57 protein-coding genes and 1 riboswitch (2 of these 58 cut by a window edge) are annotated in these 57671 nt (G+C 29.4%); of the genes, 32 read left to right on the forward strand and 25 right to left on the reverse strand.

Annotation, left to right across the window (positions count from 1 at the left end):
* Both IEW75_RS09540 and IEW75_RS09545 read left to right on the forward strand, forming a co-directional pair.
* Positions 1 to 550 carry the 3' portion of a PhzF family phenazine biosynthesis protein gene (locus IEW75_RS09540; protein ID WP_229714425.1) on the forward strand. 227 nt of this gene lie to the left of the window's left edge, so 550 of the gene's 777 nt are visible here — the last part of the coding sequence; its start codon lies beyond the left edge, outside the window; it ends in the stop codon at positions 548 to 550.
* 13 nt (positions 551 to 563) lie between these two features.
* Positions 564 to 1451, forward strand: a complete 888-nt coding sequence (locus IEW75_RS09545; protein ID WP_134246698.1) for a 3-hydroxyacyl-CoA dehydrogenase family protein — start codon at positions 564 to 566, stop codon at positions 1449 to 1451.
* A gap of 53 nt (positions 1452 to 1504) precedes the next feature.
* Here IEW75_RS09545 and IEW75_RS09550 read toward each other — a convergent pair whose 3' ends face one another.
* The 5 genes from IEW75_RS09550 to IEW75_RS09570 all read right to left on the reverse strand — a co-directional run bounded on the left by IEW75_RS09550 (position 1505) and on the right by IEW75_RS09570 (position 6390).
* Positions 1505 to 1891, reverse strand: a complete 387-nt coding sequence (locus IEW75_RS09550) for a hypothetical protein (protein ID WP_134246697.1) — start codon at positions 1889 to 1891, stop codon at positions 1505 to 1507.
* Positions 1892 to 2064: 173 nt separating this feature from the next.
* Positions 2065 to 3177 (reverse strand): efflux RND transporter periplasmic adaptor subunit, encoded by a 1113-nt coding sequence (locus IEW75_RS09555; RefSeq protein WP_134246696.1) that lies wholly within the window; start codon positions 3175 to 3177, stop codon positions 2065 to 2067.
* A 35-nt stretch (positions 3178 to 3212) separates the two neighbouring features.
* On the reverse strand, positions 3213 to 4460 hold the full coding sequence (locus IEW75_RS09560) for an ABC transporter permease (RefSeq protein WP_134246695.1): 1248 nt from the start codon (positions 4458 to 4460) through the stop codon (positions 3213 to 3215).
* Between the two features lie 2 nt (positions 4461 to 4462).
* On the reverse strand, positions 4463 to 5695 hold the full coding sequence (locus IEW75_RS09565) for an ABC transporter permease (RefSeq protein ID WP_134246694.1): 1233 nt from the start codon (positions 5693 to 5695) through the stop codon (positions 4463 to 4465).
* A 2-nt stretch (positions 5696 to 5697) separates the two neighbouring features.
* Complete coding sequence (locus tag IEW75_RS09570; RefSeq protein WP_134246693.1) at positions 5698 to 6390, reverse strand: ABC transporter ATP-binding protein; 693 nt, start codon at positions 6388 to 6390, stop codon at positions 5698 to 5700.
* A 98-nt stretch (positions 6391 to 6488) separates the two neighbouring features.
* Here IEW75_RS09570 and IEW75_RS09575 point away from each other — a divergent pair, with 98 nt between their 5' ends.
* Positions 6489 to 6899: a thiol-disulfide oxidoreductase DCC family protein gene (locus IEW75_RS09575; RefSeq protein WP_229714426.1), complete on the forward strand. Its 411-nt coding sequence runs from the start codon at positions 6489 to 6491 to the stop codon at positions 6897 to 6899.
* Positions 6900 to 6913: 14 nt separating this feature from the next.
* Here IEW75_RS09575 and IEW75_RS09580 read toward each other — a convergent pair whose 3' ends face one another.
* Together IEW75_RS09580 and IEW75_RS09585 are read right to left on the reverse strand one after the other, a co-directional pair.
* Positions 6914 to 8230: a dicarboxylate/amino acid:cation symporter gene (locus tag IEW75_RS09580; protein WP_134246692.1), complete on the reverse strand. Its 1317-nt coding sequence runs from the start codon at positions 8228 to 8230 to the stop codon at positions 6914 to 6916.
* Positions 8231 to 8341: 111 nt separating this feature from the next.
* Positions 8342 to 8830, reverse strand: coding sequence for a hypothetical protein (locus tag IEW75_RS09585; protein ID WP_134246691.1), 489 nt, complete (start codon positions 8828 to 8830; stop codon positions 8342 to 8344).
* A gap of 698 nt (positions 8831 to 9528) precedes the next feature.
* Here IEW75_RS09585 and IEW75_RS09590 point away from each other — a divergent pair.
* Positions 9529 to 9840, forward strand: coding sequence for a DUF6787 family protein (locus IEW75_RS09590; protein WP_134246690.1), 312 nt, complete (start codon positions 9529 to 9531; stop codon positions 9838 to 9840).
* Here the strand turns inward: IEW75_RS09590 and IEW75_RS09595 are convergent.
* From IEW75_RS09595 to IEW75_RS09610, 4 genes are all read right to left on the reverse strand, one after another.
* Positions 9837 to 10112: a hypothetical protein gene (locus IEW75_RS09595; RefSeq protein WP_134246689.1), complete on the reverse strand. Its 276-nt coding sequence runs from the start codon at positions 10110 to 10112 to the stop codon at positions 9837 to 9839. The two genes, IEW75_RS09590 and IEW75_RS09595, sit on opposite strands and share 4 nt — an antisense overlap.
* A gap of 90 nt (positions 10113 to 10202) precedes the next feature.
* Positions 10203 to 10991, reverse strand: a complete 789-nt coding sequence (locus tag IEW75_RS09600; RefSeq protein ID WP_134246688.1) for a Rossmann-fold NAD(P)-binding domain-containing protein — start codon at positions 10989 to 10991, stop codon at positions 10203 to 10205.
* Positions 10992 to 11036: 45 nt separating this feature from the next.
* Positions 11037 to 11666 (reverse strand): peptide-methionine (S)-S-oxide reductase MsrA, encoded by a 630-nt coding sequence (gene msrA, locus IEW75_RS09605; RefSeq protein ID WP_134246687.1) that lies wholly within the window; start codon positions 11664 to 11666, stop codon positions 11037 to 11039.
* 107 nt (positions 11667 to 11773) lie between these two features.
* Positions 11774 to 12796: a threonine aldolase family protein gene (locus IEW75_RS09610; protein ID WP_134246686.1), complete on the reverse strand. Its 1023-nt coding sequence runs from the start codon at positions 12794 to 12796 to the stop codon at positions 11774 to 11776.
* Positions 12797 to 12922: 126 nt separating this feature from the next.
* On the opposite strand from IEW75_RS09610, the gene prfB reads away from it, so the two are divergent.
* From prfB to IEW75_RS09635, 5 genes are all read left to right on the forward strand, one after another.
* The gene (gene prfB / locus IEW75_RS09615; RefSeq protein ID WP_134246685.1) at positions 12923 to 14029 is read left to right on the forward strand and encodes a peptide chain release factor 2; all 1107 of its coding nucleotides are present in this window, start codon (positions 12923 to 12925) and stop codon (positions 14027 to 14029) included.
* The gene (locus IEW75_RS09620; RefSeq protein WP_134246684.1) at positions 14029 to 14646 is read left to right on the forward strand and encodes an HAD family hydrolase; all 618 of its coding nucleotides are present in this window, start codon (positions 14029 to 14031) and stop codon (positions 14644 to 14646) included. The genes prfB and IEW75_RS09620 overlap by 1 nt, the downstream gene beginning before the upstream one ends.
* Before the next feature lie 164 nt (positions 14647 to 14810).
* Positions 14811 to 17201: a TonB-dependent receptor gene (locus IEW75_RS09625; RefSeq protein ID WP_134246683.1), complete on the forward strand. Its 2391-nt coding sequence runs from the start codon at positions 14811 to 14813 to the stop codon at positions 17199 to 17201.
* Between the two features lie 23 nt (positions 17202 to 17224).
* Complete coding sequence (gene arsC / locus IEW75_RS09630) at positions 17225 to 17566, forward strand: arsenate reductase (glutaredoxin) (RefSeq protein WP_134246682.1); 342 nt, start codon at positions 17225 to 17227, stop codon at positions 17564 to 17566.
* A gap of 229 nt (positions 17567 to 17795) precedes the next feature.
* Entirely contained in the window at positions 17796 to 20249 is a 2454-nt protein-coding gene (locus IEW75_RS09635; RefSeq protein ID WP_134246681.1) for a TonB-dependent receptor, read from the forward strand.
* A gap of 57 nt (positions 20250 to 20306) precedes the next feature.
* On the opposite strand, the gene IEW75_RS09640 is transcribed toward IEW75_RS09635, so the two are convergent.
* Both IEW75_RS09640 and IEW75_RS09645 read right to left on the reverse strand, forming a co-directional pair.
* On the reverse strand, positions 20307 to 20474 hold the full coding sequence (locus IEW75_RS09640) for a hypothetical protein (RefSeq protein WP_188704027.1): 168 nt from the start codon (positions 20472 to 20474) through the stop codon (positions 20307 to 20309).
* Between the two features lie 99 nt (positions 20475 to 20573).
* Positions 20574 to 22181: a fumarate hydratase gene (locus IEW75_RS09645; RefSeq protein WP_134246680.1), complete on the reverse strand. Its 1608-nt coding sequence runs from the start codon at positions 22179 to 22181 to the stop codon at positions 20574 to 20576.
* A 247-nt stretch (positions 22182 to 22428) separates the two neighbouring features.
* On the opposite strand from IEW75_RS09645, the gene fumC reads away from it, so the two are divergent.
* Complete coding sequence (gene fumC, locus IEW75_RS09650; RefSeq protein WP_134246679.1) at positions 22429 to 23829, forward strand: class II fumarate hydratase; 1401 nt, start codon at positions 22429 to 22431, stop codon at positions 23827 to 23829.
* An 86-nt stretch (positions 23830 to 23915) separates the two neighbouring features.
* Here the strand turns inward: fumC and IEW75_RS09655 are convergent, their stop codons facing one another.
* The gene (locus tag IEW75_RS09655; RefSeq protein WP_134246678.1) at positions 23916 to 25256 is read right to left on the reverse strand and encodes an OmpP1/FadL family transporter; all 1341 of its coding nucleotides are present in this window, start codon (positions 25254 to 25256) and stop codon (positions 23916 to 23918) included.
* A gap of 274 nt (positions 25257 to 25530) precedes the next feature.
* Here IEW75_RS09655 and IEW75_RS09660 point away from each other — a divergent pair, with 274 nt between their 5' ends.
* The gene (locus IEW75_RS09660; protein ID WP_134246677.1) at positions 25531 to 26046 is read left to right on the forward strand and encodes a DUF7935 family protein; all 516 of its coding nucleotides are present in this window, start codon (positions 25531 to 25533) and stop codon (positions 26044 to 26046) included.
* 40 nt (positions 26047 to 26086) lie between these two features.
* Here the strand turns inward: IEW75_RS09660 and IEW75_RS09665 are convergent, their stop codons facing one another.
* The 3 genes from IEW75_RS09665 to IEW75_RS09675 form a co-directional block, all read right to left on the reverse strand.
* Positions 26087 to 26812, reverse strand: a complete 726-nt coding sequence (locus tag IEW75_RS09665) for a Dph6-related ATP pyrophosphatase (protein WP_134246676.1) — start codon at positions 26810 to 26812, stop codon at positions 26087 to 26089.
* A gap of 97 nt (positions 26813 to 26909) precedes the next feature.
* Positions 26910 to 27971, reverse strand: coding sequence for a YncE family protein (locus tag IEW75_RS09670; RefSeq protein WP_134246675.1), 1062 nt, complete (start codon positions 27969 to 27971; stop codon positions 26910 to 26912).
* A 3-nt stretch (positions 27972 to 27974) separates the two neighbouring features.
* Positions 27975 to 29834, reverse strand: a complete 1860-nt coding sequence (locus tag IEW75_RS09675; RefSeq protein WP_134246674.1) for a TonB-dependent receptor plug domain-containing protein — start codon at positions 29832 to 29834, stop codon at positions 27975 to 27977.
* A gap of 22 nt (positions 29835 to 29856) precedes the next feature.
* A riboswitch (cobalamin riboswitch) is annotated at positions 29857 to 30061 on the reverse strand.
* Between the two features lie 67 nt (positions 30062 to 30128).
* Between IEW75_RS09675 and IEW75_RS09680 the strand changes: the two genes are divergently transcribed.
* The 7 genes from IEW75_RS09680 (at position 30129) to IEW75_RS09710 (ending at position 34982) form a co-directional block, all read left to right on the forward strand.
* On the forward strand, positions 30129 to 30632 hold the full coding sequence (locus tag IEW75_RS09680) for a bifunctional adenosylcobinamide kinase/adenosylcobinamide-phosphate guanylyltransferase (RefSeq protein ID WP_134246673.1): 504 nt from the start codon (positions 30129 to 30131) through the stop codon (positions 30630 to 30632).
* A gap of 15 nt (positions 30633 to 30647) precedes the next feature.
* On the forward strand, positions 30648 to 31685 hold the full coding sequence (gene cobT, locus IEW75_RS09685) for a nicotinate-nucleotide--dimethylbenzimidazole phosphoribosyltransferase (RefSeq protein WP_134246672.1): 1038 nt from the start codon (positions 30648 to 30650) through the stop codon (positions 31683 to 31685).
* Between the two features lie 7 nt (positions 31686 to 31692).
* On the forward strand, positions 31693 to 32451 hold the full coding sequence (locus IEW75_RS09690; protein ID WP_134246671.1) for an adenosylcobinamide-GDP ribazoletransferase: 759 nt from the start codon (positions 31693 to 31695) through the stop codon (positions 32449 to 32451).
* Positions 32436 to 32984, forward strand: coding sequence for a histidine phosphatase family protein (locus IEW75_RS09695; protein ID WP_134246670.1), 549 nt, complete (start codon positions 32436 to 32438; stop codon positions 32982 to 32984). Before IEW75_RS09690 ends, IEW75_RS09695 begins: the two co-directional genes overlap by 16 nt.
* Before the next feature lie 10 nt (positions 32985 to 32994).
* Positions 32995 to 34116: an ABC transporter substrate-binding protein gene (locus tag IEW75_RS09700; RefSeq protein WP_134246669.1), complete on the forward strand. Its 1122-nt coding sequence runs from the start codon at positions 32995 to 32997 to the stop codon at positions 34114 to 34116.
* Positions 34117 to 34124: 8 nt separating this feature from the next.
* The gene (locus IEW75_RS09705; protein WP_158283758.1) at positions 34125 to 34688 is read left to right on the forward strand and encodes a cobalamin adenosyltransferase family protein; all 564 of its coding nucleotides are present in this window, start codon (positions 34125 to 34127) and stop codon (positions 34686 to 34688) included.
* 105 nt (positions 34689 to 34793) lie between these two features.
* Complete coding sequence (locus tag IEW75_RS09710; RefSeq protein ID WP_134246667.1) at positions 34794 to 34982, forward strand: hypothetical protein; 189 nt, start codon at positions 34794 to 34796, stop codon at positions 34980 to 34982.
* 19 nt (positions 34983 to 35001) lie between these two features.
* On the opposite strand, the gene IEW75_RS09715 is transcribed toward IEW75_RS09710, so the two are convergent.
* The 3 genes from IEW75_RS09715 to ychF form a co-directional block, all read right to left on the reverse strand.
* Positions 35002 to 37626 carry a DNA gyrase/topoisomerase IV subunit A gene (locus IEW75_RS09715; RefSeq protein WP_134246666.1) on the reverse strand — a complete coding sequence of 875 codons (2625 nt, stop codon included), beginning with the start codon at positions 37624 to 37626 and terminating at the stop codon, positions 35002 to 35004.
* A 57-nt stretch (positions 37627 to 37683) separates the two neighbouring features.
* Positions 37684 to 39537 (reverse strand): DNA topoisomerase IV subunit B, encoded by a 1854-nt coding sequence (locus tag IEW75_RS09720; protein WP_134246665.1) that lies wholly within the window; start codon positions 39535 to 39537, stop codon positions 37684 to 37686.
* Positions 39538 to 39654: 117 nt separating this feature from the next.
* Positions 39655 to 40749, reverse strand: a complete 1095-nt coding sequence (gene ychF / locus IEW75_RS09725) for a redox-regulated ATPase YchF (protein ID WP_134246664.1) — start codon at positions 40747 to 40749, stop codon at positions 39655 to 39657.
* A gap of 231 nt (positions 40750 to 40980) precedes the next feature.
* On the opposite strand from ychF, the gene IEW75_RS09730 reads away from it, so the two are divergent.
* On the forward strand, positions 40981 to 42306 hold the full coding sequence (locus IEW75_RS09730) for a sugar MFS transporter (protein WP_229714427.1): 1326 nt from the start codon (positions 40981 to 40983) through the stop codon (positions 42304 to 42306).
* 71 nt (positions 42307 to 42377) lie between these two features.
* Here the strand turns inward: IEW75_RS09730 and IEW75_RS09735 are convergent, their stop codons facing one another.
* Positions 42378 to 42518 carry a hypothetical protein gene (locus IEW75_RS09735; RefSeq protein WP_158283757.1) on the reverse strand — a complete coding sequence of 47 codons (141 nt, stop codon included), beginning with the start codon at positions 42516 to 42518 and terminating at the stop codon, positions 42378 to 42380.
* Positions 42505 to 43080 (reverse strand): copper homeostasis protein CutC, encoded by a 576-nt coding sequence (locus IEW75_RS09740; protein ID WP_134246663.1) that lies wholly within the window; start codon positions 43078 to 43080, stop codon positions 42505 to 42507. The genes IEW75_RS09735 and IEW75_RS09740 overlap by 14 nt, the downstream gene beginning before the upstream one ends.
* A gap of 127 nt (positions 43081 to 43207) precedes the next feature.
* On the opposite strand from IEW75_RS09740, the gene IEW75_RS09745 reads away from it, so the two are divergent.
* Together IEW75_RS09745 and kynU are read left to right on the forward strand one after the other, a co-directional pair.
* Complete coding sequence (locus IEW75_RS09745) at positions 43208 to 43912, forward strand: SGNH/GDSL hydrolase family protein (RefSeq protein ID WP_204744135.1); 705 nt, start codon at positions 43208 to 43210, stop codon at positions 43910 to 43912.
* A 12-nt stretch (positions 43913 to 43924) separates the two neighbouring features.
* Positions 43925 to 45199 carry a kynureninase gene (kynU, locus tag IEW75_RS09750; RefSeq protein ID WP_134246662.1) on the forward strand — a complete coding sequence of 425 codons (1275 nt, stop codon included), beginning with the start codon at positions 43925 to 43927 and terminating at the stop codon, positions 45197 to 45199.
* A 124-nt stretch (positions 45200 to 45323) separates the two neighbouring features.
* Here the strand turns inward: kynU and IEW75_RS09755 are convergent, their stop codons facing one another.
* Positions 45324 to 45674 (reverse strand): 4Fe-4S binding protein, encoded by a 351-nt coding sequence (locus IEW75_RS09755; protein ID WP_134246661.1) that lies wholly within the window; start codon positions 45672 to 45674, stop codon positions 45324 to 45326.
* Between the two features lie 45 nt (positions 45675 to 45719).
* On the opposite strand from IEW75_RS09755, the gene IEW75_RS09760 reads away from it, so the two are divergent.
* From IEW75_RS09760 to miaA, 8 genes are all read left to right on the forward strand, one after another.
* Positions 45720 to 46781 (forward strand): acyl-CoA reductase, encoded by a 1062-nt coding sequence (locus IEW75_RS09760; protein ID WP_134246660.1) that lies wholly within the window; start codon positions 45720 to 45722, stop codon positions 46779 to 46781.
* 81 nt (positions 46782 to 46862) lie between these two features.
* Positions 46863 to 47933, forward strand: a complete 1071-nt coding sequence (serC, locus tag IEW75_RS09765) for a 3-phosphoserine/phosphohydroxythreonine transaminase (RefSeq protein ID WP_134246659.1) — start codon at positions 46863 to 46865, stop codon at positions 47931 to 47933.
* A 21-nt stretch (positions 47934 to 47954) separates the two neighbouring features.
* Positions 47955 to 48905, forward strand: a complete 951-nt coding sequence (locus IEW75_RS09770; RefSeq protein ID WP_134246658.1) for a D-2-hydroxyacid dehydrogenase — start codon at positions 47955 to 47957, stop codon at positions 48903 to 48905.
* A gap of 99 nt (positions 48906 to 49004) precedes the next feature.
* Complete coding sequence (locus tag IEW75_RS09775; protein ID WP_134246657.1) at positions 49005 to 50255, forward strand: DUF1015 domain-containing protein; 1251 nt, start codon at positions 49005 to 49007, stop codon at positions 50253 to 50255.
* 4 nt (positions 50256 to 50259) lie between these two features.
* Positions 50260 to 50928, forward strand: a complete 669-nt coding sequence (locus IEW75_RS09780) for a YggS family pyridoxal phosphate-dependent enzyme (protein ID WP_134246656.1) — start codon at positions 50260 to 50262, stop codon at positions 50926 to 50928.
* A gap of 5 nt (positions 50929 to 50933) precedes the next feature.
* Positions 50934 to 52013 carry an exonuclease domain-containing protein gene (locus IEW75_RS09785; RefSeq protein WP_134246655.1) on the forward strand — a complete coding sequence of 360 codons (1080 nt, stop codon included), beginning with the start codon at positions 50934 to 50936 and terminating at the stop codon, positions 52011 to 52013.
* 47 nt (positions 52014 to 52060) lie between these two features.
* The gene (locus IEW75_RS09790; protein ID WP_134246654.1) at positions 52061 to 52888 is read left to right on the forward strand and encodes an ion transporter; all 828 of its coding nucleotides are present in this window, start codon (positions 52061 to 52063) and stop codon (positions 52886 to 52888) included.
* Positions 52881 to 53786, forward strand: coding sequence for a tRNA (adenosine(37)-N6)-dimethylallyltransferase MiaA (gene miaA / locus IEW75_RS09795; RefSeq protein ID WP_134246653.1), 906 nt, complete (start codon positions 52881 to 52883; stop codon positions 53784 to 53786). Before IEW75_RS09790 ends, miaA begins: the two co-directional genes overlap by 8 nt.
* 56 nt (positions 53787 to 53842) lie before the next feature.
* On the opposite strand, the gene IEW75_RS09800 is transcribed toward miaA, so the two are convergent.
* Both IEW75_RS09800 and IEW75_RS09805 read right to left on the reverse strand, forming a co-directional pair.
* Positions 53843 to 54481 carry a response regulator transcription factor gene (locus tag IEW75_RS09800; RefSeq protein WP_134246652.1) on the reverse strand — a complete coding sequence of 213 codons (639 nt, stop codon included), beginning with the start codon at positions 54479 to 54481 and terminating at the stop codon, positions 53843 to 53845.
* 78 nt (positions 54482 to 54559) lie between these two features.
* The gene (locus IEW75_RS09805) at positions 54560 to 55678 is read right to left on the reverse strand and encodes an ATP-binding protein (protein WP_158283756.1); all 1119 of its coding nucleotides are present in this window, start codon (positions 55676 to 55678) and stop codon (positions 54560 to 54562) included.
* 327 nt (positions 55679 to 56005) lie between these two features.
* Between IEW75_RS09805 and IEW75_RS09810 the strand changes: the two genes are divergently transcribed.
* From IEW75_RS09810 to IEW75_RS09820, 3 genes are all read left to right on the forward strand, one after another.
* Positions 56006 to 56530 carry a nicotinate-nucleotide adenylyltransferase gene (locus tag IEW75_RS09810; RefSeq protein WP_134246650.1) on the forward strand — a complete coding sequence of 175 codons (525 nt, stop codon included), beginning with the start codon at positions 56006 to 56008 and terminating at the stop codon, positions 56528 to 56530.
* Positions 56531 to 56727: 197 nt separating this feature from the next.
* On the forward strand, positions 56728 to 57231 hold the full coding sequence (locus IEW75_RS09815; protein WP_134246649.1) for a nicotinate-nucleotide adenylyltransferase: 504 nt from the start codon (positions 56728 to 56730) through the stop codon (positions 57229 to 57231).
* 377 nt (positions 57232 to 57608) lie between these two features.
* Positions 57609 to 57671, forward strand: partial view of a DoxX protein gene (locus tag IEW75_RS09820; RefSeq protein WP_134246648.1) — the start only. It continues 312 nt past the right edge of the window; only the first 63 of its 375 coding nucleotides appear in the window; the start codon lies at positions 57609 to 57611; its stop codon lies off the right edge, out of view.

The following is a 57671-nucleotide window of genomic DNA, read 5'->3' on the forward strand; positions in this document are numbered from 1 at the left end:
TGCCCACATTATTTTTACTGAATTAAATTATAAAGAATCGGTTTTAGAATTTAGTTCAAAAAGCGGTGTTTTAACAGTTGAAAAGAATGAAGATTGGTACACCCTTAATTTTCCTTCGGAAGCAATTGAAGAAATTGAAACTCCTCAAATTTTAAAAGATGCGCTAAATACTCCAATTTTAAAAACCTTTAAAGGAATTTGGAAATTATTAGTTGTATTAGAGAATGAAGCTATTATAAAAAACTTGACTCCAAATTTTTCAAAATTAACGGAACTTGAAGCTCCAGGAATTATAGTAACTTCAAAAGGAAATGAAGTAGATTTCGTTTCTCGATTTTTTGCTCCAAAAATTGGTATTAATGAAGATCCAGTTACTGGCTCTGCGCACACCTTATTAATTCCTTTCTGGGCTAAAAAACTAAATAACAACAACTTAATTGCAATTCAGCTTTCAAAAAGAACAGGTTATTTAAAATGCAACTATTTAAATGAAAGAGTTGAAATAAGTGGACAAGCAATCACTTTTTTAAAAGGAGAATTAATAATTTAATAATCTAATTAATATGAAAAATATAGCAGTTATAGGAGCTGGTACAATGGGCAATGGAATTGCTCATGTATTTGCGCAAAATAATTATAAAGTTCAACTAATTGATATTTCGAAAGAATCTTTAAGTAAAGGTTTGGCTACAATTACTAAAAACTTAGATAGATTAGTTGCAAAAGATAAAATTACGGAGATCATAAAACAAGAAACTCTAAATAATATTACAACTTTCACATCAATTGTTGATGGTGTAAAAAACAGTGATTTAGTTGTTGAAGCTGCGACTGAAAATATAGCTTTAAAATTAAAAATATTTAAAGAACTCGATGAAGTTGCTCCTAAAGAAGCAATTTTAGCTTCAAATACTTCATCTATTTCAATTACACAAATTGCGGCAGTTACTAACAGACCAGAAAAAGTTATTGGAATGCATTTTATGAATCCGGTTCCAATTATGAAATTGGTTGAAATTATTAGAGGCTATTCAACATCTCAAGAAGTTACTTCAATAATCATGAAACTTTCAGAAAGTTTAGGTAAAGTTCCTGTTGAAGTAAATGATTACCCTGGATTTGTTGCAAACAGAATTTTAATGCCAATGCTTAATGAAGCCATTGAAACCCTGTACAATGGCGTAGCTGGAGTTTATGAAATTGATACTGTAATGAAGTTAGGAATGGCACATCCAATGGGGCCATTACAATTAGCCGATTTTATTGGGTTAGATGTTTGTCTATCTATCTTAAATATAATTTACGATGGATTTAAAAATCCAAAATATGCACCTTGTCCGTTACTTATAAATATGGTACAAGCAGGTAAATTAGGTATTAAAACGGGTGAAGGATTTTATGATTATACTGAGAATAGAAAAGCTGAAAAAATCTCAAAACAATTTAGTTAAAAAAAACTACTTGTTAAAAAAAACCTTTCCATTTCTGGAAAGGTTTTTTTTAATTAAAGGTATTTTAAGAAAAAATCCATCATATCCTCTTTTAAATCATAATGCATTCTTACAAATGTTTTCATTTCATCCTTTAACGTTACTTGTTTTTCAGGAAATTTAACTTCTGGATTATTTTGGTATTTAGCTTGTGCTATTTCGCGTTTTTTCATTCTAAGCCGATGCCTCAACTGCCCCATTACTTCTCTTTCTCGAATTATTTTATTTTGAAAACCTTCTAGTTGTATCATAACATCTTTTCCAAGGTTTCGCATGGCAACATACTCTAATTTTTCTTCAAAATAATCCATTTCACTTTCTTGAAATTTCAACTCTCTTTTCCATACTTCAAGATTGAAGTTTAGATCACTTAAGAATAATAACTGACTCTCCATATTCATATTGGCTTTAAAATTTTATATAATAAATTTCGAACTTTTAATTTAAATTTTATCTGATAAAAATCATACATAAAAAATAATTTTATGTGGTTAAAAGTATTAGTATAAAGATATAAAAAAAGTGTTTTAATAAAAATTAAAACACTTTTAAAAAATTATAAATCAATAATTATTTAGTTATTACCTTCTTCTTCTTCTTTCTTAGAAGTTTTATTCCAAATTTTAATTTCATCATCTATAGTTACACCAGATAAAATTTCTACATTAATTCCATCCGAGATACCAAGTTCTACATCACGTTTTTCAAATTCTTGATCACCTATTTTTACTTCAACATAAGGTGTTTCAGTTTTTTTATCGAATTGCAGTAATGCTTCTTTAATGGAAAGTACACTGTCTTTTTTTTCTAAAACTATATCTGCATTTGCGCTGTAACCTGCTCTTACAAAAAATTCATCATCTAATGTTACATCTCCTTTTATTTTAAATTGTACAGCCCCATTTTCTTCTGTTCCTTTTGGTGCTATAAAATTTAATTTTGCAGGATATTTTTTCTTCTCAATTGCTCCTAAAGAAACTTCTAAAACAGTTCCATTTTTAATTTTACCAACTTCAGCCTCATCAACTTTTCCTTCAAAAATCATTTTGGTCATATCTGCAATTGTTGCAATTGTAGTACCAGCATTAAATGTATTACTTTCAATAACTTGATTTCCTTTACGTACTGGGATCTCTAAAATAGTACCAGAAATTTCTGCTTTCACATTGGTATTTGCTGTTTTACCCATACCTGCTGTTGAACCTTTTTTTATTATTTGAAGATTGTCCTTTGCATTTCTTAAATCTTGTTGTGCACTATTATAACTTAATTCGGCAGCTTCAAATTCTGAACGCGCCTTAACACCTTTTTCAAATAAGCCTTTAATTCTATCGTAATTTGTTTTTGCATTATCAAAACGCAATTGTGCATTTTTAACGTTTCCTTGTGCACTGTTTAAACTTTGTACATTTGGAACTACTCTGATTGTTGCAATTAAATCTCCCACTGCTACTTCCGCTCCTTCCTCAACAAAAATTTCTTCAATAATACCTGATACTTTTGGTTTTATTTCAGCTTCTTCTAAAGGAACAACTTTACCAGTTGCAACTGTTTTCTTAATAATATTTGTTTTAAATGGCGTTTCAGTTTCGTATTGAATTGGAGATTGACTATTTTTTGCCCCGAACCAAAGTAAAACAGCTATAAGTGCTACTGCTATTCCTCCAAAAATTAATGTTTTTTTCATTAGTTAATTATTTTCTTATTAGTTAATTTCTATCTTTATTCTTCTCTTAATGCTTCTATTGGTCTTATACTAACTGCTGTTTGTGCAGGAATCATCCCTATTAATGTTCCCAATACTACTAAAGTTAGAGCAGCAATTAATACTACTGGTATATCTACAGTTGGATTTGTTAAAGCTGCATCTGGTCCTTTACCTATTGTTGCATCAATTAACATAAGTACTAAGCCTCCAAAAATAATTCCTAAAGCTCCGGCGATACTTGTTAAAAAGACAGATTCTAAAATTATTTGTCTTTTTATTTCCCAAGGTTTAGCTCCTAATGCTCTTCGTATTCCAATTTCTTTAGTACGCTCTTTAACAGTAATAAGAAGTATATTTCCAATTGCAAAAACACCTGCAATTAATGTGGCAATACCTACAAACCAAGTTAAAAATTGCATTCCTGTTAAAAACCTTGTTACTTGTGCAATGCGTTCCCCTAAATTAAAACTACCAAAAGCTCTTTCATCTTCGGGATGTACTTTATGCAAGTTTCTTAAAAGCAATTTTACATCTGCCTCAATTTGGGTAATATCATACTCTGGTTTCCCTGTTACCATCATCCAACCAACGCTATCTCCTCTATTGTAAACTTGTTGAAAAGTTGTAAAAGGGATATGTATATTTCCTTGAGGTCCACCACCACCAATTTGACCTTCTTTATACATTCCAACAATATTGTAATTTATGTTGTTAATTTTAATATAAGTACCTATTGGATATACACCTTTATCGAAAAGTTGTTTGTATATTTCTTCTTCAATTACACAAACTTTTTTCTTTTCTTTAATATCATTATCATTAATAAATCTGCCATAAACTAGGTCTTTCTTTTGCACATTATCCAATTCTGGGTAATCTCCAAATATTCCAAAATTTCCCGACTTAAAATTATTTACAGCTAATGCTTGTGTTTGATGACGTGGTACTACAAACTCAAGTCCTTCAATTTCTTTTTTAATATTTTCTAAATCAGACACTTTTAAGGTAAGTCTTTTACCTTCTTGAAATCCCTTAAATGGTTTACTTGTAGATTGTGCCCACACAAAAACACTATTTGTTGCAAAACTTCCAAATATTTTATTAAAATTATTTTCTACACCTTTAGCGGCTCCTAATAAAACAACTAATAAAAAAATACCCCACATTACACCAATAATGGTAATACCAGTTCGCATTTTATTTTTACGAATACTACTATAAATTTCTTGCCAAGTGTCTTTATCAATTAAAAATTTTAACATAATTATTCGTCGTTTAATGCTACAATTGGTTTTATACTAGCTGCTCTTTTAGCTGGAATATAACCAGCGATGGTTCCTGCAATAATTAATACTATTGTTGCACCAACTACTACATAGGTTTCTACACTTGGATTTAAAATAAAATACTTTTCTTCTAAAGTATCTCCTATCGCCTTTAACGCAAAAACACCAATCATTAAACCAGAATAACCTGCAATAGCTGTAACAAAAATTGATTCCATCATAATCATTCCAACAATGGATCTAGGTGTTGCTCCTAGTGCTTTTCGGATACCTAATTCTTTAGTACGTTCCTTCACTATATAAACCATAATATTACTTATACCAATAACACCCGCTATCAAAGTTCCAATTCCTATAAATAATATTATTACATTTAAAACAATCATAAATTGTTGCACATTTTTGGTACCTTCAGCATAATTACGAACTCTAATAGCACCTTGATCTCTTGGGTCAACATTGTGTTTTTCTTTCAACATTTTAGTTAAAAGATTACTAAAGGCTATTGCTTGATCAACATTTAAATCTGGACTAAAAGTCATTCCAATATAATCTAATTCATCATTTGGTTTGTACATTCCTTGAAATGTTGAAAAGGGCGTATAAATATAGCGCTCATCATTATCACCACCAGGATCTTTAAAAACACCTACCACTTTATAGGATATACCTTCAATATTTAAATTTTTACCAAGAGCACTAAAATTTCCAAATAAATCTTTTTCAACAAGTTTTCCAATTGCAACAACTTTAGATTTTCTTTCGACATCTAAATAGGTTAAAAACCTACCATCTATAATTTCTGCTGACTCTAAAGGTTGATAATCTGGATATACAGCTCTAACCGTATATCTATTTTGCTCACCTTTATAAATAACTTGCATATTTCTCTGAATATTCGGACTAAAGAATTGAATTTTATCCGAAAATTCTTGATTTATAAATTTTGAATCATCGTTTCTAAATTGAATTCTTCTCCCACTTTGCAAGCCTTTATAGGGTTTTGTGGTTAAACCAGAATTTACATAAATAGAGTTTTGAGAATCTCCTGCAAATTGTTCTTCAAAAGTGTGCTTTAATCCATTTCCTACGCCAAATAATAAGGTAAACAATAAAATAGCAAATGCAATTGTAAAACCAGAAAGTGCTGTTCTTAGTTTATTTTTATTCAATGACTGGAAAATTTCTCTCCAACGGTCTAAATCGAACATAATTAAGCGTTTACTTTTTTATTAACTTTCTCATCGCTTATAATTACACCATCTTTTAAACGAACAATTCTGTCTGTTTGTTCTGCAATGTCTTCTTCGTGCGTAATTACAAAAACAGTCATTCCTTCTCTATTAATATCTTTTAGTAATTGCATTACAGAAGCTGATGTTGCAGAATCTAATGCTCCTGTTGGCTCATCTGCCAAAACTACCTTTGGGTTTGTAGCCAGCGCTCTAGCAACGGCAACACGTTGTTTTTCACCCCCCGAAAGTTCGCTTGGTAAATGGTCGGCCCTATCTTTTAATCCAACTTTTTCTAAATATTGCATTGCTACTTTTTGACGTTCTTTTCTTCCCATACCTTGATAATACAGTGGAAGCGCAACATTTTCTATAGCTGTTTTGTAGGTAATTAGATTGAATGATTGAAAAACAAAGCCTAGAAATTTATTTCTTAAAATTGCAGCTTTCTTTTCATCTAACTTTTCAATTTTTTGTCCATTTAAATAATAATTACCTTCATCGTGGTTATCTAATAACCCAACAATATTTAATAAGGTTGATTTTCCAGAACCTGATGAACCCATAATGGAAACGAATTCACCTTCTTTTATATGTAAATCTAAACCTTTTAAAACATGAAGAGAATCTTTTCCTATTGGATATGATTTATGCAGTTTTTCAATCTTAATCATTTGGTTGTTGTTTTTAACGAAATTATAAATTGCTATTGAAACTAGGTATTAATTTTATGTTAAAAGAAACTTATTCGTTTAACATGTATCTTTGCCTAGTGGACAATTTAAAAAACAAATCAATACTACTTTTTGATGGTGTTTGTAACCTTTGCAATGCGTCGGTTAATTTCATTATAAAACACGATAAAAAGGCACATTTTAAATTTGCTTCTCTTCAATCAGACGCTGCAAAAGAACTATTGTTACAATACAAAGCGAAAAAAATTAAAATGGATTCTATTATACTTATTGAAAATGGCACTTTCTATAAAAAATCTACTGCAGCGATAATAATTTCAAAAAAATTAAATGGGGGCTTTAAAATATTGTATGTATTTATTATAATTCCAACATTTATAAGAGATTGGGTATATAATTATATTGCCAAAAACCGTTATAAATGGTTTGGAAAAAAAGATAGTTGTATGATTCCAACTAAAGAATTAAAAAAAAGATTTATAGAATAATTTAAAAGAAACCTCTATTTTTTTAATTTATGTTTAGGATAATCATCATCCCAGTCTTTCACTTTTGGTTCGTGTAATTTCCCTATAGACTTTGCAACTAACATAGATACCGAAGCATCTCCTGTAACATTTACGGTAGTTCTAAGCATGTCTAAAGGCCTGTCTATTGCAAAAATAAGTGCCAATCCTGCTTCTGGAATACCAGCTTGACCTAAAACAATTACCAACATTACCATTCCAGCACCAGGAACTGCAGCAGAACCGATACTTGCAAGCGTCGCAGTTACAATAATTCCTAATTGGGCGCCTAGAGATAAATCCATTCCAAATGCCTGCGCAATAAAAACAGCAGCAACAGCCTGGTATAAACTTGTCCCGTCCATATTAATAGTAGCTCCAATTGGCAATACAAAACTACTTACTTCTTCATCAACTCCTAAATGCTCTGTAACTCTTTCCATAGTAACGGGCAATGTAGCCGCACTACTACTTGTTGAAAATGCCAATAATTGAGCTGGTGAAATTCCTTTTAAAAATGTTGAAGGATTTTTTTTGATTATAATCCAAACAATAATATTATAAAAAGAAATCATCATTAACAATCCTAAAACAACTGTAAAAGCATACCATATTAATGCTTTAAATAAATCTATAGTTGGAGATTCTACAACTAAAGCTGCTAATAATGCAAATACCCCATAAGGTGCTGCAAGCATTATTAAATCAATCATTTTTAATATAACCTCATTAAAACCGTCAAAGAATTTTTTTACTGGTTTTGATTTTTTATTAGGAATTAAAATTAACCCGATTCCAAAAAATATTGCAAAAAATATTACTTGAAGCATATTCTTATTTTCAGATGCCGCGCCAAAAATATTATCTGGAACAATATCTACAAGTGCCTGTAAGGGGCCACTATCTTTTTGTTTATAAGCTTCTTCTTTATACTTTGCAGTATCGTTTGTGTAATTTTCTACTAATTCTGATCTGGTTTGTTCAGATATTGAATTACCTGGTTTTATAACACTTACTAAAAGTAAACCAATTGAAACTGCAACAACTGTGGTAATTAGGTATAAACCAATTGTTTTACCTCCCATTTTAGATAATTTTGAAATATCTTTTAAATCAGAAACTCCTTTTATTAACGAAGCTAAAATTAAGGGTACTGCAATTAATTTTAATGAATTTATAAATATTTTACCAAAGGGTTTTATCCAGTCTTGTACAATTTCTTTTCCACCATCAAATTGAGTCATTAAAATTCCAACCACTACTCCAATTACCATTCCTAAAATAATTTGCCAATGTAATGCTATTTTTCTCATTAAAAAGTTTTAAAATTTAGGGGAAGATAAAAAATCCATGAAAACATTCATACCATTTAGGTATAAAAAAAGCACATGAAGTGCTTTTATTATTAATTAACTGACTTTATATTAAAATTGATACCTAAGAGACAATGCTAAATCTAGATCTGTATCTTTTCCATAATCTCCAATAATTCCAATTTCTGGTCTAAAATCTAATGAAATCAAAAAAGGAGCATCAAAATTGTATTCAATTCCAACATTACCATCAGCATTTATAAATAAGCCATCATCATTATCTCTAATAATGCCATTACTATAACTCCAAGATCCAATTCCTGCACCAAAACCAGCGTACCAATTAAAACCTTGCTCTATATTCCAAACCCACTGATAAATTCCAGAAAGTTTAAAAGCATCATAATTTTTATGATTTCTATAACCTAAATCTACTTCTAACCTTTTATTCGATTCTAACTTTTTTTGATACGATAGTTCTCCTCCAAAACCATCGTTATCTCCAAATCTAATCCCAAGAGCATGTTCAGAAATTTCTTGTGCGCTCATACAAAACATTCCACCTAATAATACTGTTACAACTAATATTAATTTTTTCATAATATTTATTTTTTAATAATTATATAATCTTTTAAAACAAGATTTGTTCCATGAAAAGGACAACGTTCATTGTAAAATTTTATTATTAATGTGACTTATTTATAATTGTTATGTCAAACTTTATGTAATTATTTATTAAATTAGACGAAGTATTAATTAATTTATTAAAAACAATATGTCAGGAATTTAGATTTATTAAACAGTGACCTTGGTAAAACACTCACTTAATGATGGTGCTGGAATATTAAAACATGTTTTTAAAGGTAAAGAACAAAACGTTACTTAAGCTGTTAATAAAAATAGCGGTATAGATATAGGTACAACTATAAATATTTTAAAAGTTACTGGTCCATAGGTTATGGAAGCTTTAGGTGAAGAAACACGTCAAAAAGGTCTTGCTGATCAAAATGAAATTGGAGATTTATTAGGTTGAATGCTTGGCGGTGCCTCTCAAAATCAATAAAGTTTAGTAACTCAATTATTAAATGCTGATGGAGACGGAAGTGTAATAGATGATGTGGCAGGAATGCTTTTAGGAGGCAATAGTAAAAAGAAAGGTGGACTTGGCGGACTAATTGGAGGTAAATAGATTTGTAACTATATAACAAACAGAGGTCAAGCTATAAAGTTTGACCTTTTTTTATGATTAAATTTTCATTGTAAAATTAAAATGTATTTTTGCAACGAAATTTTTATAAATGGAGAAGTTAAAAAAACGTTGGGGATTAAAATCAAACTTTCAAATAGTTCTTATACTAATTGTTTTTGCTATAAATGGTTCTTTTGCAGCTTATATTGCCAAACCTCTTACTGAATTTATTGGATTAGAAAAAGCAACAACAAATCCTTGGATTTTTTGGCCTATTAGAATTTTACTAATATTTATAATTTATCAAATTACGCTCCCCTTAGTTGGTTTTTGCTTCGGACAGTTTAAATTCTTTTGGAATTTATTTACAAAAAAAATGTTGATGAGAATGGGTTTTAAAAGTTTTTTTAAAGAAATTTAATCCTTTTTTTCTTTTATAATTAGGTATTTGTAAATCCATGTTAAGGTAAATGTTGGTATAAAATCTGTACCAAAAAAGCCAGCTTCTTCAACTAAGGAAACAATACTAGCTACTTTTCCTTCAGTTCCTTTATACATTTTATAGATAAAAAAAGCTGATGCTGGTGCCCAAATTATATCAAAAAATTCACCAATAATTGGAATTATAAATGACAACATCCCAATACCATCAAATAGTAATCCTAACAATAATAACTTGTATTTTTTTTTCATAAATAAATATATTCTTTCTAATTTAATAACAATTAGGATGCCAGTTTTAGTTTATATACTCGCCTAAATAAAATATAAATTATAAATAAATCAAATATCGTAACTACCGTAATTAAAACTCATTAAATCACTGTATTTAAACTTATAGTTTAATATTGATTTTATCTTTTCGTTTGATATAATTTTAAAAACTGTGTTTTCAGCTTTAGCAAAAACAGGTGGTTCGTTTCCTAAATCTGCTTTGGTTTTTATATAATACGCTCTTCTTGTTGGATGTGTATCTGCACAGGCATTAAAAATTGTATTCCATAAATTAGTTTCTATAATTTTTTCTAAGATTGAGATACAGTCATCTTGATGAATCATATTTACAAAACCTTCTGGATTTGGAATTGTTCGGCCGTTTTTAAAAAAATTACCTGGTTTTCTATCGTAACCAAACAACCCTGCAAAACGCACTATTGTAGTATCGAATGCTTTGTTTTTTATTAAGAGATTTTCAATAGCAACTAAAGGTATATCTTGAAGTTCGGAAAACTCATTAACAACATTATTATTAGAAACATACACTGAAGTTGAACTGATAAATAACACCTTTTTTACAGGTGATTTTTCAATAAATTGTATTAATTTTTTAAAACCCTCAATATTTTTTGAAGGTAAAGCTACTATTAGAATTTCAGAAGTTAAAAACTCTTTAATTTCTATAGCTATATTTTCTAATGAAATTAAAAATGGACTAATTCCTAAATTTTTAAATTCATCAAATTTACTTATTGAAGTTGTAGATCCTTTTACCGAAAATCCGCCTTCTATTAATTTAATTGCCAAAGGTTTTCCCAACCAACCACAGCCTAAGATACTTATATTTTTATTCATTGTTTAAAACTTGATAATTTACCTAAATTTTAACAAGACTGCTCCTTATTTCTTTATTATAGATTTAAACTGTTTTAGAAATTTTTCTAATTTAGGATTTATAACAGCCACACAATAGCCTTGTGTTTTATTATTATTGTAATAATTTTGATGGTAGTTTTCTGCTATATAAAAAACATCTAATTTAGTAACTTCCGTAACAATTGGATTTTCAAATACCTTGGCTTCAGAAAGTACTTTTATAAATTCTTCTGCCTCTTTCTTTTGTGTTTCAGAATTATAAAATATGGCTGACCTGTATTGTGTACCAACATCATAACCTTGTTTATTTAATGTTGTTGGGTCGTGTGTACTAAAAAAAACTTCAAGAATTTCAATAAAACTTATTTTAGATGTATCAAATTTTATTTGAATAGCTTCGGCATGTCCTGTTCTACCCGTAATTACTTCGTTATAAGTTGGGTTTTTTAGAGTTCCTCCAGTGTATCCTGAGGTAACACTTTCAACACCATTTAATAATTGAAAAATAGCTTCTGTACACCAAAAACAACCATTTGCAACGGTTGCAGTTTCTATAGTTGTCATTGATTTTGTATTAGTAAGTTTAATAGATTGCCCAATTACTGATATAATTGAAAAATTAACAATAATTAATGCTAAAAAATATTTCTTCATTTTTTGTATTTCGATATAAGTCGAAGAATATTTTATTTAATTACATCGAATTGAAAATTAATTTTCCTGGAAATTGATTTAACCTTTTTACAATATTTCTAATTTATTTAAATATGTTCAATAGTATGTACTAAAGACTCTAACATCTCTTCTTTAAAATCTAAATGTGTCACCATTCGTAATTTTCCTTGTCCCATAGATATTAATCCAATACCAGCATCATTTAATCTACTTATAAAATCCTGTTCGTTTATGGAATCTATTACATTAAAAATTACAATATTAGTCTCAATAGGCTCAACATTTTTTACCAATGCACAATTTTGAAGTGCAGCTCCAATAATTTTTGCTCGAGTATGGTCAATTGCTAATCGGTCTATATGATTGTCTAAAGCATAAATTCCTGCGGCAGCTAAATAACCAACTTGACGCATAGCTCCTCCAAAAATTTTACGAACTCTTAATGCTTGTTCTATTTTAGATTTTGAACCTATTAATAACGAACCAACTGGTGCTCCTAACCCTTTTGATAAACAGATTGAAATAGTGTCAAAAACTTCCCCATATTGTTCAGGGCTTTCTTTTTTAGCAACCAACGCATTAAAAAGTCTTGCACCATCTAAATGCAATGCTAAATTATTTGTAGTACAAACTTTTCTAATTTTTAAAATCTCTTCAAAATCCCAACAAGTCCCACCTCCCTTATTAGTTGTGTTTTCTAAAGCTACTAACCTAGCATATGGTGTATGAATGTCTGAACGACCACCCAAAACAGCTTCTTGTAACTGTTTTGCTGTAAAAGTTCCTCTTTGCCCATCAATTAAATGTGATGTTACTCCAGAATTAGCTGCGGCTCCACCTCCTTCATAATTGTAAACGTGAGCATATTTATCGCAAAACATTTTATCTCCATGATGCGTATGAATTTTAATAGCAGTTTGATTTGCCATAGTACCTGACGGGAAAAACAAGGCATCTTCCATACCAAACATTTCAGCTATTTTATGTTGTAATTTATTTACCGTTGGATCAGATTTAAAAACATCATCTCCAACTTCTGCTTCCATCATTGCTTTTAACATTCCCTTGGTCGGTTTTGTTACCGTATCACTAATTAAGTTTATTTGCATTTTTTAAATTTTAATAACTCAAATATAGTGACTAAAATATTGTTGTTAAAATTTATTCAATATGTATTTAATTAATTTTTATTGTTTAAAAATGAAAGGTTATTTTTGTGTATCTTAAACATTGATATGATATCAAACGAACAACTAAATAAATTACAAGAAAGAATTAACAAGTTAAAAACTTACCTTGAAATTGATAAAAAATTAATTGAAATTTCAAACGAGGAAGAAAAAACTGCAAATCCAGATTTTTGGAACAATCCAAAAGAAGCGGAAGTTGTAATGAAGGATTTACGATCTAAAAAGAAGTGGGTAGAAGATTTTGAAGCCATTAAAACTTTTTTTGAAGAAACTTCTATTCTATTAGACTTTTACTCTGAAGGAGAAGCAACCGAACAAGAAGTTGAAAAAGTATATTACAAAACCATAGAACTCCTAGAAAATTTAGAATTTAGAAATATGCTTTCAGAAGAAGGTGATAATTTAAGTGCAGTACTGCAAATTACAGCTGGTGCTGGTGGCACAGAGAGCTGCGATTGGGCAATTATGCTAATGCGTATGTATTTAATGTGGGCTGAAAAACAAGGCTTTAAAATTAGAGAACTCAACTATCAAGAAGGCGATGTTACAGGAATAAAAACTGTTACCTTAGAAATTGATGGTGAATTTGCTTTTGGATATTTAAAAGGAGAAAACGGGGTGCATCGTTTGGTTAGAATCTCACCTTTTGATAGCAATGCAAAACGCCACACAAGTTTTGCTTCAGTGTATGTGTATCCACTTGTAGATGACAGTATTGAAATAACAATTAATCCTGCAGATATTGAAATAATAACTTCACGTTCTAGCGGTGCTGGTGGACAAAATGTAAATAAAGTTGAAACAAAAGTACAACTAACACACAAACCAACTGGTATTCAAATTTCTTGTTCCGAAACTCGCTCACAGCACGAAAATAGAGATAGAGCTATGCAAATGCTAAAATCTCAATTGTATGAGTTAGAACTTAGAAAACAACAAGAAGCAAGGAGCGATATTGAAGCTGGAAAAATGAAAATTGATTTTGGTTCTCAAATTAGAAATTATGTAATGCATCCGTATAAATTGGTAAAAGATGTTAGAACATCTTTTGAAACTGGTAATGTAGATGCCGTTATGAATGGGGAAATAGATGGTTTTATAAAAGCGTATTTAATGCAGCAAGGACAAGTAGATGATACAAATGAATTGTGATGAACACAAAAATTGATACCCTAATATTTGACCTTGGAGGTGTTCTAGTTGATTGGAATCCACAGTATCTATATCGAAAAATATTTAATAATGATGAACAAAAAGTAACATGGTTTTTAAATAACGTGTGTACTCCCGATTGGAATGCAGCACAAGATGCTGGTAGAACTATTGCAGAAGCTAATGCCTTAAAAATAGTAGAATTCCCTCAATATGAAAAAGAGATTTTAAGTTTTTATGAGCGATGGGAAGAAATGTTTTCTGGACCAATAACAGAGAACGTAAAACTTTTTAAAAAACTAAAAGTCTCAGAAAACTATAAAATTTATGCATTAACAAATTGGAGTGCAGAAAAATGGGATAAAGGTGTTGCGTTATTTCCTTTTTTCAAAGATTTTGACGGAGTTGTTGTTTCCGGTCAAGAAAAAATGAGAAAACCCTTCCCAGAAATTTATAAACTTATTTTAAAAAGATATGCTATCACTCCAATAAAAACTATTTTTATAGATGATAATATGGAAAATATTGTAACTGCAAACTCTTTAAATATTAATGGAATTCATTTTACAAAAAATTTAAGCTTAACTCAAAAATTAAATTCATTATTAAAAAACTAAGCTCATTAATTAATAATTAGATCATTAGGATGTACATAAAACGTAAATAATATTAAATAAATGGTGGGTATTTATTAATATTTTGTATTTTTGAAATTATGAAAAACTAATTTATTATCTTTTTTTAGCACAAAAAATTGTTATGTTTAATAAAAAATCATTTTATGAGAAGAATATTGTTATTACTAATCATTTTAACCCCACTAATTAATTATAGTCAAACTTTAAAAAAAGAAACATATACAGTAACAGGTAAAATAATTGATGGCACTACAAAAAAAGCCTTAGAAGATGCTACTATTATATTTAAAGATCTCGATTCAAACACCATAAAATACGGTGGAATTTCAAATTCACGAGGTAAATTTTCAATTGAAATAGAAGAAGGTTCTTACAATATTACTGTTGAATTTATTTCATTTAAATCAAAAAAAATTAATATTACAAAAATTAATAGAGATTTAAATATTGGTATTATTGCGTTAGAGGTTGATATTGAATTTTTAGAAGCAATTGAAATTATAGGAGAAAAAAGAGCAATTGACTTAAAACCAAATAAACTAATTTATAACGTTGAAAAAGATATTGCTGCAGCAAGTGGTGTTGCTACAGATGCGTTAAATAATATTCCTTCTGTTTCTATAAGTCCTAATGGAAATATTACCGTGCAAGGACAAGGAAATGTTCATGTATTAATAAATGGAAAATCATCATCTCTATCTAGTGCGAATGCTTTAAAATCGCTTCCTGCTGGTGCCATTGAAAATATTGAGGTAATTACAAATCCTGGTGCTAAGTATAGTAGTTCTGCATTAAGTGTAATAAATATAATATTAAAAAAAGGTAAAGATGAAGGGTTAAACGCTTCATTAACCGCTACAGCTGGTTTCAAAGATTATTCTGGTGGATTGTTTACCATCAATAATAAAGATAAAAATGTAAATTTTTACATAAACGCATCTTATAATCATAGCAACCCTATAACAACGTCGTCTTCTCAATCAGAATATTTTAGTAATAATAGTACCACTTCATTTTTAAATGAAAACATTGAATCTAATAACAACACAAATGCTTTTTATGGTACAGTTGGTGCTGACTTTTACTTATCAAAACAAAGTACTTTAAGTACAAGTATCAATTTTTTGAATACTACTATCAAAAACAATACCTTAACAACTTCTGAAATTTTTGATGCATCTTATAATCCAGTTGAATTAAATGATAGAACTCTTTTAAGAAATTTTGATAATGAAATGGTAGAGTTTGTTGCTGATTTTACACATAATTTTAAAAAGGAAGGTGAAGCTCTTGCAACTTCAATAACACATACAAAAGATTCAGATAAATTTGATGATTCTATTAACAATACAAATTTAAATTTTACTGACGAAAACTCTATTGAAAAGAATAAATTAACAAATACTTCCATAAAATTTAAATACACAAATCCAATAAGTGAAAAATCAACCTATACTTTTGGTTTTAAAGGCGATTATATTAAATTACCATTTAAATACACCGCCTCTACTTTAATGAATAATATTGATTACAGTGAAAATGTAAATGCCGCTTATATAGAATTTGAAAATCAATCTGAAAAGTTTTATTATGGCATTGGATTAAGAGCAGAATTTATTGATATGAAGGTTGATTATTTAAGCTTAAGTAACTTACAAAAAAATAATTTTGATAAAGTTTTACCTTCGGTTTATTTAGAATATAATTTAAACGATACAAAAAGTTTATCATTAAGTTTTTCTAAAAAAATGTTGACTCCTTTTTATGATCGATTAAAACCTTTTGAAGAAAAATTTAGCGAAACATCTGCTTTTATAGGTAATCCTAATTTAAAACCAATTTATGTAGATGATTTTAACCTAGGCTTTGCAAGATTTGGAAACAAAATTACATTTTTACCAAGCTTATTCTATCAAATTTTTAATGATTATTGGCAAGATGTAACTTATGAAACTGGTGAACAAATAAATGGAGTAAACAAAGTTATAACAACACCTGTTAACTTAGGTAAATTAGATTATTACGGTCTAAATATAAATACTACTTTTAGAGCAAATAATATGTTGAGTTTTACAAGTAATATAAACATTTATAATCTTGATCAAACTGGAACTTTTACAACCGTAAATAACGCAAATGAAACTATTATTTTAGATTATAATGACAATAGTACAAATGGTTCATTTAGTTTATTTACACAGATAAAAATACCTAAAGCATTTAATTTTCAACTAAATGCAAAGCATACTTTAAAATCTGTTGGCTCCTATTCAACTAGAAAAGCATATACCTACGCAAGTGCTGCTATTAACAAAGATTTATTTAACAGTGATGCCTCTTTAAGCTTAAGAGTAGATGATTTATTTTTATCTAATGAAACCAATAGAGATAGATTTAACACTAATTATTTTTCAAAAAGTTTATTTAAAAATAAATACCGTACTATATTACTTTCTTTTACTTATCGCTTTAACCAAAGTAAAAAAGACAGAATAATAGATTTTGATAAAAAAGATATTAAGCCTACCTATTAATTGTTTATTTTTGAAAAAAATTAATTATGAAAATATATCACAATCCAAGGTGCAGCAAAAGTAGACAAGGTTTAACTATTTTAGAAGATTCTAAACTTGATTTTAAAACAATAAAATACTTAGATACTCCTATTTCAGAAGAAGAATTATCTAATATTATTAAATTATTAGATATTTCTCCTATAGATTTAGTTAGAAAAAACGAAGCTATCTGGAAAGAAAATTATAAAGGAAAAGAATTATCTGAATCTCAAGTTATTACTGCAATGGTAGAAAATCCAAAACTTATTGAAAGACCCATTGTAATTAATAATGGAAAAGCTGTTATTGGTCGTCCACCTGAACTCATAAAATCTATTTTATAAAATTTAAGTTTTTTTTAACAGCATAGAATAAGCTTAATTCCCATCTTTTCTGAAATAAAATTCTTTAAAAATATTATAACACACTGATTTATCACATGTTAAATGAATATTTCAAGAACTCATACTGTTTAACTTAAATTATATTACCTTAAACAAACGTTAACACTAGTTAACACTAAAAGAGTTAATACTAACCTATATTTGCACAGTATTAACTAAAAGATAATTCATGAAAAATATTGTACTAATAATTTTACTTAGTTTATGTGTAAACACATTAATTGCTAAAAATCACGAACCTATTGAAAAGATTTCTATTATTGGAAAGGTGATAGATAAAGAAACTCAACAACCACTAGAATATGCAACTATTGTAATAAAATCTTTAAAGGATGAAATTATAACCGGTGGTATAACAGATATTAATGGCTTGTTTGATGTTCGAGTTCCTAGGGGATTTTATAATATATCTATAGAATATATTTCTTTTAAAACTTTTACAATTTTAAATCAAGAAATTAAACAAACAACTGATTTGGGTGTAATTTCATTAGAAATGGATGCTCAAGCGCTAAGTGAAGTTGAAATTATTGCAGAAAAAAGTACTGTAGAAATTCGTTTAGATAAAAAGATTTATAATGTTGGAAAAGATATGACTGTAAAAGGTGGTTCCGCCTCTGATGTTTTAGACAACGTCCCTTCCGTAACTGTTGATGTTGAAGGAAATGTAAGTTTAAGAGGAAATGAAAATGTTAGAATCTTAGTAAATGGAAAACCATCTGGTTTAGTTGGTTTAAGTGGTACAGATGCATTAAGACAATTACCTGCCGACGCAATTGAAAAAGTAGAAGTTATAACAAGTCCATCCGCTCGTTATGATGCTGAAGGTACTGCTGGGATATTAAATATTATTCTACGTAAAGGAAAAGCACAAGGTTTTAATGGTTCCTTATCTGCAAATGCCGGAGATCCAGATAATTTTGGAGCATCTATTAACCTAAATTATCGTACTAATAAAGCTAACTTTTTTAATAGTACAGGATATAATTATAGAAATGCTCCAGGAAATTCAAGCAACAGCACAACTTATTTCAATGAAAATGGAAGTATTTCGAGTTTTAGAAATGAAAAAACAACCTACGAAAGAGAAAATAATAGGTTTAATACAAGGTTTGGTGTAGAGTATCTTTTAACTGATAAAAGCTCCTTAACTGGTACTGTACTTTATAGAAAATCTGATGGTGAAGATATTGCTACAAATATTAACAACCAATTAGATGCTAATAATAATCTAAATAGAACATATCAGCGTGTTGAAGAAGAAGATGAAGTAGATGAAACTATTGAATATTCTCTTAATTTTACTCAAGATTTTAAAACAGATGGGCACAAACTAATTTTTGATTTTCAGTATGGAAAAAGCACTGAAAATAGCAATGCTTTCATTTCTGATTTTGACACCTTCCCTAATTTCTTAGAAAACAATCCTGAAAGAAACAATACAGATGAAGAATCTAAAGATATTTTAATAAAAGCAGATTATGTGTTACCAATAGGAGAAAATGCACAATTTGAATTTGGTTTTAAAGCTGATTTAAACGAATTAACAACCGATTATTTGGTTGAAGATTTTGATGAAAATACCAATCAGTTTTTTAATAATACCAATTTCTCTAATACATTAAATTTTGAACAAGATGTATATGCGATCTATTCTCAATATGGAAAAAAAATAAATAAATTCTCTTATTTACTAGGATTAAGAGCTGAAACTACTGATAGAAAAATAAATTTGGAGCAAACTAATGAAAGTTATGATAAAAATTTTACTGAGTTCTTTCCAACAGTTAATTTAGGCTTAGAATTTAATGATTCTGAAAGTTTAACATTAGGTTATAGCAAAAGGTTAAGACGACCAAGAAGTTGGTTTTTAAATCCGTTTGAATCTCGTACAAGTGAAACATATATAAGAAAAGGTAATGTAAATTTAGACCCAACGTATACAAGTTCATTTGATTTAGGCTATTTAAAAAGATGGGATAAATTCACCTTAAATTCTTCAATTTATTACCAACATGCCATTAATAATATAGATTGGGTACAAACGGAAGATGTTAGAGATATTGATGGAGTTCCAACTTTGGTAATAATTAGAAACCCTATTAACCTTAGCTCGCAAGATCGCTATGGATTTGAATTTACAACAAACTACAACCCTTTTAAATGGTGGAGGCTTAACAATAGTTTTAACTTTTTTAAATCTGTTACTGATGGTGAATTTAATAATATTAGTTACGATTCTGACGATGTTAGTTGGTTCACTAGAATGGTATCTAGAGTAACTTTACCAGGAGAAATAGATTGGCAAACAACTGGATTTTATATGGGACCATCTGAAGGAGCCCAATCTAAAAGAGACGGTATGTTAATGGTAAATTTAGCTTTTAGTAAAGATATTTTTAAAGAAAACGCAACAGTTTCTTTAAACGTTAGCGATTTATTTAATACACGTAAAAGAAAATCAACAAGTTATTCACCAACAACAGAATCTGTGGGTGAGTTTCAATGGAGAGAACGTCAAATTATGTTAAATTTCACATATAGATTTAACCAGAAAAAGAAACGAGAAAGATCACAAAGTGGCTATGATGGCGGCGGTGAAGAAGAAATGTTTAAAGCATAAAACTAAAAAAAGGGCAATTTAAAAATTGCCCTTTTTTTATATATTAAATACCAAAAATTACTTTTTAGGTATTGCTCTGCCTTCTTTTCTATATTTCCAAGATTCTTTAAAATACCCTATTAACCAATAAGGAATTGCAAATGTCAACAAAAATATCATTAACCAAAATCCCATTGTAAAGATTGTTAAAAATACTAAAAAACCAGAAAATTGAGATAAATCCATAACTTTTAATTGTAAATGTTAATTTTTACAAAAATAATATTTATTTTTTATTAATAACAGTACTTTTTAATTTTATTTTTTAAAGATAATTTTGGTTGATTATTTAAAATCTGCAAAAAAATCATTTCCTTTATCATCTACCAATAAAAATGCTGGAAAATCTTCAATTCTAATCTTTCTAACAGCCTCCATTCCTAATTCTGAAAAGTCTACAACTTCAACAGATTTAATACTGCTTTTAGCCAAAATTGCCGCTGGCCCTCCAATAGAACCAAGGTAAAAACCTCCATTTGCCTTACAAGCATCTGTTACTTGCTGTGAACGGTTTCCTTTTGCTACCATTACCAGGCTACCACCTGCTTTTTGGAAAGCATCTACATACGGATCCATTCTACCTGCTGTTGTTGGTCCAAAACTACCGGAAGCCATTCCTTTAGGTGTTTTAGCTGGACCTGCATAATATACTGGATGATCCTTAAAATATTGAGGCATCTCTTCACCATTAGCAAGCATTTCACTAATTCTTGCATGTGCCATATCACGAGCAACAATTAACGTTCCTCTTAAACTAAAACGTGTTTTTACAGGGTATTTTGAAAGTTCCTCACGAATTTTATCCATTGGTTGATCCAAATCTAACTCAATAGCATCCTTTAAGTGTGGTGCTTCTTTTGGTAAAAATTGTCCTGGACTCTTTTCTAATTCTTCTAGAAAAATTCCTTCTTCTGTAATTTTACCTTTTACATTTCGGTCTGCACTGCAACTAACCCCAAGTCCAACTGGACAAGATGCTGCGTGACGAGGTAAACGAATAACACGAACATCGTGCACAAAATATTTACCGCCAAATTGTGCTCCTACTCCACTTTCTTGACAAATCTTTGTAATTTTGTCTTCCCATTCTAAATCACGAAAAGCTTGACCGCCATCGTTACCTTCAGTTGGTAAGTGATCTAAATAACCAGCCGAAGCTTTCTTAACTGTTGCTAAATTCGCTTCAGCTGAAGTTCCCCCAACAACAAATGCCAAGTGATAAGGAGGACAAGCAGAAGTTCCTAAATCCATAATATGTTTCTTTACAAAGTTGGTTAAATTCTCTTCTGTCAATAATGACTTAGTCATCTGATATAGATAAGTTTTATTACCAGAACCACCACCTTTTGTTATAAATAAAAATTCATATTTATTACCAGTTTCAGCATAAATATCTATTTGTGCAGGAAGGTTAGTCCCTGAATTTTTCTCTTTTAACATTGTTTGAGGAACAATTTGAGAAAATCGAAGATTATCAGTTTGATACGTATTAAATACTCCTTTTGAGATATATTTAGCATCATTAACACCAGTATAAACATCTTCTCCTTTTTTTGCAACACAAATTGCAGTTCCTGTATCTTGACAGGTTGGCAATTCTCCAGCTGCTGCAACCATTTGATTTAACAACATTGTATAAGCTACAAAACGATCGTTATCTGTAGCTTCTGGATCTTTTAGAATCGTTTCTAATTTTTTTAAGTGAGAAGCACGTAAATAAAAGGATACATCATGGTATGCTGCTTGAGAAAGTAACTCAAGGCCTTCCGGTGCAACTTTTAATATTTTTCGACCATCAAAATCTACTACAGAAATGTGATCTTTAGTTAATAAACGATATTTTGTAGAGTCCTTAGTAATAGGAAACGGTTTTTGGTATTTAAATTCAGACATCTTATATAATTTTATTGTAATTCAATTTTAACTCGTACAAATATACAATTGATGTAGAAAATAGTTATTAGAAAAAAGATTTATTTATCTTAAATTATCACAAAAACAGATTTAGAATAACTCTTTTTTAAAGATATTTTAAATGAATTTTAGAGTTAAATTTCATGCTGATTATAATATTTATAATTAATGCTTATATTTAAATGAAAACTAGAAATAGCTCTATTAAAATAATAAATATAATCTTATGAAATATAGAATAGAAAAAGACACTATGGGTGAAGTTAAAGTTCCTGCCAATAAGTATTGGGGAGCACAAACTGAAAGGTCTAGAAATAACTTTAAAATAGGACCAATAGCTTCAATGCCTATAGAAATTATATATGGATTTGCCTACTTAAAAAAAGCTGCAGCACATGCAAATTGTGATTTGGGAGTGCTTTCTTCAGAAGAAAGAGATTTAATTTCAACTATTTGTAATGAAATTTTAAATGGAAAACACGATAATCAATTTCCGCTGGTAATTTGGCAGACTGGTTCTGGAACACAAAGTAATATGAATTGTAATGAAGTTATTGCAAATCGCGCACATGAATTAGCAGGAAAAGTTATTGGAGAAGGCGAAAAAACAATTCAACCAAATGACGATGTTAACAAATCTCAATCAAGTAACGACACGTTCCCTACTGGAATGCATATTGCTTGTTACAAAATGCTTATTGATGTTACTATTCCTGGAATTGAAAAATTAAGAGATACTTTATTATCGAAATCTAAAGAATTTGAAAGTGTTATAAAAATTGGTAGAACACATTTAATGGATGCAACGCCATTAACGCTTGGTCAAGAATTTTCTGGTTATGTTTCACAATTAAATCACGGATTAAAAGCCTTAAAAAACACACTCCCTCATTTAGCTGAATTAGCTTTAGGAGGAACAGCTGTTGGAACAGGATTAAATACTCCAAAAGGGTACGATGTTTTAGTTGCAAAAAAAATAGCCGAATTTACAGGTTTACCTTTTATTACTGCTGAAAATAAATTTGAAGCTTTAGCTTCTCACGATGCTATTGTTGAAAGTCACGGTGCGTTAAAACAATTAGCAGTTGCTTTAAATAAAATTGGAAACGATATTAGAATGATGGCTTCTGGGCCGCGATCTGGAATTGGAGAATTAATTATTCCTGCAAATGAGCCAGGAAGTTCTATTATGCCTGGGAAAGTAAATCCAACACAATCTGAAGCATTAACTATGGTTTGTGCACAAGTTATAGGGAATGACGTTACAATCTCTGTAGCAGGAACTCAGGGACATTATGAATTAAATGTTTTTAAGCCAGTAATGGCAGCAAACTTTTTGCAATCTGCACGTTTAATTGGTGATGCCTGTGTTAGTTTTGAAGAAAATTGCGCTAGAGGTATTGAACCTAATTTCATTAGAATTAAAGAACTGGTAACTAACTCTTTAATGTTAGTAACGGCTTTAAATACCAAAATAGGATATTATAAAGCTGCAGAAATTGCAAATACTGCACATAAGAACGGAACAACTTTAAAAGAAACAGCTGTTAAATTGGGCTATGTTACTGCTGAAGAATATGACGCTTGGGTAAAACCATCAGATATGATTGGTACGTTAAAAAAATGATCCTGTTTTAAAATAGCTTTATAAAGAAAGACCTGATATTTAATATAAATATCAGGTCTTTTGATTGTTGTAATTTGAAAATAATACTATTTAGTAAAAGTATAAGATAATCCTACCATTATCATATCTGTAGTCATTTCATAACCTACTTTTGATCCTGGAATAGCACCATAAGGGTTTGAAGCAGAGGCCATCATTGGGTTTAAAACCTGTCCTTCTGTTTTTCCATCACTTGATCCGTGGTGGTACACTCCGTTTAAAGTAAAATTATCGTTAAAGTGATATCCAAAACCTAATTGAAATGCATTTGCAATAATTGCAGTTGCTGGAGTTGAGAAAAATGCTAATTCTTCATCAATTGGATTGCTACTATATGTATAACCAACTCTTAATGGTAATTTTTCAATTCCTTTATACTGTAAACCAACTGATATAATGTTAATGTTTTTCCAACCAAAACCTGCTACAGACCCTGTTTGTGTCCATCCTTTTTCTGCAAAACCATCAGTATTTTCATAATCTACCATTCTGTAATCCAATGCAAAATCTATTGTTTCGTTAGAATAACCAGTACCAAAAGAAAGAATAGCAGGATAATCCATATTAAAACTATTAGAAGTTTTTTGGTTATCTAAATGCGTATTTTCAAATTCTAAATCGCCAAATGATTGTGTAGTTTTATAGGAAGCCCCTAATTTAAAACCTCCATCAGATTCATAAAATAAACCTACTTGTCCACCGAAGCCTATTGCAGAAGCTTTATCACTTATTCCATAACCAGCAGCAGTAGGACTGGCAGTTGGATTTGGAGCTAATTCTAGTGCTCCATAATTTAGTGTTGGCTCAATTCCTATTGAAAAGTTATCTGTAATTTCATATGCCCAAGTTACACCAATCTGTAACAACATATAATCAGACTCTAAAAGTCCAAATCCCATTGCTTGTTGAGGGTAATTAATTGGGTTTGAGTTTTCCATTGGATTAAAACTTGGACTTAAAGGATTGTTCGCTTCTTCTGGAAAAGTAACTCCAAATCCGCTAATACCAAAGGCTGAAACACCAAAGGTATGTTTACTATCTTCATTACCCCAAACCATTGCTAAAGCAGGCATTGGAGAAACACCTCTATCATCTTTAGTAATACCTGAAACAGAAGGAGCTCCAGCACCTAACATTCCTGCAGGTAAAGTAGCGCTTAATTCTGGTGAAGAAAAGAAGATTCCTAAATCAAAATTTATAATTTTACTATTAAAGGTTGAAATTGAAGCTGGATTCCATTGTAAAGCTCCACTTATATCAATTGGTTGTGCTGTTGCAGCTCCACCCATAGACATATTGACAGATCCTACTCCCTGCATAATATGTCCTGCCTGAGAAAAGGTAGCTGTTGTAAATAATAAAACTGCTAATCTTAGTAAATTTTTCATAATATTGTTTGTTTATTAGTTTTGAAATAATTGTTTTGTCTATATTTTAATACTTACAATTAATTTAAAACAAAATTATATCGTTAAATAACCATAATTGCTGATAATTATCATTAATATCAATTTGAAATGTAATGATTGTTACATATAATATGTAGACGTTCTAGTTTTTATAAAATTTCAACCAATAATTAAAGATATTATAATTTTATCTAGTTAATTGTATAATTCTTTTAGTAAGTCTATTTTTGTAGCATATTTAAACAAAAGAAAATTGGAAAAAATTATTGAATTATTGACATACACTATTCCTGCTATTATAACAGGAGCCGTAGCTTATTATTTTTTTATGAATCATACGAACTTTGAACAACAACGAATAAAACTAATGTTGTTGAAAGAAAATCAGAAAGGTTCTCTACCAATAAGGTTGCAAGCTTATGAGAGAATGACTTTATTTTTAGAGCGTATCAATCCTGCAAAATTGTTATTAAGAATTACGTCCATAAATAACGATAAAGAAGCGTATGCTTTAAGTATTATAAACACTATTGAACAAGAATTTGAACACAATTTATCTCAACAAATATATATCTCAGAAAAATGTTGGAGTGTAATTATTGCTTCAAAAAACGCAACAATTCAGTTAATAAAACAAACTGAATTAAATGAAGAAGTTAAAACTGCTCAAGATTTACGTGAAGCAATCTTAACAAAAATGTTAGAAAATACCTCACCTTCATTAACTGCTTTGGCTTTTATTAAAAATGAGGTTAAAAGTTTTATTTAAGCATTCACTTTTTGTTCTTTTTAAAAAGTATTGGTTTAAATTAAACTGGAATTAAATCACAAAAATGAAAACCTAACGACTCATCAGGTACATTTTTAAAACAACTATCATTTACTTTAGGTTTTGCATATTCTCTAAATGTTTTTTCACCCAATTCAAACTTAATAGGGTTTTTAAAGATTGGACCATCAAAAACGAAGGTGTGAAATTCTCCATTTTCACCGCAAGGATCTACATTTTTAGGTAAGTCTTTTAAAAAGTCTTTATCTAAAACTCTTCCTACAAAATCAGTTCCCATTAGTTCTGCTTTACAACAAACAACCATTGTTTTAAAACCTAAATCTATAAATTCATTTACAAGTTGTGTCGTGTCTCTTTTCCACAACGGAAAATTAGCTTTTAAACCAACTTCTTTTAGTTTGTTTTCACGATATTCCCTTAAATCTTCTAAAAAGATATCGCCGAAAATACTATGTGTTATTTTTTCTTTATTGATTTCTAAAAGCTGTTCCTTCATAATAGCATTATAATCTTCCATTGAAGGAGATTCTGGCAATAAAATCCTTTTTATTGGAATGCCTATTTCCTTCCCTTGTGCAGTTAGCAATTCATTTCTTACACCATGCATAGAAATTCTATCATATTTCGAATTTACAGTAGTTACCAAATTTGTAATTTCAAACTTTTTTTCTTGTAATACATGATACAATGCCAAAGCACTGTCTTTACCACTACTCCAATTAAAAATTGCTTTGTGTTGTTCCATTTTTACATATTTATTTAAAATTTAAAACTCGTTTAATATTTACATCAACTGTTGCAAAATTAAACGAGTTTCCTCTTTTTTAATAATTTTTAAATACTTAATTAAAGTATATTTTTGACGCAGAAATTGGTGCTGCAGCTGAAATAGTTTTTTCTTTAGTTGCTAAATTATAAATATCTAATTTACTTTCTTGCGAAAAACTAGCATCTAAAATAAATAAACTTTCATCATTTACTTCCATACCATAAAGGTAAGCTGCTTCAGTATTAATAAATTCAGTAGAAGGTAAACTAGAATCTGAATTACCTAATTTAAAAATTTTACTTCCTAAATTATAATACATATTAGTACCATGTGTTACTAACAATGTAGGATTTAATCCTTCTGGAAAAACTATTTCTTCATCAATATTATTTGTTGAAGTATTAATTTTTGAAATAGCACTTTGTGTTTGTCCAATAACATTCCAAGAACTATCATAAATTGTATTACCCTCAGACAACACAACTAAATGACCTGAATTGTCAAAAAATAATTCGTCTGGATTATCTTTCACTTCAATTTCTAAAGTGGCTTTCGATGCAATATCAATTACAGTTACTTTATTATTGGTAGTGTAAGCTCCTTTATGAGACACATATAATTTACCATCTTTTGTAACAATTCGTTCAGGTCCATTACCAACAGGTATAGTACTAGTTACAGTATAAGAATCTAAATCAATTATAGCCACATAGTCGTCAGTTGCATCACTCGTACTTCCCCAATTTGTAGCATAGCCCATACCATTAGCCACAGTCATATATCTTGGATTTAACAAACCTGTATTAATTGTTCCTTTCTTTAAAAAAGTATATCTATCAACAACCGTTATTGTGTTAACGTTATCCACTAGAATATATGCATTACTATTATCAAAAGCTATTGACTGCAAGTAATGACCTAAATCTTCATTATTTACTTTTTTATAAATTAAGCTTTCTGTTGTAGCATAATCATCCGATACGTAATAAACAGAACCATTCGCTCCACCTTCACCACTTATAATAATTCCGTTTTCATAATCACCTTTTGGCAATTCTAGTTCATCGTCATCATCACACGACACGAATAGTATACTTAGTAAGAACATGCTAAGTAAAAATTTACTGATTTTCATAATTTAAAATTTATAGTTTATGTTTATATTAAAATTTCTATTGGGCATTGGTCTACCTGGTAGCACTTGGTATTCTTTATTAAATACATTGCTTACTTTTATTCCTATACCCAACTGATTGTTATTTGTTTTTAAAATATTATAATTAACACCTACATTTCCAACATTGTAATACGGCACTGTATAATTGTCTAAATTATCTGTTGTTGTATATATTTTACCCGTGAATAAGTGCTGATAAAAAGCACTAAACCTTTTGTAGGAATACCCTAAACTTCCATTAGCTAAATGCTTTGGCACATAGGTTAGATAGTTGTTTGTACTTTTATCTTTTGCGATAGTGTAACTATAATTTAAATTGAAATTAAAAATATGTCTATTAATTGCTTTGTTTAAAGTAGCTGTAAATTCTACACCTTTATTTGTTGCTTCGGCCACGTTAATCGGAGTCCAAACACCTGGTCGTTCGGGGTCGCCACCTGGCGTCCAAACAATTTTATCTTTAGAATTTATATAGTAAACTCCTACATCTAATTTAATCTTGTTTGCTTTATATCCTAAGCCAAATTCACCTTGTAGAGAAGATTCAGGAATTAAGTTTGAATTTCCTAAAGCAGGCCAATACAAATCGTTATACGTAGGAACTCTGTAATTTTTAGAACCATTAAGTCTAAAAAACGTATTTTTTAGTGGCGCTAATTCAGCACCTAAGGCAAATACAAGTGGGATTTTATAATTTGAGTTAAAATCTTTTCTAACCTTAGCATTTATTGAACCTATGTTTTGAATCTGATGGGTATAAATAATTGATTGAGAAAATTGTTTTCTGTTTTTTTCTTCAATTTCATCGGTTTTTCCAAAAACAGATTCTAGTTCAGAAAATGTTTCAATACTTGAGTTTGATGAAAGTTTATAGTTAAGATCATATTTCAGCAAGTATCGTTTAGAATTTCCAAAATTAAAACTGTCAAAATTTTTATTAGCAAAATATTGGTATTCCTGAGTTAAAAAAGCAAATTTAACAACATGTGTAAATTCATCTTTATAGTACTTATACGTAATTAAGTTTCTAAAATTATAATCTTTATATTTTTCTTTTGCTGCTGAAGGATTTGGTAGAGTTCCAGAAAATTCCCGATTACCAGCAAATTTCGAAGAAAACAAACTTAACTTGCTAAATTTATTTAATTTATAAGCAAACCCTAAAGTAAAACTTAAGTTATCATAAGCTCCATTTTCATTTTTTAATCCATCCGTACCCAACCATTTATAATCATTTTCAGATATATTGTAAGAAGCACCAAATTTTACCGCTATAGCATCATTACCAAATGAAAATTTGTATAAATTATTATAAGTATTATAACTTCCTACAGAAGAAACAAATTGATTTTCTATATGTTTCCCAAATTGTAATTGATCGTTTAAATGAATAGTTCCCCCAATAGCACCCGAACCAAATTCAATACTTCCACCACCACTTCTCACATTAATTTTGTCAATTAAATTTACGGTTAATGCATTAAAACCAGTTTGCCCATTGTTAATTGAATTTATATTAATTCCATTCCAAACAACAGCTGTGTTTGGTGCACTTGTACCTCTAAAACTAGCTGTACTTGTTCCGCCGGCACCATACTCTTTAATATAAATTGGTGTATTAAAACGCAATAAAGTCGTAAAAGATTCTGTATTTTTTACAATAACGGAATCAGACAAAGCGAAAACTTTATAACCTTTGGAATGCTTATGAAGTTTTACTGTATTTAAGTTTACAACTTTTAACTGTTGAATACTATCTAACTGAGCAAAACCTTTGCTTCCAAACAAAAAAATAAAAATAATTAATAAATATCTAGTCATAATAACCTTTCTCCCGAAAGTTTTAATTAATTAGATTGTGGCAGGTCTCCTGGCTTACGTATTGTTATTTACCTTCCCGTTATTAACAGTGGTTTAAGCTTTATAACAACCATCGATATAATCGACTAAGCTTACAGTTGCGGGAACAGCTTCGGTCTTTAACCGAATTCCCTTTTAACTCGTTTTATCTAAAATAAAATTCGAGAACCATAATCGACCGCGAAATTAATTAATTAAGATTAATTAGCATCAATATTTCATTAAAATATTACATTTGCCGAAAAATATTTATAAATGATATATTATATTACAGGTGGCGAACGATCTGGAAAAAGCAGTTACGCTCAGAAATTAGCTGAAGGTTTAAGCGAAAAACCTTACTACTTGGCCACTTCAAGAATTTGGGATAAGGATTTTGAAAATCGCGTAGAACGTCATAAAAACGATAGAGATGAACGCTGGTCAACTATTGAAGAAGAAACCAAAATTTCTACAGTAATTCCTGAAAACTGTGTAATTGTAATAGATTGTGTTACGCTTTGGCTAACTAATTTATACGTGGATTTTGAACAAAATGTTGAAAAAGCATTAGAATTTGCAACTTATGAAATTGAAAATTTATCTAAATTAAACAGTAAAATTATTATTATTTCTAATGAAATTGGAATGGGCGTTCACGCCCAAACTCACGCCGCAAGAAAATTTACAGAATTACAAGGCTGGACCAACCAGCGTATTGCAAAAAAAGCAGATAAAGCTATATTTATGGTTTCAGGATTGCAACTAACTTTAAAATAAATCATCCACATAAATATGTTTAAAATCACCCCAACAAATAAAGAATTTAGTAAAGAAATAATTCATAAAATAAACAATAAAACAAAGCCTTTAGGTTCTTTAGGTACGTTAGAAATTATTGCTAAAAAGTTGTGCTTAATTCAAAACACATTAACTCCTAAATTAAACAAACCAACAATGCTTGTTTTTGCTGGAGATCACGGAATTGTAAAAAATCAACCGGTTAGTTCTTGTCCGCAAGAAGTAACTCATCAAATGGTCCTTAACTTTTTAGAAGGAGGCGCTGGCATTAATGTTTTTTGTAAGCAACATGGTTTTGATTTAAGTGTTATTGATGCTGGTGTAAACTTTGAATTTGAATCAAATAAAAAGCTTATAAATGCTAAAATTGCTTATGGTACTAAAGATTATTCTTTAGCACCTGCAATGACAAAAGAACAGTGTGAAAAAGCCATTAAAATTGCCGGTGAAATTGTTGTCGAAAAATACGTAAATGGAAGTAATATAATTTCATTTGGTGAAATGGGAATTGGAAATACATCGTCTGCATCACTATTAATGAGTGCTGTTACAAAGCAATCTATTGAATCTTGTATAGGTGTAGGAGCTGGTTTAACCGAAGAAGGCTTATCTAAAAAAATTGATATTCTTACAAAGGTTCAACAATTGCATGGTGTTAGTGAAAATCCATTAGAAAATTTACAAAACTTTGGTGGTTTTGAAGTTGCAATGATGACTGGAGCTATGTTAAAAGCTGCTGAATTAAAAATGACACTAATTATTGATGGATTTATTGCTACTTCATCTTTATTAATAGCTCAAGTAATAAACAAAAACATAATAGATTATTGCTTGTTTTCGCACCAATCAAACGAACAAGGACATATCAAAATGTTGAAATTTTTAAATGTATCACCAATTTTACATTTAGGTTTACGTTTGGGAGAAGGAACTGGAGCGGTAATTGCCTATCCAATCATTCAATCTGCTGAAATTTTTATAAATCAAATGGCTAGTTTTGAAAGCTCTGGTGTTGTTAACCCCGTTCAATAATTTAGTTATGAAAAAAGAGATAACTATTTTTTTTACAGCCATGCTATTTTTTACAAGAATCCCTTGTCCAAAATGGATAGATCATTCTAGTAGTAACATGCAAAAAAGCACAAAATACTTCTCTCTAGTTGGTATAATTGTAGGTTTTTTTGGCGCATTAACCTATTGGAGCTCCTCTTACATTTTACCTCAAAATATTGCTATTTTATTAAGTTATATTGCTACAATTTGGATTACAGGAGCTTTTCATGAAGATGGTTTTGCTGATGTTTGCGATGGTTTTGGTGGAGGATGGACTAAAGATAAAATATTAGCAATAATGAAAGACTCTTTAGTTGGAACCTACGGTATTGTTGGACTTATTTGCTTATTTACACTTAAGTTCTTTACTTTATCAGAAATAAACAGTCAGCTTTTAATAGTACTTATTGCTGGCCATAGTGTAAGCAGATGTATTGCATCCTTTATTCTATATTTGTACCCATACGCCAGAACAGATGAAAGTAGTAAATCTAAGGCAGTAGCAAGTAGTTTTAAATTATCGTATTTAATAGTTAACATTATAATTGGAATTTTACCTTTATTATTTTTTAAAACCTATTGGGTGTTTTTAGCATTAATTCCACCATTTTTAGCAATGCTTTTATTAGGAAGATTTTTTAACAAATGGATTGGTGGTCAAACTGGTGATTGTGTCGGTGCAACCCAACAAATAAGTGAAGTTGTATTTTATTTAAGTTTATTAGGTTTATGGAAATTTATTTAATTAGACATACAACTCCAAATATAGAAAAAGGTATTTGCTACGGTCAATCAGACCTTGATGTTGCCCCCACTTTTGAAGAAGAAGCAAACATCATTTTAGAGTCATTAGCCATTGATAATAAAACTATTGTATATTCAAGTCCCTTAAAAAGATGCTCGAAATTAGCCTTTAAATTTTCAAAAAACATTATAACTGATAATAGATTGATGGAACTAAACTTTGGAGATTGGGAATTACTAAAATGGGACAATTTACCAAAAGAAGCATCAACAATTTGGATGAATAATTTTGTAACAGCTTCTACTCCAAACGGCGAGGCATATATAGATTTAGCTAAAAGAGCATACGAAGCCTTTACCGAAATCACTTCAACTTCAGCAAAAAAAGTTATTATTACAACACATGCCGGAGTAATTAGAAGTATTCTTTCAAAACTAAATAATATGCATTTAAAGGACTCTTTTAATATAAAAGTTGATTACGGTCAAGTAATTAAGCTTAAAAAACATAATAATACCTTTACACTACTTTAAACCATTTTTTATGAAGATTTTTAAAACCACCTTTTTTATAGTTTCAACCATTTTTATTTTAATTTCCTGTAATTCAGATACTTCAAAAAAAACAGGAGAAAAAAAAGAAGTTTCAAACATTAAATATGCCAAAGGTTTTGATATTATAAAAACCGGTAATGAAACAAAATTAATTATTAAAACACCATATCCAGACGCAAAAGAAGAAACAGTTTATACAATTGTTTCTGAAAAATCTAATAAGAAAAACACCATACAAGTTCCTTTAAATTCTATTGTGGTAACTAGTTCTACACATGTGCCAGCCTTAGAACTGCTAGGAGTTGAAAACAAGTTAGTGGGTTTTCCAAATACGGATTTTATTTCTTCAATAAAAACTAGAAAATTAATTGATAAAAACTTAGTTAAAGAACTAGGACACCCAGAGCAAATTAATACTGAAACACTATTAGATTTAGACCCTGATTTAGTTATGGGTTTTGCTATTAATAGCAATAATAAAATGTTTTCAAATATTGAAAAACTTGGAATTCAAGTAGTTTTTAATGGAGATTGGCTAGAGGAAACGCCAATTGGAAGAGCTGAATGGATTAAGTTTTATGGAGTTTTATTTGACAAAGAAAAAGAATCTGACAGCATTTTTAATAAAATAAAAAACAACTATTTAGACGCAAAAGCTATTGCACTAAAATCTAAAAACAAACCATCTATTGTATGTGGAGGGCTTTATAGAGATGTTTGGTACTTGCCTGCTGGGGAAAGTTTTGAGGCTACATTTTTAAAAGATGCGAATATTAACTATTTATGGAAAGACTCTAAAGGGCAAGGAAGCTTATCATTAAATATTGAAAATGTTTTTGAAAAAGGAAAAGATGCTGATATTTGGACTTCTCCTGGTTTTTATGAAACCTTAGAAGACCTTGAAAAAGCTAATTTAGTAGCCTCTAAGATGAAAGCATTTAAAAATAAATCCATTTACTCTTATAATAACACAAAAGGTGAAAAGGGAGGTATTTGGTATTTCGAATTGTCTCCAATTAGACCAGATTTAGTATTAAAAGATTTGATTAAAATTGCACATCCAAATTTATTACCTGATTATGAATTCACATTTTATAAAAAATTAAACTAGATATGTTAATGAAAAAACTTCGACCAAAATCTAATATAGACGAACTTTGTTATCCATATATTTATGAAGATTCTTTACTTTGTGATTATGAAATATTAACTGATGATTTAACTAGAATGGTTGGTTGGGCAATTAATGATCTTGGAAATTTAAGACAACAGTACTCTGAAAATATTGAATTACAAACCCTTGAAAATCAAATTAATTGGATATTACCTCTTTGTTTTCATTTAAACGGTTCTATTAGAGGTAAATTAGCTATTACAGAAGAAGACCATCAACAGTTATTAGAAAATTATCGAAGCCTAAAAAACATAACCAAAAATGCTATTTCTGGATTTGTTTTACCTGGTGGAGTTTCACCTGTAGGAGTCTTAAATAAGTGTTCTTCAATGTGTAAACAAGCAATTCGGTTAATGGTAAAGATACATAACGAAGAACAAATAGAAGTTTCAGAAATTTTACCAAAATTTGCCAATTTACTTTGTAATTACTTTTTTTCAGCAACTATTTTAATCAATCAAGTTACTGGATATAAAGAAACCCCCTTTAAAAGTAAAAGTTACAAATAGTTATTCTCTTATATATAAATTATGCCTTTGAGAATAATTCAATTCCAAAAAAAACAAAAGGTTTTATTGTTAGTTGCACAGAGGCTAAATTAGAAACGGATTAAGATGACTACATTAAAAATAGCTAATTTTTACAATAATAACCTAGAAGTATTTGGTAATTCTAAAATTGCTGTAATTATAATTATGCCTCAAGGTATTGTAATTCCAATTTTAGTAAACACAAAAGATAATGAATATGATTCTAGACCTTTTAGCACTTTTGAAGCTACTACTAAATGGATTTTAAGTTAAAAACTCTCTTTTTTGAAACTTAAAACATTGTTATCTGTCCATCTTCATCTTTTTTTGAATCACCTTTTTTAAGATCTGATTTTAAGTTTTTAGTGCTAACAGAATTGTCTAATACCTCTTCATCATTAACTTCAACATCATTAACTATTGGAGCTTCATAAGGCAAGGGTTCTAACATATTAACATTTTTAATTTTATCGGTAGTTAATTGATTTCCTAAGGCTTTAATTCCCTTTACAGCTATAAATTCTTCTAAATTAACTTCCATGTTTTCTATACTTCTCTTAGAAAATTGAATTTCAGCCATAGGTCTATAATCTGTAGATACAATCTCTAATTGCGATTTTGGGTGTTCAGAAATAAAAACTTCTTCTTTGTTTGGATTGTCAATCATAAAACGTTTTACATAATAACGTTCTTTTTCACCATCAAAATAAATTGCAGAAATTGGTTTTTCAGGGATCCATTTTTCCAGCACAATCATATCCGAATCAAAATGTGTGGTAAGTTCAGGCTTTACTGTTTTTACCTGTCCTTTTTGATTGATTATTAACAACCTATCTTCACCTCTAAATTCTCCTAAAAGTTCTCCTCTATCATCAACATTTAAACGTTGTACAGTTTCATCGAACCAAATTTTTCGAGGTTTTAACGTAGAAACACCTTCAGCCTTAAGTTCAATTTTTTTAATAGCATATTTTGTAACTGTATTTCCTTTTGAACTTCTTCCTTTAATTGCTAAATCTGAAAAATCGATATCCCATTTTAGTTTTTTTATACTTCCAACAGCCCGTAAATTAATAGTAACTGTCTCTGCTTCTCCATTAGGGTTTGCTGTAAAATACTGAACAACTGAAGCTTTAGAACCAGCCGTTAAATCGTATTCTTTATCACGTGTTACACTGGTAACGTTAAATCGTTTCATATAACTAGGTCCACTTCTGCCATCTCTATAAATCATATTATAAACAGTACGTTTATCTCTCTTTTTAAACACAGCAATATGGATAATATCTTTCCCTACAAAGGTTTTTGTATCAACTTTGGTAACCATCATTACACCATCTTTCCTAAAAATAATAACATCATCTATATCAGCACAATCATCTACATATTCATCTCTTTTTAAAGAAGTTCCAACAAAACCTTCTTCTCTATTTACATATAGTTTTGTGTTTCTCATTACTACTTTTGTAGCCACAATATCATCAAATAAACGGATTTCAGTTTTGCGCTCTTTTCCTTTTCCGTATTTTGCTTTTAAATTTTTAAAATAATCAATAGCGAAGTCTATTAAATTTGCTAAATGGTGTTTTACCTGTGCTATTTTTTTTTCTAAACTCTCTATAAATTGTTTTGCTTTATCTATATCAAATTTCGATATTTTTTTGATTCTAATTTCTGTTAATCTAACAATATCTTCTTCTGTAATATCCCTTTTTAAATGTTTTATATGTGGTTTTAAACCTTTATCAATTGCTTTAATTACACCTTCCCAAGTTGCTTCTTCTTCAATATCTCGGTAAATTCTATTTTCAATAAAAATACGTTCTAACGATGCAAAATGCCATTGCTCTTCCAATTCATTTAACTGAATTTCAAGCTCTTGCTTCAATAAATCTACCGTATGATCTGTGGAAAGTCTCAAAATTTCTGAAACACCAATAAATACAGGTTTATTATCTTCAATAACACAACACAACGGAGAAATTGAATTTTCGCAATTTGTAAACGCAAATAATGCATCAATGGTTTTATCTGGTGAAATTCCATTTGGTAAATGCACTAAAATTTCAACATTTGCAGCCGTATTATCTTCAATTTGTTTAATTTTTATGGTGCCTTTATCATTTGCTTTTAAAATAGAATCAATTAAACTTGATGTTGTTGTTCCAAATGGAATTTCAGTGATTACCAATGTTTTTTTATCGAGCTGTGATATTTTTGCACGCGATCTAATTTTTCCACCTCTTTTTCCATCGTTATAATTTGAAACATCTGCATTTCCACCAGTTACAAAATCTGGAAATAATGTAAAACTTTTACCTTTTAAATGTTTTATGGAAGCATCTATTAATTCATTAAAATTATGAGGTAAAATTTTTGTTGAAAGTCCAACTGCAATTCCTTCAGCACCTTGCGCCAATAGCATTGGAAATTTAACAGGTAAATCTATCGGTTCTTTCCTTCTTCCGTCGTAAGAAGCTTGCCATTCTGTGGTTTTAGGATTAAAAACAACATCTAACGCAAATTTTGACAAACGTGCTTCAATATAACGTGATGCTGCTGCGCGGTCACCAGTCAATATATTTCCCCAGTTACCTTGCATATCGATCAATAATTCTTTCTGACCGATTTGTACCATTGCGTCTGCAATAGAAGCATCTCCGTGCGGATGGTATTGCATTGTGTGCCCAACAATATTTGCAACTTTATTGTAACGACCATCGTCTAAATCTTTCATTGAATGCATTATTCTGCGCTGTACTGGCTTAAAACCATCTCGAATTCCCGGAACTGCACGTTCTAAAATTACATAAGAAGCATAATCCAGAAACCAATCTTTATACATTCCAGTTACCTTGGTAATGGTTTCTTGGTTTCCGAATTCATCGTTAATTGACTCGTTATTTTCTTCTTGCATTATTATTTTTATAGTATTTGGTATCTGGCATCTGGTATTTAATTGATCATTAAAACCCTATTCTTCAACTATATCTAATTCTACTTTTAAATTTTGGATGATAAATTTTTGTCGATCTGGAGTATTTTTCCCCATATAAAACTCGAGTAATTTATCAATTGATGTTTCTTTATCTAACATAACAGGATCTAAACGAATATCGTTCCCAATAAAATGCACAAATTCATCAGGAGAAATTTCTCCTAAACCTTTAAATCTAGTCATTTCTGGCTTTCCCTTTAACTTTTTAATTGCATCTTGCTTTTCTTCAGGCGTATAGCAATAAAATGTTTGTTTTTTATCACGAACTCTAAACAACGGCGTGTCTAAAATATACAAATGTCCTTCTTTAATTAACTCAGGAAAAAATTGTAAAAAGAACGTAATTAATAACAATCTAATATGCATTCCATCAACATCGGCATCGGTTGCAATTACAATATTATTATATCTTAAATTTTCTAAACCATCTTCTATATCTAACGCTGCTTGAAGCAGGTTAAATTCTTCGTTTTCATACACTATTTTTTTACTCATATTGTATGAGTTTAATGGTTTTCCACGTAAACTAAAGACAGCTTGTGTATTAACATCTCTAGATTTTGTAATAGAACCACTCGCAGAATCTCCCTCAGTAATAAACAAGGTGCTTTCTAAACGATTCTCCTTTTTTAAATCGTTTAAATGAACCCTACAATCGCGTAATTTTTTATTGTGTACACTTGCTTTTTTAGCACGGTCTCGTGCTAGTTTTCTGATTCCAGATAAATCTTTTCGTTCTTTTTCAGCTTGCAATATTTTCTTCTGAATTTTTTCAGCAACATCTGGATTTTTATGTAAATAATTATCCAAATTTCTTTTTACAAAATCGGTAATAAAAGTTCTTACTGTTGGTAAGCCTCCTCCCATTTCTGTTGAACCTAATTTTGTTTTTGTTTGACTTTCAAAAACAGGTTCCATTACTTTTACACTAACAGCAGAAACAATTGATTTTCGAATATCTGAAGCTTCATAATTTTTACCAAAATATTCACGTACTGTTTTTACAATAGCTTCTCTAAAAGCATTTTGATGTGTTCCCCCTTGTGTTGTGTGCTGCCCGTTGACAAAAGAATGGTATTCTTCGCTATATTGGGCTTTGCTGTAGGTTAGTGCAACTTCAATATCTTCACCTTTTAGATGAACAATTGGAAAAAGCATAAACTCATCGGCTATATTTTCTTCAAGTAAATCTTTTAAACCATTTTCGGAAAAGTACTTTTCTCCATTAAAAACTATGGTTAATCCTGTATTTAGGTACACATAATTTTTAATCATTTTTACAATATATTCACTTCTATACTTGAATTTTGTAAAAATACTTCTATCAGGTACAAAAGTTACTTTTGTTCCTTTTCTATTTGTAGAGACTTGAGGTTTCTCTTCAAGAGTAATTGTTCCTTTTTCAAATTCTGCAAACACCGTTTTTCCATCTCTAAAAGATTGCACTTTAAAATACGATGAAAGTGCATTTACAGCTTTGGTACCAACTCCATTTAAACCAACAGACTTTTTAAATGCTTTGGAGTCATACTTTCCACCGGTATTCATTTTGGAAACAACATCTACAACTTTTCCTAAAGGAATTCCACGACCATAATCTCGTATTGTTACGGTATCTTCTTTAACGGAAACTTCAATAGTTTTACCTGCTCCCATTACATACTCGTCAATAGAATTGTCTAAAACTTCTTTAATTAAAATGTAAATACCGTCGTCAGGCGACGATCCATCACCTAATTTTCCAATATACATACCTGGACGCATTCTAATGTGTTCTTTCCAGTCTAATGAGCGAATATTATCCTCGGTATATGATGTTTGTTCTGCCATTTATAATTGTGCTGCTTTTGAAGATGTGCTAAAGTACTATTTTAGAATAAGAAATAAAAAAAACGCTATTAAAATAATTATTAACAGCGTTTTTAACTAAATTTTTAATAAAAACTCTTAGACGTTAAATCTAAAATGCATTACATCTCCATCTTTTACAATATACTCTTTACCTTCAACACGCATTTTACCTGCTTCTTTCACTTTTGCTTCACTTCCGAATTTCACAAAATCATCATAAGCTATAACTTCGGCTCTAATAAATCCTTTTTCAAAATCGGTATGGATTACTCCAGCAGCCTGTGGTGCAGAATCTCCAATATTTATAGTCCAAGCTCTTACTTCTTTTACGCCTGCTGTAAAATAGGTTTGCTGATTTAATAATTTATAAGCTGCTCTAATTAATACAGAAGAGCCTGGCTCTTGTAAACCCATATCTTCTAAAAACATTTGACGTTCTTCGTAAGATTCTAATTCGGTAATATCAGCTTCCATTCCAACTGCTAGCATAATAATTTCAGCATTTTCATCTTTCACTGCTTCTTTTAAAGCGTCAACATATGCATTTCCATCTACGGCTGCATCTTCATCCACATTACAAACATATAATGTAGGTTTGTCTGTAATAAATTGTAAGGGCTTAATATACTCCTCTCGCTCTTTTTCTGTAAAATCAATTGCCCTAACCGAAATTGCTGCTTCTAAACCTTCTTTTACTTTTAAAAGTACATCTAATTCTTTTTGAGCTTCTTTATTTCCAGTTCTAGCAGTTTTTTTAACACGCTCTAACCTTTTTTCTAAAGTTTCAAAATCCTTTAATTGAAGTTCAATATCAATAGTTTCTTTATCTCTAACAGGATCTACAGTTGTATCAACATGTACAATATTATCGTTATCAAAACAACGAATTACATGTATAATCGCATCAGTTTCACGAATATTTGCTAAAAATTGATTTCCCAATCCTTCACCTTTACTTGCTCCTCTAACAAGACCTGCAATATCAACAATATCTACTGTTGCCATTTGAACACGTTCCGGCTTCACTAATTCCTCCAATTTTGCAATTCTGCTATCTGGCACATTTACAACACCAACATTAGGTTCTATAGTACAAAACGGAAAGTTGGCACTTTGTGCTTTTGCGTTTGATAAACAATTAAACAATGTTGATTTTCCAACATTTGGCAATCCTACAATTCCTGCTTTCATATTTCTCTATTATTTTTTAGCGGTGCAAATATACTATTAAGATTTAAGTTTAAAAGCATTTATTTGTTTTTACAATTTTGATATCCTTTCTCTAAAAAAGTTGACAACTACCTTGTTAAAAACAACCTTCATCTAATTTCATTCGTTATTGGTATAAAAACAATTATCCTTTGTAATAATAATTATATATTTATAACTTCAAACTATAACAAACCTTAAAACAACTATAACTTGAATACAACTAAAAATTACAGCAAGGCATTTTACGTATTAACCTCACTCTTTTTTATGTGGGGATTTATTACCGTATTGGTAGATTCATTAATTCCAAGGTTAAAAGAAGTTTTTGAGCTAACCTTTTTTCAAGCTGGATTGGTACAATTTGCTTTTTTTACGGCTTATGGCCTACTTTCTATTCCTTCAGGATTTATACTTTCTAAAATAGGTTATAAAAAAGGTATCTTATTGGGCTTAACCATAATGGGAGTTGGTTGTTTATTGTTTTATCCAGCTGCCGCCTATAGAACTTTTCCTGTATTTTTATTGGGATATTTTGTGTTAGCTGGTGGAATGACTGTACTTCAAGTTGCTGCTAATCCATATGTTGCAGTGCTAGGTAGCGAAGAAACAGCTTCGAGTAGATTAAATTTATCTCAAGCATTTAACAGTTTAGGAACGGCCATTGCTCCTGCTATTGGGGCTATGTTTTTATTAAGTGATTCTATAAAAAGTAGCGACGCCATTAACAGTTTAGGTTCAACTGAAAAAGAAGCTTATTATTTACAAGAAGCTTCTGCTGTTCAAAGTCCTTTTATAATTTTAGCAGCCTCCTTACTATTATTAGCCTTAATAGTTTCTTTTATTAAGTTACCCAATATTTTAGATAAGAAAGAAGGTGAAGGCTTGGGCTATGGAGAAGCTTTAAAACACAAAATTTTAAAAATGGGTGCTCTTGGTATCTTTTTATATGTAGGTGCAGAAGTAGCCATTGGTAGTTATTTGGTAAATTACTTTTTAAGTATGGGAATGCCTGAGTTAATTAGAAACAGCGAATGGATGTCTGCAATATCTGAAATGGTGGTGCAACAAGATTTGGCCAATGTAGATAATAAAGCAATAGTTGGTGCATTTGTATTGTTTTACTGGACCGGCGCAATGATTGGTAGATTTATAGGAGCCTATTTAACAAGAATTGTTGCTCCTGCCAAAGTATTGGCAATTTTTGCTACTATGGCTATTTCCCTATTAGCAATTTCTATGTTAACAAACGGTTTTGTTGCAATGTGGTCTATTTTATTAGTGGGTTTATTCAACTCTATTATGTTTCCAACAATTTTCTCTTTATCGTTAACTGGTTTAGGAGAACGCAAACCACAAGCGTCTGGTATTTTATGTACTGCAATTGTAGGTGGTGCAATAATTCCTCCTTTGTATGGTTTATTAACCGATCAATTTGACTTTAAACCAGCATTATTTTTAATGGTACTTTGTTATTTCTATATTTTCTATTTTGCTAGAAAAAGTACAAGTTTTATATCTTCTTTTTCTGAAAAATAAAAATTAAACTTAATACTATTTTAAAAAGCTGAATCTTTTCGATTCAGCTTTTTTGTTATTGAATATAAAATCTATCGAAATAAATCAATAATATTTTTAATTTTTTCTTCATCAACTACTTTAACTTCTCCCATTGAGAATTGTGTATTTATAGAAGTTGGTTTTTGTGCTGTAAAATGTAGGTTTTCAATTCCAGTTTTAGCTAATTGCAAAGCATTTTTTGGGTTCACACCACTTCCCACTTCCTGCCATAATTTGAATTTTATCTCCAAAAAATCTCTGTAAAGAAGTAATTACTTCAATTCCTTCAATTGCTGTGGGCTTCGTACTAGATGTCAATACCCTATCAAATCCAATCTCAATAAGTTTTTCTATACCCGACTTATAATCTGTAAGAAAATCAAAAGCTCTATGAAATGTAACTTCTAAATTTAAAGATTTTGCAAATTCAACCAATATAGCATTGTAATTTGAAACAGTATTATCTACCGTTAAAACTCCAAAAACCACCCCTATGGCTCCTGCCCTTTTTGCTTCTAAGATATCGATTTTCATCAATTCAATATCATTAAAATTGTAAACAAACCCACCTTCTTTTGGTCTAATTATCACATGAACATCAACTATTTTTTTTTGAGCACATTGCTTAATCAAACCATAGCTGGGTGTCAATCCCCCAACACTTAATGCCGAGCATAATTCAACACGTTTAGCACCATATTTCTGAGCAATTATTGCGCCTTCAAGTGAATTTATACAAATTTCAATATTCATAAAAAAATTTAGGTTAGACAATGTTAAATAAGTAAAATTAAATTATTGTAATTAATTTAATTTATATTTATCGAAATATTTTAAAATTAAAGTTTAAGCTAAAATGACTCAAATTAAAATAATGTTAATGCTATTTTTAGCAGTAATTTCTTGTAATGAAAAATCTAAGAAAATTGAGCTTTTTGAAACAGAAGTTCCATTAACAGAAATAGAAATAACCAGCGAAATGGATCCAGAAAGTAATACAACTAAAAACTATTTAACACTTGGAGATAGTTATACCATTGGACAAAGCGTTCCTGAAAATAATCGTTTTCCTGTGCAACTTGTAAATGACTTAAATACAAAAGAATATAATTATAATGCTCCTAGAATTATTGCCCGAACAGGATGGACTACTGGTGAATTAAAAAATGCAATTTTACAGGAGAATATTTCTAAAAACTATGACTTGGTTACCCTATTAATTGGCGTTAACAATCAATACCGAGGAAATTCTATCGATGTTTTTAGAACTGAATTTATTGAATTATTAAATTTGGCGATTTCTTTTGCTGGAAATAATACTAAAAATGTAATTGTAGTTTCAATACCAGATTGGGCAGTAAGTCCTTTTGCCGCTGGTAGAGATCTAAATAAAATCAGCAAAGAAATAGACCTTTTTAATGCTGTTAAAAAAGAAGAGACACTTAAAATGAATATTAAATTTGTTGATATAACTACTGTTTCAAGGCAAGCGCTTAATAAACCTGAATATTTTGCGAGTGATGGTTTGCATTTTTCTGGAGCAATGCATCAACTTTGGGTAAATGAAATAATGAAATTGTTTTAACTGAATTTTAATATGAATCGTTTTTTAGAAAAAGCAGAAACACTAGATAAAACAGACTCCTTAAAAAGTTTTAAAGATAAATTTGTAGCTGACCCTTCCTTAATTTATTTAGATGGAAATTCACTGGGAAAATTACCGATTAAGACTATAGAAACTACTACTAATATTATAGAAAACCAATGGGGCAAGAATCTTATTAGAAGTTGGAACGAACATTGGATAGACCTTTCGAAAGATATTGCAACAAAAATTGCTAAAATTGTTGGAGCACAACCAGATGAAATCTTTGTTGGAGACACAACTTCTTTAAATTTGTATAAATTATTAGTTGCTTCACTTGCTCTTCAAAAAGAAAAAACTGAAATTATTACAGATGATTTAAATTTCCCTACAGATTTATATATTATTCAAGGACTTATAAAACAACAATTTAAAAATCATTCGTTAAAAATTCTAGAAAGTACAGATGAAATTTTTATGGATCCTGCCACAGTTCGTGAAGCTATTAATAAAAATACATCATTAATCACCTTAAGTTTAGTTAGTTACAAAAGTTCTTTTTTATATGATATGAAATCTATCAATAATTTAGCACACAATAAAAATAGCTTAGTAATCTGGGATTTATCGCATGCTGCTGGCGCAACAACCATTAAACTGAATGAAACTAATACAGATATGGCTGTAGGTTGTACCTATAAATACTTAAATGGTGGCCCTGGAGCGCCTGCTTTTTTGTATGTACGAAAACATTTACAAGACAAACTTACCAATCCTATTTGGTCTTGGTTTGCACATCAAAAACCTTTTGATTTTAATCCAAATTTTATAGAAACTTCTGGAATACAAAAATTTGCAATTAGCACACCTTCCATTCTCTCATTAGGAGCAATAGAACCTGGTTTAGATATAATCTTAGATGCTGGAATGTCAACTATTGAAGTAAAAAGCAAAAAACAAAGTGCCTTTTTAATTGAATTAATTAAGGAGTATCTTATTCCTTTAAAATTTGAAATTGCATCGCCATTAGATGAGTCTCAAAGAGGTTCACACATTTCAATAACACATGATGAAAGCTATAGAATAAATAGAGCTATGATTGATCCTAGAGATAAAAGTACAAAAATTGTAATTCCAGATTTTAGACCTCCAAATTTAATTCGCATTGGAATTACGCCACTTTATACGTCATACCTAGATTTATATGAAGCTATAATTAGAATCACAGAAATTGTTACAACCAAAGAATTTGAAAATTATTCTACTGAAAAATTGACAGTTACATAAATATAGTTTAAAAATAACATGTTGTTAAACTTTACAGAACTTAATTAAGGTTCTCATAATCCTGAACAATCAATAAATGCTATTTTAAAATTCTAATGATTATACTGGAATAATCTACAACTTATTATTCCTTATGTAAAAAGGTCTTTTTAGCCAATAGTTGTTCCTCTGTTTCTATATTTTCATCATCTGGAACACAACAATCTACAGGACAAACAGCGGCACATTGAGGCTCGGTATGAAAACCCTTACACTCTGTACATTTATCAGCTATTATAAAAAAAACATCATCACAAATAGGCTCTTGAGAAGTATCAGCGTCAACTTTTTTACCATTTGGTAACACCACATTTCCCGATAATACTGTACCTTCTGAAAAACGCCATTCTTCAGAAGCTTCATAAATTGCATTATTTGGACATTCTGGCTCACAAGCACCACAATTTATACATTCGTCTGTTATTTTTATTGCCATACTATTATTTACATTATTTTTGCAAATATAAAATTATATTTAAATATGAATTTAGAGCAACGCATTGAAGCTTTTGCTAAACTTGGAGATTTTTTCGGACAGTTTACTACTAACGGAATTGTAAAAAAAAATACTTCAGAAATTAATACCTTGTTTTATGAGGCTTTTAAAATGCAAATTGAACGAGCCCAAGAATTTAATGGTTGGTTTACAAAAAATAATGTTTTAAAAGCTTTTGAAAGTTGGCATATTGCACTTACCCAAGAAAACTTAACCAAATGGACTTCAATATATAATTTTAGTAAATCGTCAGATGTAAAAAACGTTGCTATTATAATGGCTGGAAATATTCCTTTGGTTGGATTTCACGATTTTTTATCGGTACTAATAAGTGGACATAATACAATTGTTAAACAATCTTCTAACGATAAACATTTTTTACCCTTAATTGCAAAATATTTAGAACATCTAAATCCTTATTTTAAAAATAAAATAACATTCACTGAAAATAAATTAACTGATTTTGATGCAGTTATTGCAACTGGAAGCAATAACACAGCACGATATTTTGAACATTATTTTGGTAAATACCCTTCAATAATTAGAAAAAACAGAAATTCTGTAGCAATTTTAACAGGAAAAGAAACTAACGAAGAATTAGAAGCTTTAGGAGAAGATATTTTTCAATATTTTGGTTTAGGCTGTAGAAGTGTTTCTAAAATTTTTGTTCCAAAAGATTATAATTTTGACCTCCTTTTTAATGCTTTATATAAATTTAATACAATTATTAATTATAAAAAATACGAAAATAATTACGATTATAATAAAGCAGTTTATATAATGAGCCAATTTAATATTATAGAAAACGGATTTGTAATGTTAAAAGAAGACCCAAACTACGCATCACCAATTGCAACTGTATTTTACGAGTTTTACCATTCCTTTGAAAATCTAAAGCAAAGATTATCTTTAGAAAGTGAAGAAATACAATGTATAGCGTGTAACGAAAACGTTGTAGATTTCGTAAAATTCGGCAAAACTCAATACCCGAAATTATGGAATTATGCAGATGATATAGATACAATTGATTTTTTAATAAAAATATAATAATATTTTTCGTAAAAATAGTGCTTATATTTCTCTTTTTTTTACGAAATTTGTAAGAGAAATTAATAATATTCTATACAAATGAAAAAACATAATTTTAGTGCAGGTCCATGCATTTTACCACAAGAAGTTTTAAAAAAAGCATCAGATGCTGTTGTAAACTTTAACGGTATTGATTTATCGTTAATTGAAATTTCACACAGAAGCAAAGAGTTTGTTGAAGTGATGGAAAATGCACGTAATTTAGTTAAAGAATTATTAAATGTACCTGAAGGATATTCAGTACTATTCTTACAAGGTGGAGCAAGTCTTGAATTTTTAATGACGCCCTATAACTTATTAAAAGTTGATGGAAAAGCAGGTTATTTAGATACTGGAACCTGGAGTTCTAAAGCTATTAAAGAAGCAAAATTATTAGGAGAGGTAGATGTTATAGCTTCTTCAAAAGAAGACAACTTTAACCATATTCCAAAAAATTATACGGTTCCTACAGATGTAGATTATATTCATTTTACATCTAACAATACAATTTTTGGTACGCAATTTAAAGAATTCCCAAAAACAGATAGCTTGTTAGTATGTGATATGAGTTCTGATATTTTTTCTCGTCAAATAGATGTTTCTAAATTTGATTTGATATATGCAGGTGCGCAAAAAAATATGGGTCCAGCTGGAACAACATTGGTAATTGTAAAAGATGAGATTCTTGGTAAAACAGGAAGAACAATTCCTGCAATGTTAGATTATAAAGTACATATTAGTAAAGATAGTATGTTTAATACACCACCTGTATTTCCAGTATATGTTTCTATGTTAACGTTAGAATGGTTAAAAAACTTAGGAGGTATAGCTGCAATTGAAAAAATAAATAACGAAAAAGCAGCGTTATTATATGCTGAAATCGATAGAAATCCACTATTTAATGGATTTGCAGCAAAAGAAGATCGCTCTTTAATGAATGTTACTTTTACCCTAGCCAATGAGGCACATAAAGAAACTTTTGATAAACTATGGAATGATGCGGGTATCAGCGGTATTAAAGGCCATAGATCAATTGGAGGTTACAGAGCAAGTATATACAACGCAATGCCTATTGAAAGCATACAAGTTTTAATAAATACAATGCAACAATTTGAAAAGCAAGTTTCATAAACTATAAAAATCTTAATAAAAATGAAAGTATTAGCAAACGACGGATTAGCCAAAAGCGGAATAGCAGCATTAGGGTTAAATGGTTTTGAAGTAGATTTAACAACAGTAGCTCAAGATCAATTGGTAGATTATATCAATAAAAATGAAATTGATGTAATTCTTGTTAGAAGTGCTACACAAGTAAGAAAAGATATTATTGACAATTGCCCTTCATTAAAAATTATTGGACGTGGTGGTGTTGGAATGGATAATATTGATGTTGAATATGCACGCGAAAAAGGGTTGCACGTTATAAATACGCCTGCAGCATCTTCTCATTCAGTTGGAGAATTAGTTTTCGCACACTTATTTGGAATGTCACGTTTTTTACATGATTCTAACAGAAGCATGCCTTTAGAAGGTGATTCTAAATTTAAAGTATTAAAAAAAGCGTATGCAAAAGGTACTGAATTAAAAGGAAAAACTTTAGGTGTAATTGGTTTTGGAAGAATTGGACAAGCTACTGCAAAAATTGGTTTAGGGCTTGGAATGGATGTAATTGCTTTTGATCCTTTTATTGATAATGTAAACTTAGAAATAGAATTTTTTGACGGACAATCGTTGTTTTTCAATATAAATACAATTTCTAAAGAAGAATTATTAAAACAAGCAGATTTTATTTCATTGCACGTTCCTGCACAAAAAGAATATGTTATTTCAACAAAAGAACTTGAATTAATGAAAGATGGAGCATTTCTAGTAAATGCAGCGCGTGGAGGTGTTGTAGATGAAGTCGCTTTGGTGAAAGCATTAGAAAGTGGAAAAATAGCTGGAGCAGCTTTAGATGTTTTTGAAAATGAACCAAATCCAGAAATTCAATTATTAATGAATCCTAGCCTATCCCTTACTCCGCATATTGGAGCAGCAACGGGTGAAGCACAAGATAGAATTGGAACTGAATTAGCTGCACAAATTATTGAAATTTTAAAGTAATTTTAGCTCTTAAATACTATAAAAAGGGCTGTCATATTTCAGCCTTTTTTTGTATTAAATAGCTTAATTTTAACCAACATATATTAGAAATATTTAATTATGGCAATTATTAAACCATTTAAAGGAGTTAGACCTCCTAAAGAACTTGTTCAAGAAGTAGCTTGTTTACCTTATGATGTAATGAATTCAGAAGAAGCCCTTAAAATGGCTGAAGGTAAAGATGCCTCTCTATTACATATAACACGTGCCGAAATTGAATTTGAAAAAGGCACAGATTCTCATAGTGATCCAGTATATTCACGAGCTAAAGAAAATTTAAATACTTTTCAAAAGAAAGGGTTTTTAATTCAGGATACAGAAACTCATTATTATATTTATGCACAAACAATGAACGGTAATACTCAGTATGGTATTGTTGGGGCTGCATCTTGTCAAGATTATTTGGATGGAAAAATTAAAAAACACGAGTTAACACGTCCAGACAAAGAAGAAGACCGTAAAGTATTAACGCGCTATCTAAAAGTAAATATTGAACCTGTTTTTTTTACATACCGAGCTGTTCCTGAAATTGATGAAATTGTTTCTGATATTGTAAAAAATAATGAAGCTGATTACGATTTTACTGCAGAAGATGGTTTTGGTCATCATTTTTGGGTTATTAAAAGTTCAGAAATAAATAATACCTTAGAACAACTTTTTGCTGAAAAAGTACCTTGTACTTATGTAGCTGATGGGCACCATAGAACTGCCGCAGCTGCAGGAATGAGCCAAGAATTTGCTAATAATAATCCAAATCATACCGGTAACGAACCTTATAACTTTTTTATGGCTGTTCATTTCCCAGATAATCAACTTAAAATAATTGATTATAATAGAGTTGTAAAAGATTTAAACGGATTAAGCGCTTCTAAATTCTTAGATAAAATATCTAAAAGTTTTAAAATTTTAGAAGTAAGTGAATCTATTATAAAACCTTCTAAGCTTCATGATTTTTCTATGTATTTAGATGGAAAATGGTATGGTTTAACTGCAAAAGAAGGCACTTATAATGATAATGATCCTATTGGAAGTTTAGATGTAAGTGTTTTATCTAAATGTATCTTAGAACCAATCTTAAATATTAAAGACTTAAGAACAGATACAAGAATTGATTTTGTAGGTGGAATTCGCGGTTTAGGTGAGTTAAGCAAACGAGTAGATAGCGGAGAAATGGCTGTTGCCTTTGCTCTATTCCCAGTAAGTATGAATCAATTAATGAATATTGCCGATACTGGAAATATTATGCCTCCAAAGGTTACTTGGTTTGAACCAAAATTAAGATCAGGATTAGTAATTAATAAATTAAATTAATTTAGTGAGCATTGAATCTAATTTAAATACTATAAATAATACATTACCAGCACATGTTAAGTTAATTGCTGTTTCAAAAACAAAACCTGTTTCTGAAATATTAGAGGCTTACAATGCTGGGCAAAGAGCTTTCGGTGAAAATAAAATTCAGGAAATGGCTGAAAAGTTTGAACAATTACCGAAAGATATTGAATGGCACATGATTGGACATCTACAACGCAATAAAGTGAAGTATATGTCCAATTTTGTACATTTAATTCATGGAGTTGACAGCTTAAAAACATTAAAAGAAATTAACAAACAAGCAATTAAAAGCAATAGAGTTATTAATTGTTTATTACAATTAAAAATTGCTAAAGAAGATACCAAATTCGGGCTTTCAATTAAAGAAGTTGAAGAAATATTAATTTCTGAGGAATTTAAAAGTCTTTCAAACGTTAATATTCAAGGTTTAATGGGAATGGCAAGTTTTACAGATGACGAAACAATTGTAAGAGCCGAATTTAAAACTTTAAAAAATTATTTTAATAACTTAAAAATACTAAGTTCATCAAATTTCAATCCAACAATAATTTCAATGGGAATGAGTGGCGATTATAAAATAGCCATAGAAGAAGGTAGTACTTTAGTTAGAGTTGGAAGTGCTATATTTGGAACAAGAAACTATATATAATTAATTTGTACGCAATACTCGACATAGAAACAACTGGTGGTAAATTTGATGAAGAGGGAATTACTGAAATTGCGATTTATAAATTTGATGGAGATCAAATAGTAGATCAATTTATTAGTTTGGTAAATCCAGAAAAAGACATTCAACCTTTTGTTGTTAATTTAACTGGAATTAATAATGGCATGTTAAAAAATGCCCCAAAATTCCATGAGGTAGCAAAACGAATTGTTGAAATTACTACAGACTGCATCCTGGTTGCCCATAATGCAAATTTCGACAATCGAATTTTAACTACTGAATTTAGACGTTTGGGATTTGCTTTTGAAAGAGAAACTTTATGCACCGTAGAATTAAGTCAGAAATTAATTCCTGAACAAGATTCATACAAATTAGGAAAATTGTGCAAAGCACTTGGAATTCCGGTGTCAAGCCGACATAGAGCAGATGGAGATGCCATTGCAACCGTACAATTGTTTAAATTATTGCTTAATAAAGATTTTGAAAAACAAATTATAAAAAAAGCAATAAAAACAGATAATTCTAGAAAATTAGCGCCAAAATTATTAACAATTCTAGATGAATTACCTACCAAACCCGGATTGTTTTATGTATATAATGTAGAAAGAACAATTTTGTATATTGGAAAAGGAAGAAATATTAAAAAGACTGTTAATCAATTGTTTTTAAGAACTTCAAAAAAAGCTAAAACATTACAAGCCGCTGTTGTTTCAGTTACTTTTGAAGTAACAGGAAGCGAACTAATTGCACAATTAAAACATATAAAGGAACTTCAAATAAATAAACCTAAATTTAATTTTAAACAAAAGCCTAATTTTACAAAAATTGAATTTAGTAACACCAACTTACTTGTTATTGATAAAGGTAGAAACGTTGGAGAAAAATCGGTTTTATTAATTGAAAATAACGAGTTTAAAGGTTTTTGTTATACTGAATTAGCCCATCAAACAACCAATATTGAAATTTTAAGAACCCTTATTTCGCCTATGGAAGATTCTATTCATAATAGGTGTACTATAAAAAAATACCTCCAAAGAAATAATGTTGAAAGGCTAATTCGATTTTAATTAAAATAATTCATTTATTTTAGTAAAAAATTAAGTAATACTCTAAATTGGAAAAGCAAAAAGATACAAGGCATTGGAAAATCAAACTTCATGAAATTATTTATGAAGCTGATACACCTAATGGCAAATTATTCGATATCATTTTAATTCTTGCAATTATTGCCAGTATTATTTTGGTAATGTTAGAAAGTGTTGAAAGTTTTGATAATAAATATCATGATTTTCTTAACATTTCTGAATGGATTATAACCATTTTATTTACTATTGAATATATAGCTCGCATAATTTCTATTAAACAGCCCAGAAAATATATATTTAGTTTTTACGGTGTTATAGATTTATTGGCAACAATACCAAAATATCTTTCATTAATATTTGTTGGTACACACGCACTTGTTGCACTTAGAGCATTAAGACTTTTAAGAGTTTTTAGAATTTTAAAATTAACGCGTTATTTAGGCGCATCTATAACTTTAGCAGGTGCACTAAAAGCAAGTAGAATTAAAATAGCCGTTTTTTTATTTGTTGTGTTATTATTAACAGTTATTTTAGGCACTGTTATGTATCTAATTGAAGGTCCTAAGAATGGCTTTACAAGTATTCCATACAGCATGTACTGGGCTATAGTTACCTTAACCACAGTGGGTTATGGAGATATTTCACCTCATACACCTTTTGGTCAGTTTATTGCTAGTATTGTTATGATTTTAGGTTATGGAATAATAGCTATTCCTACTGGTATTGTAACATCTGAAATGACTAGAAAAGATTCAATTCATACAAATACGCTACACTGTAAACATTGTGGAACAGATAAGCATATAGACAACGCGACATTCTGTAATAATTGTGGAAAAATACTGCACGATGAATAACTATTTAATTACTGTAGTTGGGGCAACTGCAATTGGAAAAACCGCAATAAGCATACAACTTGCAAAACATTTTAACACTGATATAATTTCCAGCGATTCGCGTCAGTTTTATAAAGAATTGAATATTGGAACTGCTGTTCCATCTTCAGAAGAATTAAACGCTGCAACACATCATTTTATTCAAAATAGATCCATTTTTGATACGTATAGCGTTGGACAGTTCGAAAAAGATGCTTTACAAAAATTAGACAGCCTTTTTTTAAAAAACAATACAGTTATTATGGTTGGTGGTAGTGGATTATATACCAATGCAGTTATAAATGGTTTAGATTATTTTCCTGAAGTGGCTCCAGAAATTAGAACGAAATTAAATAGTGAACTTGAAAACGATGGTATTTTAAAACTTCAAAATCAACTTAAAGAATTAGATCCTGAATCGTACGTCACATTGGAAATTGAAAATCCTCATCGATTAATTAGAGCTTTAGAAATTTGTATTGGAAGTGGTAAAAAATATTCTGAATTTAAAAACAAGCCAAAAGCCACTCGTAATTTTACGCCCATAAAAATTGGACTTTTTGCTGATAGAACAATTATGTATAATCGCATAAATCAACGTGTTGATATTATGATGCAACAAGGCTTATTAAATGAAGCTAAAGCATTGTATCCTCATAAAAACCTAAATGCACTTCAAACAGTTGGTTACAAAGAATTATTTCATTATTTAGATGGTAAATATACTTTAGATGTTGCCATAGAAGAAATTAAAAAAAATACCAGAAGATTTGCAAAAAGACAAGTTACTTGGAATAAAAAAGATACTTCTATTAATTGGTTCGATTTTAAAACTGATATTTATGAAATAATTACTAAAATTGAATCGTTATATCATTAATTTTTTTAATTGAAAACCCAACAATCTTAACATTTATAAATAAATAATTAGTTTTTTTATTCCAAAGAAACAAAATTCAGATATTTTTTTACGGCCCCTAGTTTACTATTCACGTGTAATTTTTTGTAAATGTTTTTTGTGTGGTAACGAATAGTATCAATAGAAACAAATAATTTATTAGCTACATTTTTTGCAGCTAAACCATCTGATAATGCCTGAAGTACTTCAATTTCACGAGATGTTAATTCTTCAAATCCATTTTGTTTAATATTCTTTTGTGGATTAAAAAAGTTAATTACTTTTTTTGCTACTAATGGCGAAATTGGAGCCCCTTCTTTTAAAACTTGGAGAAGTCCTTTTTTAATTTTTTTTAAAGGTGTATTTTTTAGTAAATACCCATCTCCCCCAGCCTTTAAAGCATCAAATACATGCTTTTCGTCTTTATAAATAGTAAGCATAATTATGGATACATTTGGATACTGATGTTTGATATGATGAATCCCCTCAATACCTGTCATTCCAGGAAGATTTATATCTAGTAAAACTACTTCTAATTCAGGACACCTTCCTATGCTTTTAAGAAATGCTTCCACAGAATCTACAACAATGTCACAAGTAAACTCAGGACGGTTTTTAAAATACACCTCTAAGCCTTCTCTAATTCCTTTATGATCCTCTACAATTGCTATATTCAAAATAATTATTTTAGTTGGTTTAGTTGGTTTTCTAAATATACTTAAAAATGAAACGTTAAAATTACATGTTCATGTAGTTTATTTATTTAAGTAGTTAAATAATAGTTCTATAGTAAATCCTTTATTATAATAAAACTGTATTTCTCCATGTATTTTTTCAACTCTTAATTTCATATTTTTTATTCCATTTCCATTTAGAGTGCTAAATTTATTGGTGATTCTAGTTCCGTTATCTTTAATAGTTAGTTTAAGGTTTTTTCTGTTTTTGGTAATTGAAACAAAAACTTTGGTTGCATTAGAATGCTTCATTATGTTTGTTATAGCTTCTTTAAAAATTAAAAACACATGCTGCCTACAATCTTGATTAATAAGTATTTGTTTCTTAGTTTGAAGAGATTGAAATGTAATCTCAATATTTAATGGAGTAAGATATTGATACAATATACTTTCCATACGATCTGACAGATTTTGAATACTGTTATTACTTGAATCTATTACCCATACAATATCACTTAACGCATCAACTGCGCATCTGCTTTCTTCAGCAATTTCTGATAAAAATTCTTTTTTAGATTTATTATCTATTTGCTCAAGTAACAAATCCGATTTTATTGCAATTCCTGTTAGAGCACTTCCTAATTCGTCATGTAAATCCCTTGAAATTTTCATTTTTAACGCTTCCATCTTTTTAAGATGATTTAATTCATATTTTCTTATAAAGAATAAAAGCAATACAAAACAACATATAGAAATTACTACAAACCACCATCTTTTATAATAAACTTGATCAACAATTATTGGTATTCCCATCGTTTTCATCTTCCAATTATCTTCATTTGTAGAATACACAATTTCTAAATTATAAGCTCCAGGAGGAAGATGTGTAAAAATAACTTCATTTGTTTTTTCTAAAGTTATCCAGCTACTATATAAACCTCTTAGTTTGTATTTAAACTTACAGTTAGTTGTTATTGGAAAGTTTGTGGTAGCAAATTCAAACTTTACAAAGGCATTGTTATATGGTAATTTTATACCCGTAAAATCGTTTTCAAAAAATATAATACTAGTTGATTTTTTGCTAGAATTATACCAACTCACTTTTTCGAAATTTAATTTTAAATTTTCAGCAGCTATTTTTATTAAGCTATCTTGATTCTCAACGTGAATTTCTTTTTTATTGGCTGTAACTCCATTCAATATATATGTAGAATCCTGAGCTCCTATATTTAATATAAAACAACAGGAAATACAAAAAAAATCGATTAATCTGTACCTTTTAAATAACATATTAGTAATATCTAATTGGGGTACTTAATAATAAAGAGGCTTTATTATTTTATATTTATAAATATAAGATAAATAATTTACACATTTGATTATTAGTAATTTATTTATACAACTACATTTTAATGTAGTAACATTTACTCTATTTGTAATGTATATTTGATACATAAAATAAAACCTCAGTTTACAAAATTTCAGTCTATAAATCCCTAAATATATTATTAACTAAAACTGTTTATTATGAAAAATTTAATTATTTACTTAATTTTTATAGGTTTAACAACATCAATATTTGCTCAAAATTCATCAAATACATATGAAGTGACTTTTAATGAAGTTGAAATTTTTAACACTAATACAAACTATCTTAACGCTATTGGCCATAGAGATGCTGCAGAACTTGTAAAATTTTTAGTAGAAAAAGCAGTTTCGTATGATTTGGAGTACTCCAATTGTTTAAAAGCAGATTATGAAAAACAAGAATATTATGTACAATTTAAAATTCCACAAGGTGAAATTTTGGCAGTATATGATAACGACGGTGAAATTATTCGAACATCAGAAAAATTCGAAGATATTAGTTTACCATTGGCGGTATCAAATGCTATAGTTAAGAAATATTCTGGCTGGAAAATATCTAATGATATTTACAGAGTAACGTACGTAAAAGATGGAGCATTAAATAAAACATATAAACTCTTTATTGAAAGAACAAATATTGGTAAAAGAGTTATTAAAGTTGATGAAAATGGCAATTTTATTTAAAAAAAATACTATTAAGAGCGCATGTGATAGCAATATTGTCCCTAAAATTTAAGCTAATACAAACCTCATATCTAGAATACTATTTTAAAAATACATTTAAAAAATTTTATAACATATTTTAATTGTCATCCCAATAACACTATTTAATATTTTATTACTACTAAATTATTTATTACTAACATCAAAAAATTATTATCATGAAAAATTTAATTATTACCTTAATTATTACTGCATGCACAGCAATAAGTTTTGCTCAAGAAAAAACAGTAGCATTGGAAGAAGTTGAAGTAACAGGAGTCAATTATAAATATTTAGATGCTCTTGGAGACGGATTTGTAGCAAAACCTGTAAAAATATTAGAACAAAAAGTTGCTAATTTTGATTTAACAAGTATAGATGGCTATGAAGATGAAGAAAATGAATATTTTGTATATTTTAAGATTCCGGTAGGTAAAATTTTAGCGGTATATGATAAAGACGGGGAAATAATGCGTACCTCAGAAAAGTTTAAAGATATTAGATTACCATTAGCAGTGTCTAATGCTATTGTAGAAAAATACCCGGGTTGGAGTATTGAGGGGGATATTTATTTGGTAAAATATATAAAAGATGAAAAAATTAGTAAAACCTACAAACTTTTTTTACAAAAAAATGGAGAACATAAAAGAGTTAAAACAGATGATAATGGAAATTTTCTGTAAAAATCTTTAATTATAATAATGAGGTCTGTCTCATCTGTCAAAATTTAGAATAATTTTAATAGCACACGAATTACATAATGACTGTAATTTAGTCTTACATACACTTTTTAAATTTCTTAATATCTTTTAAAATAAGTTTAAGAAGAATAGGTGCGGCAGCTCCAAATTTAGACTAATTTTTGTAGGCTCAGTTAAATACTCAAAACAGAAAATAAATCTATATCCAGAATATAACTTTTTATCTTTCATTAGATATAAATGTGATTTATTTTACTGTAGCAACTCCAACAGGATAGTCTTAAAAACTAAATTATTTTTTTTAACACCCATATAATAAATAAATACATACTACTAACAACAACTAAAAAAACAAACCAATGAAAAAAGCATCAACAATCATTAGTATACTCCTTGGGATTACATTAATAATTTTCGGACTA

The sequence above is a fragment of the Lutibacter litoralis genome (assembly GCF_014646675.1).
In the GTDB taxonomy this organism is placed as follows: Bacteria; Bacteroidota; Bacteroidia; order Flavobacteriales; family Flavobacteriaceae; genus Lutibacter; species Lutibacter litoralis.

Coding starts and splice junctions, on each gene's coding strand:
- IEW75_RS09545 (WP_134246698.1), top strand. CDS start 564: ATGAAAAATATAGCAGTTATAGGAGCTGGTACAATGGGCAATGGAATT.
- IEW75_RS09550 (WP_134246697.1), bottom strand. CDS start 1,891: ATGAATATGGAGAGTCAGTTATTATTCTTAAGTGATCTAAACTTCAAT.
- IEW75_RS09555 (WP_134246696.1), bottom strand. CDS start 3,177: ATGAAAAAAACATTAATTTTTGGAGGAATAGCAGTAGCACTTATAGCT.
- IEW75_RS09560 (WP_134246695.1), bottom strand. CDS start 4,460: ATGTTAAAATTTTTAATTGATAAAGACACTTGGCAAGAAATTTATAGT.
- IEW75_RS09565 (WP_134246694.1), bottom strand. CDS start 5,695: ATGTTCGATTTAGACCGTTGGAGAGAAATTTTCCAGTCATTGAATAAA.
- IEW75_RS09570 (WP_134246693.1), bottom strand. CDS start 6,390: ATGATTAAGATTGAAAAACTGCATAAATCATATCCAATAGGAAAAGAT.
- IEW75_RS09580 (WP_134246692.1), bottom strand. CDS start 8,230: ATGAGAAAAATAGCATTACATTGGCAAATTATTTTAGGAATGGTAATT.
- IEW75_RS09585 (WP_134246691.1), bottom strand. CDS start 8,830: ATGAAAAAATTAATATTAGTTGTAACAGTATTATTAGGTGGAATGTTT.
- IEW75_RS09590 (WP_134246690.1), top strand. CDS start 9,529: ATGGAGAAGTTAAAAAAACGTTGGGGATTAAAATCAAACTTTCAAATA.
- IEW75_RS09595 (WP_134246689.1), bottom strand. CDS start 10,112: ATGAAAAAAAAATACAAGTTATTATTGTTAGGATTACTATTTGATGGT.
- IEW75_RS09600 (WP_134246688.1), bottom strand. CDS start 10,991: ATGAATAAAAATATAAGTATCTTAGGCTGTGGTTGGTTGGGAAAACCT.
- msrA (WP_134246687.1), bottom strand. CDS start 11,666: ATGAAGAAATATTTTTTAGCATTAATTATTGTTAATTTTTCAATTATA.
- IEW75_RS09610 (WP_134246686.1), bottom strand. CDS start 12,796: ATGCAAATAAACTTAATTAGTGATACGGTAACAAAACCGACCAAGGGA.
- prfB (WP_134246685.1), top strand. CDS start 12,923: ATGATATCAAACGAACAACTAAATAAATTACAAGAAAGAATTAACAAG.
- IEW75_RS09620 (WP_134246684.1), top strand. CDS start 14,029: ATGAACACAAAAATTGATACCCTAATATTTGACCTTGGAGGTGTTCTA.
- IEW75_RS09625 (WP_134246683.1), top strand. CDS start 14,811: ATGAGAAGAATATTGTTATTACTAATCATTTTAACCCCACTAATTAAT.
- IEW75_RS09635 (WP_134246681.1), top strand. CDS start 17,796: ATGAAAAATATTGTACTAATAATTTTACTTAGTTTATGTGTAAACACA.
- IEW75_RS09640 (WP_188704027.1), bottom strand. CDS start 20,474: ATGGATTTATCTCAATTTTCTGGTTTTTTAGTATTTTTAACAATCTTT.
- IEW75_RS09645 (WP_134246680.1), bottom strand. CDS start 22,181: ATGTCTGAATTTAAATACCAAAAACCGTTTCCTATTACTAAGGACTCT.
- fumC (WP_134246679.1), top strand. CDS start 22,429: ATGAAATATAGAATAGAAAAAGACACTATGGGTGAAGTTAAAGTTCCT.
- IEW75_RS09655 (WP_134246678.1), bottom strand. CDS start 25,256: ATGAAAAATTTACTAAGATTAGCAGTTTTATTATTTACAACAGCTACC.
- IEW75_RS09665 (WP_134246676.1), bottom strand. CDS start 26,812: ATGGAACAACACAAAGCAATTTTTAATTGGAGTAGTGGTAAAGACAGT.
- IEW75_RS09670 (WP_134246675.1), bottom strand. CDS start 27,971: ATGAAAATCAGTAAATTTTTACTTAGCATGTTCTTACTAAGTATACTA.
- IEW75_RS09675 (WP_134246674.1), bottom strand. CDS start 29,834: ATGACTAGATATTTATTAATTATTTTTATTTTTTTGTTTGGAAGCAAA.
- IEW75_RS09680 (WP_134246673.1), top strand. CDS start 30,129: ATGATATATTATATTACAGGTGGCGAACGATCTGGAAAAAGCAGTTAC.
- cobT (WP_134246672.1), top strand. CDS start 30,648: ATGTTTAAAATCACCCCAACAAATAAAGAATTTAGTAAAGAAATAATT.
- IEW75_RS09690 (WP_134246671.1), top strand. CDS start 31,693: ATGAAAAAAGAGATAACTATTTTTTTTACAGCCATGCTATTTTTTACA.
- IEW75_RS09695 (WP_134246670.1), top strand. CDS start 32,436: ATGGAAATTTATTTAATTAGACATACAACTCCAAATATAGAAAAAGGT.
- IEW75_RS09700 (WP_134246669.1), top strand. CDS start 32,995: ATGAAGATTTTTAAAACCACCTTTTTTATAGTTTCAACCATTTTTATT.
- IEW75_RS09705 (WP_158283758.1), top strand. CDS start 34,125: ATGAAAAAACTTCGACCAAAATCTAATATAGACGAACTTTGTTATCCA.
- IEW75_RS09710 (WP_134246667.1), top strand. CDS start 34,794: ATGACTACATTAAAAATAGCTAATTTTTACAATAATAACCTAGAAGTA.
- IEW75_RS09715 (WP_134246666.1), bottom strand. CDS start 37,626: ATGCAAGAAGAAAATAACGAGTCAATTAACGATGAATTCGGAAACCAA.
- IEW75_RS09720 (WP_134246665.1), bottom strand. CDS start 39,537: ATGGCAGAACAAACATCATATACCGAGGATAATATTCGCTCATTAGAC.
- ychF (WP_134246664.1), bottom strand. CDS start 40,749: ATGAAAGCAGGAATTGTAGGATTGCCAAATGTTGGAAAATCAACATTG.
- IEW75_RS09740 (WP_134246663.1), bottom strand. CDS start 43,080: ATGAATATTGAAATTTGTATAAATTCACTTGAAGGCGCAATAATTGCT.
- IEW75_RS09745 (WP_204744135.1), top strand. CDS start 43,208: ATGCTATTTTTAGCAGTAATTTCTTGTAATGAAAAATCTAAGAAAATT.
- kynU (WP_134246662.1), top strand. CDS start 43,925: ATGAATCGTTTTTTAGAAAAAGCAGAAACACTAGATAAAACAGACTCC.
- IEW75_RS09755 (WP_134246661.1), bottom strand. CDS start 45,674: ATGGCAATAAAAATAACAGACGAATGTATAAATTGTGGTGCTTGTGAG.
- IEW75_RS09760 (WP_134246660.1), top strand. CDS start 45,720: ATGAATTTAGAGCAACGCATTGAAGCTTTTGCTAAACTTGGAGATTTT.
- serC (WP_134246659.1), top strand. CDS start 46,863: ATGAAAAAACATAATTTTAGTGCAGGTCCATGCATTTTACCACAAGAA.
- IEW75_RS09770 (WP_134246658.1), top strand. CDS start 47,955: ATGAAAGTATTAGCAAACGACGGATTAGCCAAAAGCGGAATAGCAGCA.
- IEW75_RS09775 (WP_134246657.1), top strand. CDS start 49,005: ATGGCAATTATTAAACCATTTAAAGGAGTTAGACCTCCTAAAGAACTT.
- miaA (WP_134246653.1), top strand. CDS start 52,881: ATGAATAACTATTTAATTACTGTAGTTGGGGCAACTGCAATTGGAAAA.
- IEW75_RS09810 (WP_134246650.1), top strand. CDS start 56,006: ATGAAAAATTTAATTATTTACTTAATTTTTATAGGTTTAACAACATCA.
- IEW75_RS09815 (WP_134246649.1), top strand. CDS start 56,728: ATGAAAAATTTAATTATTACCTTAATTATTACTGCATGCACAGCAATA.